The organism is Streptomyces sp. NPDC001594 (assembly GCF_042893675.1).
In the GTDB taxonomy this organism is placed as follows: domain Bacteria; phylum Actinomycetota; class Actinomycetes; order Streptomycetales; family Streptomycetaceae; genus Streptomyces.
On record NZ_JBIAVB010000028.1, the window covers coordinates 1 to 57,671 of the forward strand.

At 68.6% G+C, this 57,671-nt stretch carries 48 protein-coding genes, 2 pseudogenes and 1 CRISPR repeat array; of the genes and pseudogenes, 25 read left to right on the top strand and 25 right to left on the bottom strand.

Features of this window, described 5'->3' with window-relative positions:
* Positions 1-206 precede the first annotated feature (206 nt).
* The 4 genes from cas2e to ACFY0O_RS36010 all read left to right on the top strand — a co-directional run bounded on the left by cas2e (position 207) and on the right by ACFY0O_RS36010 (position 5,586).
* Positions 207-512 (top strand): type I-E CRISPR-associated endoribonuclease Cas2e, encoded by a 306-nt coding sequence (cas2e, locus tag ACFY0O_RS35995; protein ID WP_388954903.1) that lies wholly within the window; start codon positions 207-209, stop codon positions 510-512.
* Positions 513-533: 21 nt separating this feature from the next.
* Positions 534-1,233: a CRISPR direct-repeat array (repeat unit 28 nt; unit sequence GTCGACCCCGCGCCTGCGGGGATGGTCC).
* A 1,643-nt stretch (positions 1,234-2,876) separates the two neighbouring features.
* The gene (locus tag ACFY0O_RS36000) at positions 2,877-3,056 is read left to right on the top strand and encodes a hypothetical protein (protein WP_249764073.1); all 180 of its coding nucleotides are present in this window, start codon (positions 2,877-2,879) and stop codon (positions 3,054-3,056) included.
* Positions 3,053-3,658, top strand: coding sequence for an RNA polymerase sigma factor (locus tag ACFY0O_RS36005; protein ID WP_388954906.1), 606 nt, complete (start codon positions 3,053-3,055; stop codon positions 3,656-3,658). Before ACFY0O_RS36000 ends, ACFY0O_RS36005 begins: the two co-directional genes overlap by 4 nt.
* Positions 3,655-5,586: an IclR family transcriptional regulator C-terminal domain-containing protein gene (locus tag ACFY0O_RS36010; protein WP_388954909.1), complete on the top strand. Its 1,932-nt coding sequence runs from the start codon at positions 3,655-3,657 to the stop codon at positions 5,584-5,586. Before ACFY0O_RS36005 ends, ACFY0O_RS36010 begins: the two co-directional genes overlap by 4 nt.
* A gap of 641 nt (positions 5,587-6,227) precedes the next feature.
* Here the strand turns inward: ACFY0O_RS36010 and ACFY0O_RS36015 are convergent.
* Positions 6,228-7,520, bottom strand: a complete 1,293-nt coding sequence (locus ACFY0O_RS36015) for a helix-turn-helix transcriptional regulator (protein WP_388954911.1) — start codon at positions 7,518-7,520, stop codon at positions 6,228-6,230.
* 228 nt (positions 7,521-7,748) lie between these two features.
* Here ACFY0O_RS36015 and ACFY0O_RS36020 point away from each other — a divergent pair, with 228 nt between their 5' ends.
* Both ACFY0O_RS36020 and ACFY0O_RS36025 read left to right on the top strand, forming a co-directional pair.
* Entirely contained in the window at positions 7,749-7,895 is a 147-nt protein-coding gene (locus ACFY0O_RS36020; RefSeq protein WP_388954913.1) for a hypothetical protein, read from the top strand.
* Positions 7,896-7,902: 7 nt separating this feature from the next.
* Complete coding sequence (locus ACFY0O_RS36025) at positions 7,903-9,024, top strand: methyltransferase domain-containing protein (protein WP_388954916.1); 1,122 nt, start codon at positions 7,903-7,905, stop codon at positions 9,022-9,024.
* Positions 9,025-9,184: 160 nt separating this feature from the next.
* On the opposite strand, the gene ACFY0O_RS36030 is transcribed toward ACFY0O_RS36025, so the two are convergent.
* Both ACFY0O_RS36030 and ACFY0O_RS36035 read right to left on the bottom strand, forming a co-directional pair.
* Entirely contained in the window at positions 9,185-9,376 is a 192-nt protein-coding gene (locus tag ACFY0O_RS36030) for a DUF397 domain-containing protein (RefSeq protein ID WP_388954919.1), read from the bottom strand.
* Positions 9,377-9,381: 5 nt separating this feature from the next.
* Positions 9,382-10,248 (bottom strand): helix-turn-helix domain-containing protein, encoded by an 867-nt coding sequence (locus tag ACFY0O_RS36035; RefSeq protein WP_388954922.1) that lies wholly within the window; start codon positions 10,246-10,248, stop codon positions 9,382-9,384.
* A 529-nt stretch (positions 10,249-10,777) separates the two neighbouring features.
* On the opposite strand from ACFY0O_RS36035, the gene ACFY0O_RS36040 reads away from it, so the two are divergent.
* The 14 genes from ACFY0O_RS36040 to ACFY0O_RS36105 all read left to right on the top strand — a co-directional run bounded on the left by ACFY0O_RS36040 (position 10,778) and on the right by ACFY0O_RS36105 (position 22,534).
* Complete coding sequence (locus ACFY0O_RS36040; RefSeq protein WP_388954925.1) at positions 10,778-11,050, top strand: hypothetical protein; 273 nt, start codon at positions 10,778-10,780, stop codon at positions 11,048-11,050.
* Positions 11,047-11,340: a hypothetical protein gene (locus ACFY0O_RS36045; protein ID WP_388954928.1), complete on the top strand. Its 294-nt coding sequence runs from the start codon at positions 11,047-11,049 to the stop codon at positions 11,338-11,340. The genes ACFY0O_RS36040 and ACFY0O_RS36045 overlap by 4 nt, the downstream gene beginning before the upstream one ends.
* Positions 11,341-11,985: 645 nt before the next feature.
* Positions 11,986-12,543, top strand: a complete 558-nt coding sequence (locus tag ACFY0O_RS36050) for a hypothetical protein (protein ID WP_388954931.1) — start codon at positions 11,986-11,988, stop codon at positions 12,541-12,543.
* Positions 12,540-13,076 (top strand): deoxycytidine deaminase, encoded by a 537-nt coding sequence (locus ACFY0O_RS36055; RefSeq protein ID WP_388954934.1) that lies wholly within the window; start codon positions 12,540-12,542, stop codon positions 13,074-13,076. Before ACFY0O_RS36050 ends, ACFY0O_RS36055 begins: the two co-directional genes overlap by 4 nt.
* A gap of 10 nt (positions 13,077-13,086) precedes the next feature.
* Entirely contained in the window at positions 13,087-13,617 is a 531-nt protein-coding gene (locus ACFY0O_RS36060) for a dCTP deaminase (protein ID WP_388954935.1), read from the top strand.
* Positions 13,617-14,084, top strand: coding sequence for a hypothetical protein (locus tag ACFY0O_RS36065; protein WP_388954938.1), 468 nt, complete (start codon positions 13,617-13,619; stop codon positions 14,082-14,084). The genes ACFY0O_RS36060 and ACFY0O_RS36065 overlap by 1 nt, the downstream gene beginning before the upstream one ends.
* 21 nt (positions 14,085-14,105) lie before the next feature.
* Positions 14,106-15,017 carry a class I SAM-dependent methyltransferase gene (locus ACFY0O_RS36070; protein WP_388954939.1) on the top strand — a complete coding sequence of 304 codons (912 nt, stop codon included), beginning with the start codon at positions 14,106-14,108 and terminating at the stop codon, positions 15,015-15,017.
* Positions 15,018-15,132: 115 nt separating this feature from the next.
* Positions 15,133-16,053: a UTP--glucose-1-phosphate uridylyltransferase gene (locus ACFY0O_RS36075; protein WP_388954941.1), complete on the top strand. Its 921-nt coding sequence runs from the start codon at positions 15,133-15,135 to the stop codon at positions 16,051-16,053.
* A 57-nt stretch (positions 16,054-16,110) separates the two neighbouring features.
* Positions 16,111-17,256, top strand: coding sequence for a hypothetical protein (locus ACFY0O_RS36080; protein ID WP_388954943.1), 1,146 nt, complete (start codon positions 16,111-16,113; stop codon positions 17,254-17,256).
* 17 nt (positions 17,257-17,273) lie between these two features.
* A complete protein-coding gene (locus ACFY0O_RS36085; protein ID WP_388954946.1) occupies positions 17,274-18,839 on the top strand; it encodes a glycosyltransferase family 4 protein in 1,566 nt (521 codons plus the stop codon).
* A 28-nt stretch (positions 18,840-18,867) separates the two neighbouring features.
* Positions 18,868-19,488: a hypothetical protein gene (locus ACFY0O_RS36090; protein WP_388954949.1), complete on the top strand. Its 621-nt coding sequence runs from the start codon at positions 18,868-18,870 to the stop codon at positions 19,486-19,488.
* A gap of 585 nt (positions 19,489-20,073) precedes the next feature.
* Positions 20,074-20,298: a hypothetical protein gene (locus ACFY0O_RS36095; RefSeq protein ID WP_388954951.1), complete on the top strand. Its 225-nt coding sequence runs from the start codon at positions 20,074-20,076 to the stop codon at positions 20,296-20,298.
* Positions 20,295-20,870 carry a sigma-70 family RNA polymerase sigma factor gene (locus ACFY0O_RS36100; protein ID WP_388954954.1) on the top strand — a complete coding sequence of 192 codons (576 nt, stop codon included), beginning with the start codon at positions 20,295-20,297 and terminating at the stop codon, positions 20,868-20,870. The genes ACFY0O_RS36095 and ACFY0O_RS36100 overlap by 4 nt, the downstream gene beginning before the upstream one ends.
* Before the next feature lie 845 nt (positions 20,871-21,715).
* Positions 21,716-22,534: an IclR family transcriptional regulator gene (locus tag ACFY0O_RS36105; RefSeq protein WP_388955044.1), complete on the top strand. Its 819-nt coding sequence runs from the start codon at positions 21,716-21,718 to the stop codon at positions 22,532-22,534.
* A 410-nt stretch (positions 22,535-22,944) separates the two neighbouring features.
* Here the strand turns inward: ACFY0O_RS36105 and ACFY0O_RS36110 are convergent, their stop codons facing one another.
* From ACFY0O_RS36110 to ACFY0O_RS36125, 4 genes and pseudogenes are all read right to left on the bottom strand, one after another.
* Positions 22,945-23,466, bottom strand: coding sequence for a hypothetical protein (locus ACFY0O_RS36110; protein ID WP_388954957.1), 522 nt, complete (start codon positions 23,464-23,466; stop codon positions 22,945-22,947).
* A 41-nt stretch (positions 23,467-23,507) separates the two neighbouring features.
* Positions 23,508-24,956, bottom strand: a complete 1,449-nt coding sequence (locus tag ACFY0O_RS36115) for a polymorphic toxin-type HINT domain-containing protein (protein ID WP_388955047.1) — start codon at positions 24,954-24,956, stop codon at positions 23,508-23,510.
* A pseudogene (locus ACFY0O_RS36120) lies at positions 24,957-25,559 on the bottom strand (hypothetical protein); the annotation flags it as partial. It lies immediately after the preceding gene.
* Positions 25,445-26,645, bottom strand: a pseudogene (locus tag ACFY0O_RS36125) (IS3 family transposase). The pseudogenes ACFY0O_RS36125 and ACFY0O_RS36120, both read right to left, overlap by 115 nt.
* Positions 26,646-26,957: 312 nt before the next feature.
* Between ACFY0O_RS36125 and ACFY0O_RS36130 the strand changes: the two are divergent.
* Positions 26,958-27,608: a hypothetical protein gene (locus tag ACFY0O_RS36130; protein ID WP_388954959.1), complete on the top strand. Its 651-nt coding sequence runs from the start codon at positions 26,958-26,960 to the stop codon at positions 27,606-27,608.
* Positions 27,609-27,679: 71 nt separating this feature from the next.
* Here ACFY0O_RS36130 and ACFY0O_RS36135 read toward each other — a convergent pair whose 3' ends face one another.
* Positions 27,680-35,173, bottom strand: coding sequence for a ricin-type beta-trefoil lectin domain protein (locus tag ACFY0O_RS36135; RefSeq protein WP_388954962.1), 7,494 nt, complete (start codon positions 35,171-35,173; stop codon positions 27,680-27,682).
* Between the two features lie 481 nt (positions 35,174-35,654).
* Between ACFY0O_RS36135 and ACFY0O_RS36140 the strand changes: the two genes are divergently transcribed.
* The 3 genes from ACFY0O_RS36140 (at position 35,655) to ACFY0O_RS36150 (ending at position 40,081) form a co-directional block, all read left to right on the top strand.
* Positions 35,655-38,738, top strand: a complete 3,084-nt coding sequence (locus tag ACFY0O_RS36140) for a DNRLRE domain-containing protein (RefSeq protein WP_388954964.1) — start codon at positions 35,655-35,657, stop codon at positions 38,736-38,738.
* A gap of 139 nt (positions 38,739-38,877) precedes the next feature.
* The gene (locus tag ACFY0O_RS36145; protein WP_388954966.1) at positions 38,878-39,174 is read left to right on the top strand and encodes a hypothetical protein; all 297 of its coding nucleotides are present in this window, start codon (positions 38,878-38,880) and stop codon (positions 39,172-39,174) included.
* Between the two features lie 37 nt (positions 39,175-39,211).
* Entirely contained in the window at positions 39,212-40,081 is an 870-nt protein-coding gene (locus tag ACFY0O_RS36150) for an IclR family transcriptional regulator C-terminal domain-containing protein (RefSeq protein WP_388954969.1), read from the top strand.
* Here ACFY0O_RS36150 and ACFY0O_RS36155 read toward each other — a convergent pair.
* From ACFY0O_RS36155 to ACFY0O_RS36175, 5 genes are all read right to left on the bottom strand, one after another.
* Positions 39,979-40,506 carry a hypothetical protein gene (locus ACFY0O_RS36155; RefSeq protein ID WP_388954972.1) on the bottom strand — a complete coding sequence of 176 codons (528 nt, stop codon included), beginning with the start codon at positions 40,504-40,506 and terminating at the stop codon, positions 39,979-39,981. The two genes, ACFY0O_RS36150 and ACFY0O_RS36155, sit on opposite strands and share 103 nt — an antisense overlap.
* A 156-nt stretch (positions 40,507-40,662) precedes the next feature.
* Positions 40,663-41,370: an HNH endonuclease family protein gene (locus ACFY0O_RS36160; protein WP_388955049.1), complete on the bottom strand. Its 708-nt coding sequence runs from the start codon at positions 41,368-41,370 to the stop codon at positions 40,663-40,665.
* Positions 41,371-41,670: 300 nt separating this feature from the next.
* A complete protein-coding gene (locus ACFY0O_RS36165; RefSeq protein ID WP_388954973.1) occupies positions 41,671-42,318 on the bottom strand; it encodes a DUF6461 domain-containing protein in 648 nt (215 codons plus the stop codon).
* A 135-nt stretch (positions 42,319-42,453) separates the two neighbouring features.
* Positions 42,454-43,293: an IS5 family transposase gene (locus tag ACFY0O_RS36170; RefSeq protein WP_388954976.1), complete on the bottom strand. Its 840-nt coding sequence runs from the start codon at positions 43,291-43,293 to the stop codon at positions 42,454-42,456.
* 547 nt (positions 43,294-43,840) lie between these two features.
* Entirely contained in the window at positions 43,841-44,179 is a 339-nt protein-coding gene (locus tag ACFY0O_RS36175) for a multiprotein-bridging factor 1 family protein (RefSeq protein ID WP_388954978.1), read from the bottom strand.
* 118 nt (positions 44,180-44,297) lie between these two features.
* Between ACFY0O_RS36175 and ACFY0O_RS36180 the strand changes: the two genes are divergently transcribed.
* Positions 44,298-45,245 (top strand): hypothetical protein, encoded by a 948-nt coding sequence (locus tag ACFY0O_RS36180; protein ID WP_388954981.1) that lies wholly within the window; start codon positions 44,298-44,300, stop codon positions 45,243-45,245.
* Between the two features lie 121 nt (positions 45,246-45,366).
* Here ACFY0O_RS36180 and ACFY0O_RS36185 read toward each other — a convergent pair whose 3' ends face one another.
* The 12 genes from ACFY0O_RS36185 to ACFY0O_RS36240 all read right to left on the bottom strand — a co-directional run bounded on the left by ACFY0O_RS36185 (position 45,367) and on the right by ACFY0O_RS36240 (position 56,791).
* Positions 45,367-48,663, bottom strand: a complete 3,297-nt coding sequence (locus tag ACFY0O_RS36185) for a LysM peptidoglycan-binding domain-containing protein (protein ID WP_388954983.1) — start codon at positions 48,661-48,663, stop codon at positions 45,367-45,369.
* A 31-nt stretch (positions 48,664-48,694) separates the two neighbouring features.
* Complete coding sequence (locus ACFY0O_RS36190; RefSeq protein ID WP_388954986.1) at positions 48,695-49,141, bottom strand: hypothetical protein; 447 nt, start codon at positions 49,139-49,141, stop codon at positions 48,695-48,697.
* A 2-nt stretch (positions 49,142-49,143) separates the two neighbouring features.
* A complete protein-coding gene (locus tag ACFY0O_RS36195; protein ID WP_388955052.1) occupies positions 49,144-49,599 on the bottom strand; it encodes a TadE/TadG family type IV pilus assembly protein in 456 nt (151 codons plus the stop codon).
* A 5-nt stretch (positions 49,600-49,604) separates the two neighbouring features.
* On the bottom strand, positions 49,605-49,991 hold the full coding sequence (locus ACFY0O_RS36200) for a TadE family protein (protein ID WP_388955055.1): 387 nt from the start codon (positions 49,989-49,991) through the stop codon (positions 49,605-49,607).
* A gap of 126 nt (positions 49,992-50,117) precedes the next feature.
* Positions 50,118-50,318 (bottom strand): hypothetical protein, encoded by a 201-nt coding sequence (locus ACFY0O_RS36205; RefSeq protein WP_345504350.1) that lies wholly within the window; start codon positions 50,316-50,318, stop codon positions 50,118-50,120.
* Positions 50,319-50,338: 20 nt separating this feature from the next.
* A complete protein-coding gene (locus tag ACFY0O_RS36210) occupies positions 50,339-51,226 on the bottom strand; it encodes a type II secretion system F family protein (protein ID WP_388954989.1) in 888 nt (295 codons plus the stop codon).
* Complete coding sequence (locus ACFY0O_RS36215) at positions 51,223-52,161, bottom strand: type II secretion system F family protein (RefSeq protein ID WP_388954991.1); 939 nt, start codon at positions 52,159-52,161, stop codon at positions 51,223-51,225. Before ACFY0O_RS36215 ends, ACFY0O_RS36210 begins: the two co-directional genes overlap by 4 nt.
* Positions 52,158-53,738 carry a CpaF family protein gene (locus ACFY0O_RS36220; RefSeq protein WP_388954994.1) on the bottom strand — a complete coding sequence of 527 codons (1,581 nt, stop codon included), beginning with the start codon at positions 53,736-53,738 and terminating at the stop codon, positions 52,158-52,160. Before ACFY0O_RS36220 ends, ACFY0O_RS36215 begins: the two co-directional genes overlap by 4 nt.
* Positions 53,728-54,549, bottom strand: coding sequence for a hypothetical protein (locus ACFY0O_RS36225; RefSeq protein ID WP_388954997.1), 822 nt, complete (start codon positions 54,547-54,549; stop codon positions 53,728-53,730). Before ACFY0O_RS36225 ends, ACFY0O_RS36220 begins: the two co-directional genes overlap by 11 nt.
* Positions 54,549-55,277: an SAF domain-containing protein gene (locus tag ACFY0O_RS36230; RefSeq protein ID WP_388955000.1), complete on the bottom strand. Its 729-nt coding sequence runs from the start codon at positions 55,275-55,277 to the stop codon at positions 54,549-54,551. The genes ACFY0O_RS36225 and ACFY0O_RS36230 overlap by 1 nt, the downstream gene beginning before the upstream one ends.
* A 48-nt stretch (positions 55,278-55,325) precedes the next feature.
* Positions 55,326-55,787: an ATP/GTP-binding protein gene (locus tag ACFY0O_RS36235; protein WP_211275085.1), complete on the bottom strand. Its 462-nt coding sequence runs from the start codon at positions 55,785-55,787 to the stop codon at positions 55,326-55,328.
* A 395-nt stretch (positions 55,788-56,182) separates the two neighbouring features.
* Positions 56,183-56,791, bottom strand: coding sequence for a hypothetical protein (locus ACFY0O_RS36240; protein ID WP_388955002.1), 609 nt, complete (start codon positions 56,789-56,791; stop codon positions 56,183-56,185).
* Positions 56,792-57,671 lie beyond the last annotated feature (880 nt).

A 57,671-nucleotide genomic window follows, 5' to 3' on the forward strand; every position in this document is an offset into this window, starting at 1 on the left:
CACTGAACGCCTTCGACATCACCTTCGACGGCCGACTCTCCGCAGCCCGCCAGTAACCCCAACCACCCCCGTTACACCCTTCGATTGACAGCCCCCGTGGCGGGCGGCACCAACTACGCCAGCCACGCCGATCTTTCAGCACACGGAATGACCGACAACCACATTGCGATCATCGGACCTGAAACCAGCGAGGCCGAGCCGACACCATGACCGTCATCATCCTCACCGCGGCCCCGGAAGGGCTGCGGGGACACCTCACACGCTGGATGATCGAGGCCAGCGCCGGAGTATTCGTCGGCAACCCGAGCCGCCGGATCCGCGACCGCCTGTGGGAACTCCTGGCCACCAGAATCGGCGACGGCCAAGCCATCCTCATCGAACCCGCCGCCAACGAGCAGGGCTGGGCCGTCCGGACCGCAGGCCGTGACCGCTGGCAGCCCGTCGACTTCGACGGGTTGATCCTGTCAGCCCGCCCCCGAAAGCAACTGAATGAAAACAGCCATCTCCGCTGACAAACCCCCAGTTCAAAAAGGGTCGACCCCGCGCCTGCGGGGATGGTCCGTGCGTAGGGATCATGCCGCGCACCGTATGAGCGTCGACCCCGCGCCTGCGGGGATGGTCCGTCGCCGGCGGTGTCCATGCGCTGACCGGTGCCGTCGACCCCGCGCCTGCGGGGATGGTCCGGAACTGCGCCGTGCCCGACTCGTTCGCCGCCAGTCGACCCCGCGCCTGCGGGGATGGTCCGTGGGCGACACAACTGTGGCCCTCCCCAAATCCGTCGACCCCGCGCCTGCGGGGATGGTCCAACAGCAGGTCAGAGCCCACTTGCTGCCCGCTCGTCGACCCCGCGCCTGCGGGGATGGTCCGCCCGAGCGGCCCATCTGCGCGTATGCGACCATGTCGACCCCGCGCCTGCGGGGATGGTCCGGTCCAGCGTGACTGGCACACCGCGGCCCCCCTGTCGACCCCGCGCCTGCGGGGATGGTCCGCCACCCGGCAGTGCGAGGGCATCGCCGGCCGCGTCGACCCCGCGCCTGCGGGGATGGTCCTCCGATCCGTTCGGCCACGGAGGGCGGGCGGGTGTCGACCCCGCGCCTGCGGGGATGGTCCGGACACCAGGGCGTGAGCGTTGAGCACGTCGGAGTCGCCCCGCGCTCGCGGGGATGGTTTGGTGGAGGACCTCCTGGACAAGCTCTGGCACCCTGTCGACCCCGCGGCTGCGGGGGATGGTCACCCTCGCCGCTGACCAGGGCATCACCCGGCCCCTCACCTGGGCACCCGCGGCTCCGCACCCGCCACCTCGTAGGCGACAAGGTCGAGGTCACTGTCGCTGGCCGACCACCCGCTCGCCGACCTCGCCGCCCACACCGTCGCCGAACGTCTCTCCGGTATCGAGTACCTGGGCGGGATCCCCGGCACCGCAGGCGCCGTTCCGGCCCAAAGCGCCGGAACGTACGGCATCGGCGACACCCTCACGGCCGTCACCGTCCACGACTGGACCACCGGCCGCACGACCCGGATCCCCACCGCGGAATGCGGGTTCGGGTACCGCACGAGCCGGTTCAAGCAGCAGCCCGGCCGGTGGACGATCCTCTCCCTCACCCTCTACCTGACCCGCTCCAGCACGGGGGCCTCTCACCTACCAGCACTCGCCACAGCACTCCAGGCCCCGGTGCGCAGCCGACCACAGCTTGCGGAAGCCGCGGCTGGCGTACTCCACGAGCGCGTCGTGCGGGGACTGCCTCCTGGCCGAGACGGGGCACGACCACCGCCAGGCCGGCCTCTGCTTCCTAAACCCACCGTCGCCGAGGAGCAGGCACGCACCTTGCGCAGTGGGGGTGCTCCCGTCTACTGCACGCCTGCGCAGGATAGGCGGGCCAGCGCGGAATGGCTGCTGGAGGCACGGGGCTACAGGCCCGCAACCCGAGTCACCTGCGGTGTGCACTGCTCAACACGCCGCACCCTGACCCTCACTGCCCAGCCGGATGCCACCGCGTCCGGATTCCGGGCTGCGCTGGAGAAGATGGCTGCGAGTGTGCACGAGGCCACGGGTGCCCTGCACCCAGAGCCGGTGGCCGTCTGACCTACTGGTCTGCTAGGCCTGGGGTCTGTAGACATCACGGCTCCAGGGGCGGGTACGCATCGTGTGCCCTGGGGCAGGTGCTCGGTGCCGCCGAGGTTCTCGATGGTGCCCCGGACCGCGGGGGACGTCGCCGGGGGCGTTCCGGTGCCGGTCAGGCAGACGACGGGATCAGCGTGGAAATGCCCGCCGCCGTCCATCCCCACTTTCACCGCCGCCGCGTTGACCTCGGCCTCGGTTGTGGCAGGGCGGGCACAGCACATACAGCAGCCGGCCGCGTTCCCAGCGCCCGCTCCAGCCGGCGGCTTCCTCGGCGCTCCAGTCCAGGGGTGTGGGCGTCTGGCAGCGCGCGCACGTCTGGGCCTGCCTCGCGCGGCGGGGCGGGCGGTTCGGCTTGATGCGTCCCATGCCGTTTCCAACGGCTGTAGGCCAACAGGGGTGCGGGTGGCCGCTGGTGACGCCCGCCCGCTGCCGCCAGGGGCTGGCGCCGTGCCGCCGCCGGTCCGGTGTTCCTGCGTACGCACCGTGGTGTGCGCCGGGGATGGCGTCGGTGGTGCTCCGGCGCATACGCCGGGGCGATGCGTGGGGTAATGTGCTGAAGCGAGCGAATCTGACCGGATCACGTTCACTTGTCGCTCATCTGTTGCAGCATCAGCTTCATTACCATGCGTAATAAATTTTCTTGTACTTCCCTCTGCACACATCGGCCCCTCGTGACGCTTTACCGGTGGAAGCGCCCGCTTCCACCGCCGGGCTGCTGGGGCCGCGGCGGACAGGTTCCGTTGTTGGAGGGAACGTGCAGGACAACCTGACGTTCATCGAGATGTTGCTGGCCGCCCGGGTGTTCGGCCCCGACGTCCTGCGCGTCGGGCGCCGGCTGCTGAGCGCCGGGGTGCGGGTAGGGATCTCGGACATCACCGCCACGCCTCCGCGCGCGGGCAGCCCGGACGACCTGCGCCACGAGGTGGACAGGTGAGCGAAGGGGGCTCGGAAGAGTCGGGCGGGGCGGTGGGCCTGCCTGACCGCCCCCGCTTCATAGCCCAGCTGCCGGCGCGCCTTCAGGCGAAGTACTGGGACTTCCACGACCTCTTCTACGACCTGTACTGGGCCAGTGCTTGGGACGCCCTCGGCTTCTCGGACGCGGACGCGGACGAGGCCGTGGACGCGGCGTTCGCGTCGATCGGGAAGGAATGGCTGCGGATGCAGTCGATGGACAACCCGGAAGGCTTCGCCTGGCGGATCCTGAAGTTCCGGATCGAGGACGTGCGGCGCAAACGGAAGAAGAGGCCCGAGCCCAGGGACCTCACCGAGATGGAGGCCTTCGCCGAGCAGGCCGACGAGGACGCCTACGACCAGCTCACCAAGCGCATCGTCGCGGACCAGGCGATGCAGCATCTGACCGAGCGCCAGCGCGACGTACTGACCATGACGTTCCGGCTCGGGTTCAGCGACGAGGAGGCCGCCGCAGTCATGGGCGTCGCCCCCAACACGATCCGTACCACCCGCAGCCAGGCGATCCAGAAGATCAGGCGGCTCATCGACTCTGAGACCGACCACCCGGATGAGAGGACCCCGTGAGCGAAAGGACCGAAGCCGGCCGTCTCCACGACCTCCTGCGCGCCGGCCCGCAGCGCCCTGCCCGGCGCTCGCACGCCGACCGTGAGGCAGCCCGCGCCCGCCTGCTCGCCCGCCCCGAGCCCGACGACGCGTACACGGCCGGCCTCGGACCGTTGTGGCCTGACCCCGCGGCCGAGGACCCCGTCCACCCCGAGCGGGCAGCCGAGGCCCTGCGGACGCTGAGCGTCTCCGCGGTCCACGCCGCGAAGTCCGCCTCCCGGCTCGCGGTGTTCGCCTCCGACATCACCCTGGCGACCGGCGCGCTCGTCTTCGCCTGCGTCCTGCACCTAGCCGGCGACCAGAGCGGCGCCCGCTTCTGGTGGCAGTACGCGGCCGGCGCCGACAACCGCACCGCCGCCTACTGCCTCTACCTCGACCACAGCAGCCACGGCGACTACCAGGACGCCCAGCACTGGGCCGCCCAAGCCCAGCCCGCCGGGACACCCTTCATGCCCGCGTCCTGGTGGGACGCCGGCACCGCCGAACCCGTCCCGGCCGCCGCCTACACCCGCATGGCCCGCAGCACCGCCACCGTCGCCCACCCCGACCTCGGCGACATCCCCCTGCCCGTCCCCCGCCTCGCCAAGCACGTCCTCACCGCCGCGCCACCGCCCGCACCCTGGGACTACCCCCTCACCCCCGGCACCTGGATGCTCGGCAGCAGGCACCAAGGCAAGCCCACCCTGCCACACGACACCCCACGGCGCCGACGCACCCACACCACACCCACCACAGCCCGGCCCGTCACCACCACCGCACCCGCACCCGCGCCCGCGCCGACGAGGAGCCAGGCCCTGCGGGAAGCCCGCCGCGCCCTGGCCGTCGTCCGCGTCCTGCAGGGCCACCGCCTCGGCGCCGACATCCGGCAGATCAGCCAGGAGACCGGCCTGCCCGAGACCACCCTCACCCCCATCCTGGGCATGCTCTGCGAGGAAGAGTTCGCCGACCCCATCACCGACACCGTCTTCGCCCCCGGCCTCGCCCTGGACCGCCTCGCCCTGCCCGGCGGCACCGGAGCCACCGCCCAACTCCAGCGCACCCTCGCCATCATCCGCCAGGAGATCGGCGCCGCCATCTACTTCGGCCGCTACACCGCCGGAGACATCCGCATCCCACAAGCCTCCACCGCCGACACCACCCCGCCAGTCCGCGAGGACATCCCCTTCCGCTACGCCGGCCACGCCACCGCCATCGGCAAATCCCTCCTCGGCCAGCTCGACCCAGCCGACTACGCCGACCACGTCTCCCGCTACAAGCCCGAGGCCTACACCGAGCGCACGATCACCAGCACCCGCACCCTCCTGGAACGCCTCAGCCGCCTACGCCCCGGCGCACCCGTCTATGACACCTTCGAATACGGCGCCGAATGGTGCTGCTCCGCCGTCTCCGTCAGCGTCGGCGGCGAAGCCGTCTCCCTCGCCCTCTCCCTACCCGCCGACCACATCCACCGCCTGGGCGACACCACCCAGCAACTGCGCCGCAAAGCCGTCCCGATCATGCTCACCCTGCTCCTGGCCGGCGAGATCCCCGCAGAAGGACCCGACGAGGAGGTCGAACCGTCCCCCCTGACCCAGACCACCGACGACGGCGTCATCACCCCCGGAGCCCTGGTACGCCTGCGCCGCATGTTCACCAAACCCGTGACCAGCACGACAACGACCAGCAGCGCACCCCTGGCCTGGTCCGGCCCGCACCTGGTCACCGACGACACCTCAGCCAGCCTCTACTACTTCGACGCGGCCCCCAGCCTGATCCAGGACCCGGCCCTCACCCTGCCCCAGACCCTCACCGTCCGCCCCCCGGCCGACCCCACCCCGCAGGACACGCCCTCCGGCTGGGCACGGCCCGCCACCCACACCCCCGGGGAGCTCACCGTGTACAGGACCTGACCACGCCGCGCCGCAGCGGCCAACCCCTCGGGGACCGTGCCCGAGTCGAACGGTGGGCCGTTGGGGTGGTGTGACAAGCAACGACACTCCCGTCTCCGTCCCCGTCGTCCCCGCGCCCCCCGATCCGGTCGGGCCGTCATCGCCGCCCGTCCGCGGATTCCGGGCCGGGGCCGGTGCCCTTGCCCCGGCCCGGGGAGGTGCTCGGGGCGACGCGGTGTGGTGGGAGGGGATGTGAGGGAGCAGACAGGTGCGGGAGTCGGTCAGCCAGGCGCCGATGCCCTACCGGTGGGCGCGGGGGCTGAACTCGTGCCCGGCCTGCCCATCCGGCATCGTGGTCACGCCCGACGGCCGACACGTCCGATCGGCGGACGGCAACGGCGGGGAGTAGCAGAGGTTGGGCCGGTACCTGGCCGTGCCGCTTCACGCCCGACGTCCCGCGGTCACCCACGAGCGGGAGATACTCACGACGGCGGAACGCACTGACCGCAACTGGATCGGGCTGTACGGCAGCCACCCCACCGCTGTCATCCAGCTCCTTGAGATCAAAGAGGACGAGCAACGAATGCCTCGGTGTTGGACCCGCGACGAAATGGAGTGCGGTAGGCAAGAGCGCTTTGAGGCTCACCTTCATCGCCGTGTATTCAGGCTGGCCGGGGGCTGGTGCCGCTGATCGCGAGCAGCTCACGGACTCCGGCGACCCGGGGGTGGCGTGCGCCGAGTTCGGTGACGATCTGCCGGATCGGGGGCCGGTCGCGTACTTCTGCGACCGACACGCGGGCTGCGGCCAGCAGTTGTGTGGCGGTCTCCTCGGGCTTCCCCCACTGCCACCAGGCCCGCGCGAGGTCCGTGTGCATTCGGCCTTTGCGCTCGGCGGTGGCGAACTGGCTGGGGTGAAGGTTGCGGCCTGCTTCGATGGCGGTGCCGGCGTCGCCGAGGGCCCAGTGCACGCCGACGGCGTAGAGGTCCACGGAGGCCGGCGTGATGGGGAAAAGGCGGCCGGTCGGAGCCTGGTGGGGTAGGTTGCGGGCGGCGCGTGAGGCCTCGCGGATCATGGTGAGGGCCTGGTCGCGGTCCTCGGCGATGGCGGCCGTGTATGCGGTGGTGCAGAGCATCTGGGCGTAGGCGGAGGCCCGTGCGTCAGTTGTCAGGCCCGTGGTTTCCACATGTGCGGCGGCGGCCTCGATGTGGCGTTGGGCGGCCGCTTCCTGGCCCTGGTGGCGCAGGACGGCTGCGAGTTCGCGGGCGGCGGCTGCGGCCGCGAGCGGGGATCCGGAGACCTCGGCGTAGGCGGCGGCCCGGTCCGCGGTGATCCTCGAGGTTCCGTATGCCCCGAGCTTGTTCAGCAGGGTCGCGGCGAGGGTGTACGCGGAGGAAAGGCGCGCGTAGTCGAGATCCCGGCGGTCGCTGGCTGCCTGATGGGCGTCGCCGAGCAATCCCGGCAGCGTCTCCAGCAGCGTCGAGTGGCAGCCCTTGTCGAACATGGTGCGCGCGTCGGCGAGCCGGGCGTCGAGCGGCAGGGGGGAGCCTGTGGGGTCGGGTGGGCTGGCGAGCGCTGTCTCCAGGCCACCCAGCAGGTTCACGGGCGCGGCGAGGCCGACGGCTGCGAGGACGGTACGGCGGCGCATCGGGTCCTCCTGGTCAGGCAACGGATCACGCTCAACTGTAGGGCGCGCCCGCGCCCTTAGCCCTAAGGAGGACGCGAGCAGGTCCAGAGGAACCCCGACTTCCTCGGCAGCGCGACGCAGCAACTGGACGTCATTGTGGTGGCCGGCCTCAAGGCGGGAGACGGTGGAGGCCGAGCACAGCAGCCTGGCCCCGAGGTCGCCCTGGCGGAGGTCGAGAGCTTCCCGGCCGATCCGCACGAGACCACCCGGGTCATGCCCTTCCACCAGGGCGAGGACACGGCGACTGTTCCAGAGCGGGTCGGTGCTCATGGCGCGCGCCCTCCGTCGGTCGGCCAGGGGTCTGCCGCCCCCACCCTAGAGGCAGTGAGCGCCCATGCGCACTGCGTGTTCAGAATCTGCAAACGGCGTGCGTGATCTGCACCTCGCATCCCGGGCGGGCCACGGAGTGTGGTGTCGTGGTCACGGGCACCGCAGCGGCGAACAGCCACCGCGGGGGCCCAGTCAGATGCGCCATCACCTACGTGAGGGGAGCACAGCATGGGCAAGGACAAGGGCGGAAGCAGCGGTGGGGGCGGGGGCCACGCGAAGCCGAACCCGCCGCTGAGCGGCGGAACCCCGCCGCCCGGGAACTCCGACGGCAAGGTCGACTCCCCGCCGCCGCCCTCCGGCAAGCGCAGGGGCTGACTGACCGATGACCCTTGTGCGTCTTGATGAGCGCCGCCGAGCGCTGGCGGAGGCCATGGACGCCCAGGGATGGCCGGCGGACTCCGAGTGGGTCCGCCGCGCCGTCCTGGAGAGCGTCCCGCGACACCAGTACGCCCCCGACCGACTGTGGACATGGGACGGCCGGGACGCGTACGTGCCGGTGGAGCTCGGCCGCGATCCGGATGCCTGGGCCGATCTCGTCTACGCCGGCCCGAACGACTCGGCGATCACCCAGATCCTCGACGGCCTGCCCAGCTCCAGCCTGTCCTGCGTCTCCGTCGTCGCGGACATGCTCGACTCGCTGGAGCTGGAGCCCGGCCACCGGGTCCTGGAGGTCGGCACGGGCGCCGGCTGGAATGCCGGGCTGCTCGCCACGCGAGCCGGCGCCGGACAGGTCATCACCGTCGAAGTCGACCCCGGCCTCGCGGCAGCCGCCGAGCGACGGCTGACCGCGGCCGGGCTGAACGTGGCCGTCCACACCGGCGACGGACAGGCTGGCTGGCCCGCAGGCGCGCCGTACGACCGGCTCATCGCCACCTATGCCGTCGACACCGTCCCCTGGGCATGGATCGAGCAAACCAGACCCGGCGGCATCATCCTCTTCCCCTGGGGCCGCCTGGGCACCATCGCCCTCACCGTCGCAGACGACGGCTCCTCAGCGACCGGCTGGGCACACGGCCTGGGGATGTTCATGCCCAGCCGTGGCACCGACCAGGGCCGCGAGTTCCACGAGATCCGAAGTGACGGGGGACCCGAGCACGAGGCCAAGTTCGACACGGACCTGCAACCGCTCACCGGGCCCGACGCCCTCTTCGCCCTCCGCGTGTCCCACCCGGACATCCGGATCACCACCGAGCAGGGCGAGCGGGGCCTGACCGTACAGCTCCACGACGGCATTAGCTCCTGGGCGACCGCCTTCGCCGGTGCGACGGGCCCCACCGTGGCCCATGGAGGTGGCCCCCGCCGCCTCCTGCCGGAGGTCGAAGCGGGCCTTCAGCACTGGAGGGGTCATGGTTCCCCATCCCTGTTCAGCTTCGGGATGACCGTCACACCTGATACGCAGCACGTTTGGGCCGACGCTGCGGAATCCGGACCCTACCGAACCTGAGGCTCGGCATTCAGATGCCTGGGGACAGCGACGGTCCGCTGTCGGTGCCGTGCGGCAAGCTGGTTGGATGGTGTGCCCTCCCCGATGCCTGCGGGGAGGGCGCGGTCTGAGACTAGAGGCCGCTGGTGTTCAAGGTGAACGTCATACTCGCGTCATCCGGTTAGAGAGTACGGGTGAACTCCGTCCAGGCCTGCGGAGAGAAGTTGAGGACGTTGTGGCTCGGTTCTTCCATGTGTTTTGAGTCGCGGACGTAGACCGCGCCGGGCTGCGGATTGGTCTCCACGCAGTTGCCGTTGGCATCGCCGCTGTACGAGGACTTGAACCAGCCTTGGTTCGGGGTGGTGGTGCTCATGGTCATCAGACCTCTCGTGAGAGTTGTTCAAGGAACTTCGGTGTTTCGTAGGGAGGCAAAGCGCCCTGAGCCAGTACCTCGAAGCGCCGCTGGAACTGCTTGGTCTGACGCTCCTTCGAGGAGACCCGCATGGTGCCGTCCACCGTGGCGCTGGCGACTGCCGGTTGCAGCCGCTGCTCGGGGGCGAAGCTGAAGATCCCGAAGTCACCGCCAACAGCGCGATAGGTGGGTGCTCTCTTCGGGATGATCTGGATGGTGACGTTGGGCAGCTCGTTCATTTCAGCGATGGCCTGGTGCTGCTTGCGCATGAGCTCGGGACTGCCGACCATGTTGGTCAGCGCGGCCTCGTCCATGATGCAGGTCAGCTCCATCCCTTCCTCAGTGATTCGTCTCTGCCTCTTGATGCGCACGTCGACAGCCTGTTCGATGAACTCTTCCGTCGTGTCGTTGGCGACCTTCGCGGACCGGATCAGCGCGTGAGCGTAGTCCGGAGTTTGGATCAAGCCGTTGACGACGCCGTGGCACCACCACTTCGCATCACTGGCCCCTGACTCCATGGCGAGGTAGAGGTTCATGCCGGAGGGGAGGTGGGAGACGCTGGTGGTCCACCAGTCCTCACCTTTCGCCTGACGATGCCAGTCCATCAGCATCGCGCGATCCGCCTTGCCTAGCTTGTATGCGGCGAGCAGTGCGGCGAGTTGCTCTATGCGCCGGAAGCCGGTGGTTCCGCTCTCGACATTGTGCACGGCCGATCCGGCGCATCCTGCTTCTTTGCCTGCCTGAGCGAGCGTCAGGCCAGCACGCTCACGCAGCCGCGTGAGCTCCTGCCCCAGCACGATCCGGAGGAACGTCTTGCCGACGTTCGCTGCCACCTCGTCACCCCCAGTTCGGTTCGCCGTTACGTCGTGGCGGTTCGTCTCCGGGATGCCCCGGTGGGCTTCGAAAGCCCCTCGGCGTCCCTCGAACACTGCTCGGTTCGCGGCTAGTTGGCCTCGGTTCGCGTCTGTCATATACCACTTTGCCTTCAGGAGGCAATCACCTCGCATCCAGATTGAAATTCAAGTCGAAAAGGGTGGAACGTAGATGTCGGCCGCTTCGACGGCCCCTTGGTGTGAGGCCGGCGATGGTTCCGTTCTGGCATGCGGAACCTCCGGGCTCACACCGCCCCCGACATGACGGGAGATGGCACCGATGGGAACGATCAGCAATTTCCGGCCACCGGGTCAAAATGGGAACGTGCATCCGGTTGACCCACGCGCGGCGGGGGTCGCAGGGAGCCGAGAGAGGGTCCTTGGTGAGCTCCGTAGGGAGTTCAACGCGGTATCGACCGCGCGGGCCCGCCTCGGGGACGGGACGCGGCGCTTGGTGGCGTACGCGCTCGTTGCCCCTGGGGAGTCCCCGGTGGTTGCGCTGGCGGCCGCGCGGCGGTTCGCCGAGCGAGAGGGCCATCAGGTGGTCCGGGAGTTCGCCGACGCGACGGGCCCGCTGGACCCGCGCCGGCGGCCGGGCTACCTGGAAGCGCGCCGCTTGGTGACCGCCGGGTACGCCGAAGGCCTGGTGGTGCGGTCGATGCGGGACATCAGCATCGACCTGGACGAGTACGAGCTGGAGATCCGGGACCTGGGCGAGAGGGTGGCCCTGGTGCTGCTGGAGCACGCGGAGGGCTTGAGGTGAGCGCGGAGAGTGAAGCGGGCGACGAGGTAGCTGTCGACCCGGCGGCGCCGCCGTTCGGTGTGCCGGCGGTCGCGTTCGTCACGCCGATCCACCAGGACCCGTTGTGGGACAGGAAGAACGACTTGCTGCTGCTGCCGGTCGATGTCGTCTTCCGGGATGCCACGAAGGCTCGGGCGGTGCTGCGGCTCCTGCCTGGCCGGGTGGAACTTTTGCATAACCAGCTCGACGGGGCTCTGAGAGAACGAGACAAGGAGAAGGCCCCAAACAAGATCCCGCCCGGGGACCGGTAACCAGGGACCCGGGACGATTCCGAATCCGGCAGCAGCCGCAACGACACCAGAAGGTGCCGGTACCGGCAGCCCTTCCCTCCTCGGCGGGGCCTCCGGAACCGCAGGCCCGCCCGATGCCGCAACGGGAATCCAACCCCGGTCGCGGGCCTGCGGTCCGCAAGCTCCTGCCTTGCGGCCATGCGGGAACGGACCGGCCAGAAGGCAGGATCAATCCCTCTAGCGGGCCGTCAACGGTCCGCAAGGATTCAAGCACCGTTCCTATGGCCGCACCGCTCCACCACTGGATCGGCCTCGCACTCACCGGTGGCATCGTGCTCCGCCTCGCGCCGTGGGGTGACGCGATCTGATTCTCCTGACTACCAGCGAAATCGACCTGCGCGACGGCAGCAGGATCTGAACCGACGACGCGGCCACACGTACTCGACCGGCAAGGCCGGCGCCCGGCGCGGCGTTCTGATCCAAAGCGGCTGCGAGGGCGCTCTCAGCCCCGGGGACGGCCTCCAGGTCGTACGGGCCGAGCCGACGACCACCAGGAGATGGCCCGGAGCCCGTCCTCCTCCAAGAAGACCGGCCGGATCCGGGGCTCGACCAGCCAGGGTGACTTGGACCTCACGCCTATCCCGGTAGCAGAAAGGAAGACTTCCCATGCACAAGATCGCCCTGTACGGCCCGCCCGGGGCCGGGAAGAGCACCGCGGCAGAGTTGCTCACCAAGGAGTTCGCAGCCGAGGGATTCGAGGTCGTTCGTTTGCGGCTGGCGGAACCCCTCTACCAGGCGCAGCGGGCCATCTACGCGCTGGCCGGGCGCCCGCTGGGCAACGAGAACCAGCAGGACGGCCAGCTCTTGAACATGCTGGGCACGGAGATGCGCCGGATCAACGCGGCCGCGCTCACGGAGCCGTTCACCTTGCGGGCACAGGAGGTAGAGCTGCGGAGCCCCAAGGCCGTGTTGCTGTGCGATGACGCGCGCGCTGCGGACGTGGACACGGTGATCAGGAACGGCTTTCGGCTTGTCAAGATCAGTGCGCCGACGGCCCTGCGCACCGCGCGCCGGAAGGCGCGCGGCGACTTGGCCCTGGGCAACGACAGCCACCCCACAGAGGCGCCGATGGCGGTGGAGCCGTGGCGCCAGATTGACAACGTCGGAGACCTCTTCGAGTTCCGCGCACGTGTCGCACTGCTGGTCGACGAGCTGATTTCGTGATCCTGACCGGGCGCGAGATCCAGCGCCAGCGCGACCTGGGCGTGCTGACCATCGAGCCGTTCACCCCCGCTCAGGTCAACCCTGTCTCCTACAACTACCGGCTCGGACCCCTGCTGCGGACCCACCGTGCCGGGACGGCCGACACCCACGCGCAGCTCGACCTGGACGAGGTCGAGATCCCCGAGGAGGGGATCGTGCTGATGCCCGGGCGGGTGTACCTGGGGACCACGGTGGAGGAGATCGGCAGCACCGAGTTCGTCCCCTCGCTGATCGGCCGGTCCTCCGTCGGCCGGCTGGGGCTGTTCGTCCAGTACGCCGCCGACCTGGGGCAGATCGGGGCCTGCCACCGCTGGACGCTGGAGTTCAAGGCCGTCCAGCCGGTGCGCGTCTACGCGGACAGGGTCATCGGCCAGGTCAGCTTCTGGGCCGCCACCAGCGGCCGGCTGCCGTACACCGGCCGGTTCGGCCGGATCAACGAAGCCACCGTTCCCCCGCCCGGGCTGCTGGCCCCGGCCATCCTGACTCACGCCTAGGAGACCTCCCGTGATCCTGACCGGACCGGACATCGCCGCCGAGCGCGAAAGCGGCCGCCTCGTCCTGGAACCCTTCCACCGCGCACAGGTACAGCCGAACAGCTACGACCTGACGCTGGGCCCGACCCTCATCTACTACACCGGCGAGGTACTCGACACCAGGGCAGAGAACCCCTGCGTCGAGGTCGAGATCCCCGAGGACGGGTTCGTTCTGGAGCCGCACCGCGTCTACCTCGGCTCCAGCGTCGAGGTTCTCGGCAGCGACCACTACGTGCCGCGGATCAGCAGCCGATCGGGCGCCGCCCGGCTGGGCCTGTTCAGCCACTGCACGGCCGAGCTCATCGACATCGGCTCGATCGGCCAGACCACCTTCCAGCTCCACACCGTGGAGCCGCTGCGGGTGTACGCCGGCGACCGGCTCGGGCAGGTGGCCTTCTTCCGGGTCCAGGGCGACATCGTCCTCTACGACGGCAAGTACCAGGGCTCGCGCGGCCCGCAGCCCTCCAAGATCCACCTGGACACGGTCAGGGCGGCATCCTGATGACGGCCCACGAGGTCCCGCACCCGGCCGCCGACTACAGCGACCCCGTCGCCCGCGGCCTGGTGGCGGCGGCGTTCGAGGCGATCCGGGACCGCTACGTGCTGGCCCGCCACCAGATCGCCGCCGCGCTCCTGGACGCCGACGGGCGGGTGCACCTGGGCCTGCACGTGGACGCGATGGTCGGGCGGGCGGCGGTTTGCGCGGAGGCCGGGGCCCTGTCCGCGGCCCGCCTGGTCACCAGCGCCAGCCTCCTCGCGGTGGCGGCCGTCCGCTTCCCCAAGCCCACCGAACCGCCGTACGCCCGCGTCGTGCCTCCGTGCGGGCTGTGCCGCGAGCTCCTCCTGGACCACGCCCCGCACATCTCGGTGGTCCTGCCCGACCCCGAGGACCCGCTGACACCGCTGGCAGGCCTGCTGCCCCACAAATACGTGGGCACCAAGTGGCCCACATCGCCCACCCACCTCTGAACGCCAAACAAGGAGATCCCCATGAGCCAGATCAACTTCCGTACCGCCGCCCTCGACGCCCTCGCGGGGGAGGTCATCCCCGAGCGGCACTTCGAGTTCTCCATGGAGACCGCCCGCGACCTCTTCTTCAACGACACCCGGATGCTGGACGTCAAGCAGGACGTCCACAACCGCTTCCGCACCAACCCGACGTCCATGGTCGGCCACATGATCGACAACCTGGCCCTCACCGGCACCGAGGACCTCCTGGACCTCGGCTGCGGCAACGCCTTCGTCCTGGAACACCTGCGCCCGCACCTCGCGGACGGGACGATCACCGGGCTCGACGTCGCGCCGGCCGTCCTGGAGGCCGCCCGGGCCCGCATGCACGGCACCGCCACCGCGTGCACGTGGATCGAGGGCAGCGCCGACGACCTGTCGATGCTCGCCGACGACTCCTTCGACCGGATCATGGCCAACTACATGATCCACTACGTGCCCGACCTCGACCGCTGCTTCTCCGAGGTCCGCCGCGTCATGCGCCCCGGCGGCATCTTCCAGCTCACCACCGACCGCCCCGACAGCATGCTGGAGATGTACCAGGTCCACTTCACCGCCCTGAAGGCGATGAACGCCCCCGCCTACCTGTTCAAGGCCACCCCCAAGGGCCGGCTGTCCCTGGACAACGGCGCCGCGCAGCTCTCCGGCCACTTCGAGACCGTGAAAAGGGTCACGTGGCAGGACCAGCTCCGCTTCACCGACCCCGCCCCGTTCATGCGCTTCTACCAGGTCGGCCACAACCACTGCTGCGCGTCCTCCGAGCCCGACGAGCGCCTGGACGAGGCGTTCTTCGCCGAGTTGCGTGAACGCGTCGCCGAGCAGGTCACCGACGCGATCAAGGAGAACGGCTACTTCGCGGTGACGAAGTACACCGGCAGCTTCCTCTGCTCCTGACCACGCCAGTGCGCCGCCCGGCCGGCGGCCGATGAGGCGCCGGGGGCGTTGGTAGCGTCGGGGGACGTCCCGCCGGCCGGTGCGGGACCAGCCCACCGACGGAAAGAGCCCCCTGATGCCCGCGAACCCGACGATCCGCAGGGCCGTGATCCCTGCCGCCGGACTCGGCTCCCGCCTCCTGCCGCTGACCAAGGCCACGCCCAAGGAGATGCTCCCGGTCGGTGACCGGCCCGTCATCGAGCACACCGTCCGGGAGCTCGTCGCCTCCGGCATCACCGACATCACCATTGTCGTCTCCGGCGGCAAGAGCCTCATCCAGGACCACTTCCGCCCCAACCCCGCCCTGGTCGAGCAGCTGCGCGCGGACGGCAAGAAGGAGTACGCGGACGCGGTGGAAGAGGTCGGCGAGCTGGCCCGCCAGGGCCACATCACCTACCTCGACCAGCACGGCCCCTACGGCAACGGCACCCCCGTCCTGAACGCCGCCCGCTCCTTCGGCGACGAACCCGTCCTCGTGCTCTGGCCCGACGACGTGTTCGTCGCCGACGTACCCCGAGCCCAGCAGCTCATCCACGCCTACGAGACCACCAACTGCCCCGTGCTTGCCCTGATGCCGATGGCACCGGCCGACTCCCAGCGCTACGGCGTCCCCGTCGTCAAGGAAGACCTCGGCCAGGGCCTCCTGCGCATCACCGGCCTAGTCGAGAAGCCCAAGCCCGCCGACGCCCCCTCCGGGTACGCGGCGATCGGCGGCTACGTCATCACCCCCGCGATCATCGAGGAGCTCCGCGAGCAGACCCGCCGCTGGTACGAGCACCGCCAGGGCGAGATCTACCTGACCGACGCCATCAACGCCTACGCCGCCAGCCGGGCCGTCTACGGCCAGGTCATCTCCGGCCGCTGGTACGACACCGGCAACCCGGCCGACTACCTCGTCGCGCAGATGGCCACCGCCCTCGCCCACCCCGAGTACGGGCCCATCCTGCGCAAGCTCGCCCGCGAATCCGGCGACGCACCCGCCCCGAGCACCAGCTGATCCGCCGCTCCCTTCGGGCCGCCGCCCACCGCGAGCGGCGGCCCGAAGGGAGCACCCATGCCGCCCACCCCGCCCGTCTACGAACCCGTCATCAACCAGCACGACACCTGGCTGGCCGTCAACCCCGTCCAGGGCTGCCCCAAACGGTGCCGCTACTGCTACCTGGAAGACCTCGGGCTCACCGCCGTCAAACCGACGGTGCTCGCCACCCCCGAGCAGACCGTCGAACAGCTCCTCGCGCACCGCTACTACCACCCCGCGCTGGTCCTGGCCCTCTACACCTGCACCGATGCCCTGGCCACCCCCGTCACCCGCGCCCACCTGACCGCGCTCCTCGACCTGCTCGGCGCCTCCACCGTCCGCAACCCGGTCTGCATCATCACCAAGTGCGCCATCCCCGACGACGTCGTGGAGCCCATCGCCCGCAACCGCGCCGCCGGCCTGCCGATCCTGGTCTACCTCAGCTACTCCGGCCTCGGCCCCGACATCGAACGCGGCATCAACCACACCGCGCTGCGCGACAACTTCCCCCGCCTGCACGCCGCCGACATCCCCGTCATCCACTACTGGCGGCCCGCCCTCCCGCAGAACAGCACCCCCGACGCCCTCGAGCGCGTGATGGACCTCGCCGTCCGCTACGCCGCCTGCACCGTCGCCGTCGGCACGAAGGTCAAGCCCTCGGCGATGGACCAGATCACCGAGCTGTGGCCGGCCCTCGCCGACCCGGCCCTGGACCCGCGCGCCGCCGACTCCGTCTGGCCCCGGCCCACCTGGGACTGGCTCCACGCCCTTCCCGACCGCTACGCCGCCCATCCCTTCTTCCAGACCAACATCTGCGCCCTCGCCTACGTCCTGGGCCGCGGCGACCGCGCCGGAGTGTGGAACACCCCCACCTGCCTGGCTACCAACCGCTGCCCCGCCGCCCAGCGCGACCTCTGCCTGCGCACCGTGCCCCACCGCGAACCGGTCACCGCCCCCCAGGTCGAGGAACGCCTCGCGAAGATCGGACTGCCCGGGCTGGCGTTCACCCTCGACGCGGGCACCCGCACCCTCCACCTCGGCCGACCGGTCCCGCTGCGCGACCGGCACAACCTCGCCCAGGTCCTCGCCCTCACCGTCCGCGCCCCACGCGACCCCCAGGAAACCTACTGGCAGGGACGCCTCGCCGGCGCCGAGCCGCTGATCATCGACCCCCGCCCCTGACCACCCCGGGAGCACCCATGCCAAGCACCAACCACCCCATGGTCGTAGACACCGCCATCCAGTTTTGGCCCCGCGGGGGCAGCGCCCAGGTCGTCCGCTACCACCTGCGCGAACTCAACTCCCGCAGCATCACCACCCGCCTGCACGCAGGATCCCTCGGAGCCCCGGGCGAACCCTCCCACGCCTTCACCTTCTACAAGGGCCTCGACCTTTACCCCTACGACCACAACGGCGCCCGCGCCGCGTTCGAACGCGGTGACAACCCCCAGGCGGCTCCCTGGCCGTTCCACCCCTCCTACGAGGACCGCGGCCACTGCCCCGACCCGCTCTACAGTGCGGTCCCGCCCGCCGACGCCAACCGCCTCACCTCCGCCTGGACCCGACACCTCACCATGCACCGCAGCCTCCACCCCACCGTTCTGCACCTCCACCACCTCAGCCCCCTCCAGATGAGCGCCCGCGCCGCCTACCCCGGCATCCCCCGAGTCACCACCCTCCACGGCACCGAACTCAAGCTCTTGGCCGGCATGCAGGAACGCACCCGCCTCGCGCAGCGCGCCCAGACCTCCCTCACCGACCTGGCCCACCTCCTGCACAGCAGCAGCCCCCACCGCCACACCGAAGCCGCACGCATCGCCAAGACCGCCGGACTCAACGACCCCGACGCCCACCTCCTGGCCGACACCGACTGGGAGAAGTGGATCCACTCCCACCACTGGATCCACCGGCTTCACCAGGCCGCCGGCCACGCCGGGCAGCTCATCACGGTCTCCGACCACGACCAGAACCTCGCCACCGAACTCCTGCACCTGGACAGCGCACCGCCCGTCGTCCCCAACGGCGTCGACACCCACACCTTCCAGCCCCACCACCTCGACCAGGCCGCCCGGCTTGAGCACCTGCGCCGCTGGCTCGTCACCGACCCCCAGGGCTGGGCCCCGGGCGAAAAGCCCGGCAGCATCCGCTACACCGAACGCGACCTCGAGCGCCTCCACGACGACCACGGACAGCTGCGCCTGCTGCTGCTGTGGGTCGGCCGGTTCCTCGACTTCAAGCGTGTGCCCGTCCTCCTGAAGGCATTCGCCGCCGCCCGCACCCGCCTGGACCCCGCGCCCGCCCTACTGATGTGGGGCGGATACCCCGGCGAGTACGAAGGGCGTCACCCCGCCGACATCGCGGCCGACCTCGGCATCAGCGAACACGTGTACTTCCTCGGCTGGCGCGGCCACGACGAACTCCCCACCGGCCTCAACACGGCCGACCTCATGGTCGCCCCAGCCGTCAACGAGCCGTTCGGCATGGTCTATCTCGAAGCCATGGCCTGCGGCACCCCGCCCATCGCCACCGCGACCGGAGGCCCCACCCGCACCATCATCGGCGCAGGCTCCCACGCCACCGGCTGGCTCGTCGCCGCCGACAGCAGCGACGACCTGGCCCACACCCTCACCGCCGCGCTCGGCGACCGCCATGAACTCGCCCGGCGCGCCACCAACGCCCGCGCGCACGTCGAGAACACCTACAGCTGGGCCCGCACCACCGACCACTACCTCAACCTCTACGCCACCGCCCACCAGGCGCCGTAAGCCCGGCCCCTTCAGCAAGGAGTCCACCGTGACCGACCGCATCGAAGGCCTGCTCGTCGACATGAACGGCCTCTTCCGGCACTGGCGCAACACCGGTGCCCGCCAGAGCGAACGCCTCGCCGGCCTGCCCCCCGGCACCATCAACCACTACGCCTACGACCACCCCAGCTACCGCGCCGCCCGCGTCGGTCTCCTCACCGACCAGGAGTGGGCCGAGAACGTCGCCGAACGCCTCGCCGATGACTTCGGCCCCGCCGTACGCCAGCACCTCGGCCCCTGGCGCGCCGACCGAGGCGAACGCGACGACACCATGGTCGGACTCCTCGACCAGATCCGCAGGCACGTGCCCGTCGGCGTCCTGTCCAACTGCACCGACGCCCTCCCCACCGACCTCGAACACCACCAGATCGAGTTCGACCACGTTTTCTCCTCTGCCAGCCTTGGCGTCGACAAGCCCTCCCCCAACGCCTTCCACGCCGCCACCGATCGCATGTGCATCCCCGCCCAGCGCCTGGCGTACTTCGACGACGAGCCCACCTTCGTTCAGGCCGCTGCCAGCACCGGACTTCATGCCCACCTCTTCACCGGGGCGGCGGACTTCACCTCCCAAATCCAAAAGTTCGGCATCTCCCTCGCAGGCCGCAGCTGACTGGCCGCACCACACAAGAGAAAGGCTCATGAGCGGCGTAGACAGTCGAGAAGGTCGGCCACGGTGGCGAAGCGCCGCTCGAGCCTGCGGCGACAGCGATCGCGCTCGGCACCCTCGAGAGCAGGACGGTGAACCTGCCGCCGGTCATCGATGGCCTGGTGGCGAGGCGACGCGGGGAAGGAAGCGCGCCGGGTCAGGTTGCCCAGCGCGCCCCCCAACCGCTCTGCCCAGGCCCAGGGGGAGGCTGTCGACCCCCGGCCCGGCCACGTGGGAAGGGTGCGGCACGGGGTACCGGGTGACGAGAACTTGGATGCCGGCTTTCACGTCCCGGGAGTGAAGCGGCAGCGGAGGGGAGGTGCTGTGAGCTGGGTGTTCGTGCGGGTTGTGCGCCGGCGTGCGTGAGCGTCGGGTAAGCGGATGCGCCCGCTCCAGAAAGTTTTTGAAATCTCCCTGAACGATGGGGGGTTGTTTTCGCTTGGCTGTGAGTAGGAGCCGGTTTTTGAGGGCCGGTCCGCTGGCTGCCGCAACCGGGGGGAAGGGGCATGCCTGGTCTCATCTGATCCGCTTGGAAGGACTTCCTTCGACGTGAACAGCACCGAGCCCCTCGTCCTGGCGCTGATAAGCGCGACTGCTGTACGGGTGTTCGCGCCCGACGTGGTGAAAGGTCTTCGGCGCCTGTTGGGCGCCGGTGTCCGGGTGGGCGCTGCCGAGCTGTCCGCCCACCGTCAGCAGCCGCTGGTCCAGATGACCGTGGAGCGCGAGCCGGCCGCAGGCCTGGACGGCGCCGAGCAGCAGTGGGGGAGCTCATGACCGACGCCGATTTCGACCCACTCGGAGAGCAGGCCGTCTCCATGGAGCTCGCCGGCGTGATGCCGGTGGACTACGTGGCCTTCCACTCCCAAAACCACCGCGCCTACCTCGAGTACGCCCACCTCGAACTCGGCCCCGACGCCGCCCCGAGCGTGGTCGAGGACGTGTTCACCTTCCTCCTGGAGGTGTGGCCCGACGCGCTGAGGGAGGCGAACCTCCAGGCCTTCGCGTGGGCCCAGCTGCGCGAGCACGTCGAGCGCCACCGCGCCGGCCAGGTCCTGCGCGTCGCCCTGGTCGACACCGTGAAATACGCGGCGCTGCGCCGGGGCTCGCGCCGCCAGCTGGAGCTGATCGAGTCCCGCTCGGGGGTGTACGAGGCGATCGCCGAGCTCCCCGACCGCCACTACGACGTCGTCGTGCTCACCTACTTCATGGGTCTGGAGACCGCCCAGGTGGCTCAGCGGATGGGCATCAGTCCGGGAACGGTCCGCTCCCACCTGCACACCGCTCGCCGGATGCTCGCGAAGAAGATCGGAATCAACCTGACTCCCGGAGAGGAGAAAGACCTGTGAACGACATGACCCGCAACGAGGCGGATCCAGGAGACGAAGTGGACGAGGCTCTCCTTGACGCCGAAGTCTTCACCGACGAGTACGCCTTCTACGACGAGGAAGCCGCCCGCCACCGCATCGCCCGCAGGATCGCGGCCGCCCGCCTCAGCCGCGCCCTGACCCAGCCGGTGCCCACCGACACCCAGCTGGCCCTCCAGCCCGGGGGACACCCGAGCAGCCCCGACGACCGCAAACTCGTCCTGGACGCCGCCTGCAACGTGCGGGCCGCCCGTACCCTGGACAGCATGGCCCGCGCACTCGTCGACAGCCGGGCCTTCACCCGCCTCGCGCTCGACGCCGAGTCCTGGCCCTACAGCCAGCCCTCCGCCCTCCTCTTCGCGAGCCTCCTGCACCTGTCCGGCCGCGGAGACGCGGCTCAGTTCTGGTTCCAGTACGCGGCCGGCGCCGGATCCGGCACTGCCGCCCGCGCCCTCTACCTCCTGCACCTCTCCCGCGCCGAGACTTCCGTCGCCCACCACTGGCACAGCCAGCCCTCCGCCCCTGACGAGAGCGAGGACGTTCTGCCGCTGCCCGCCGTCGACACCGTCGAGGACACCCTGCGGGCATCGATCATCTGGACCTCCCCGCCCATCTCCACCACCCCGATCACCCCAACCCCCCACACCCCACCCGACCTGCGCCAACTCCCGCCCCCGATCCAGTCCGCGCTGGAGACCACCACCTTCGAAGAGGACGAGGACCTGGGCGACATCTACGTCCCCACCTCCCGCCTCGCCTCCGCACTGGCCCGCTGCGCCCGCCTGGACCCGGCAGGCCTGGCGGCCGAGGCGAAGCCGGGCGCCCGCATGGCCAAGCGACCCAAGCGCCTCCAGCCGGTCAACACCCAGCTGGAAGCCGCCCAACGGGCCCTGCGCGTCCTGGAGGTCATCCACCGCTACACCGGCGGGGTCTCCCGGACGCAGATTGCCCGCGAGACCGGGCTGCCCCAGCTCCACCTCGCCCACGCCATCGACAACCTGGTCCGCACCCAGCTCGCCACCCCGGTCGCCTCCGGCGTCTATGCCGCCGGCTCCTCCTTCAAGCTCGCCGAGTCCGGGCGTACCGCGGGCGCACTGCTGCGCGAGACGCTCGCGTTTTTGCGTGACGAGGTCGGTGCCGCGGTGTACGTCGCCTCCTACACCGACGGCGAGGTCTCCATCACCCAGTACGCCGACAGCCCCACCGCCCCTGCCGTCCACGAGTGGGTCGACTTCCGCGAAGCCGCCCACGCCTCCGCCGTCGGCAAGGCCCTCCTGGTCCAGCTCAACCACGCCGAACGCCGCGACCACCTCGGCCGCCACCACATGGAGGCCTTCACCCCCCACACCATCACCAGCCAGGAAGAACTCTTCGCCGAACTCGACACCCGCGACCCCGGCGAGCCCCTCCTCGACCTCCAGGAGTACGCCCTGGGCACGGTGTGCGCGGCCGTGCCCATCCGCACCGGAACCGACCCCGAATGCGTGGCCCTCTCCCTGCCTACCCCGGACCCGCTCAAGCTCGCCCAGGCCGCCCGCGTCCTGCGCAACGAGGCGATCGCCGTCCTGCTGGCCCTCCTCGTCGGAGGCAGCAACCCGCCACCGCCTATCACGCCGAGCATCCCCTGCGTCGTGATCCCCCGGTAGCCGACCTCCTGCGGACTCGCGCGGACAGGCGGGCGGGGAACGTCGCCTGCCGCGGGAGCCAGGCAGTCGCGCTGCTACTCAATACCAGTGCGGAGGTCGGGAAGACCGGTCCAGACTGCCACGCCGCAGTGATTTGAAGGTGCTTCGCTCGGCTTATCGAGAGAAGGCTGCCTCTTCCTTGATCGGCCGCCTCCAAGAACTCCCATGCCCTGCTAAGTTTTCCGCCGTGAATGAAATAACCCGTCCGAACAGGTCCGCACATAACAGGAGCCGCGCCAGCTGCACGTGATCTGTACCGAGAAGGCTGGGGGAATCCTCTTGCGCGAATGGCGTGGAGCCCCCTTGACGTCCTGTCGAGGGGGCTCCACGGTGCTCCTGTGCGACTCTTCGTGAAATTCCTTAGTCGAAGGTCACGGATGAATGGTTGGCGTCTCCCACCTTCCGCATTCGGCTATGATTCGTGCAATTTGCCGCCGCTTCGGATAATTGGAGCGAATTTTGGAGAGGCGCTCGGTGTATGTCCCCCCAAGGTTACCGCCCTGGTGGAATAGTTGTACGTCTCCTTCGTGCCACATATCCTCAATTCCGCGGAGGGTGGTCTTGATTCCCTTGAATTCCTCCCGCGAATAGCCGCCGCTTGAATGTAGCAGATCGTCGCAGGAGTCCCAAAAATTCCCGACCATTGACTCGATCCGCCATTCGCGATCGCGTCCATGTGGCTCTGATGTCACAAGTAGCGCTATGGCGAGGGCAGTCGATTCAAAGTAGGCTGGCGTGGATGAATCTTCGAGTTGACCCAGGTTCTCTCGTCGGTTTGTCAGCGAGGTGATGATTTTGGTCTCTTCGGGGATTGCCGCTGTGGAACAGAAATTGACTATGTGATCAATCTCGTCTACGTGTGAGCTTCCGGTGCACTCCAGGATGGGCAGCATTCTGGCGAGGGAAAGTCCGCTTGTTAGTCTCCACAAACTCATCACTGATTCCTTACGACTACTCGCCATACGGTGTTTCCGGTCGGCGATGCTCCGCTACCCTTGCCTACATTGCTTTCCACGAGATTCATGGGTGGAGTTGTTGCTCGTGCGTGGCAGTCAGGACACATTCTAGTCGACGAGGCAAGCACGTTGAGTTTCCAGTTACTCCCCAAGCGATCCATGATCGCTACTTCGGCGTGCCCTGCGCCTGGAATGTAGCGTTCGTTGCGCAGTGGGGCTCTTCCTCCCTTCCACTCATCGGGGAGGCCGGTTCTTTCGGTTGCCACCCACGTCTCGAATGTTCCGGGGTTCTTCACGTTCTCAACTTGGGCGACTGCGACTGTCGAAGTCGTGGCATCGGCCCGCGTGTCCTTGAGCGTTCTTGCCCGTTCAAGGACGGCGGCGGGATCGGCACCGCAGTCGTTATGGACAAGGATTGGAGTCGTCCCGGCCAGCACGTAGTACGTGTGGAGGCGGGCGACGGTGAAATTGTAGGTGGTGACGGTCTGCGTGAACCGCTTGTTTGCTGAGACTACGGCAGTCTTGCCCTCGTCGGTCAGGAGGGTGGTGCCGACTTCGAGGGATCCCGCTTCGACCCAGTCATGCTTCGAAGGCGACCAGAAAACGTGCTGGCTAGTGGCGGTAAGTTCCTCGTTCCAGTTTTCCGTAGACAGGGATAGGGAGTTGAGGTCTTTTTCTCCCTCTTGCTGGTACAGGGCCGTTACTGTGGAGGATGTGGTTTCACCGGTTTGCGGATCAGAGGAAAGTACCTGATCCCCTGTTTTAATTTCCTCAATCTTCTTGGTTGACCCATCCGACATTTTTACGAGTGTGCCGGCCAGGAAGCAACGCCCGCCTGGGCCCTTTATTCCGCCTGGACCCTTTATGATGCCGGGGCCTTCTCCGCCTCCTGATTTCCCGTGGGCCCAAAGTTCGGCGGCGAATCCGGGGATCTGGTAAGCGTCGGTTTGGGTATTTACGCCCTGCTCATCAACCCATTCGTCAAACGCGCCTCCGTAGTCGCAACCAGGAGTGCCAGGCCCGCCGTCCCCCCGGCAGTCGCTGTCGGCTACCCAACCGAACAGTGATGAGGTATGTGCGGCACTGCTGATCAGTCCGTAGAAGGCCTGGTCTACGAAAGTTGATGTGGAGTAGTCTCGTTTTTTCGCGGCCGGAGCGGGTGCCTGGGCCTTTGGCCGAGGGGCGCTGTAGCTTGGCTTGGGGAGGGTTCCGCCCGTGCAGAAGTAGCCGCATCCTCCCGCCTGGTATCGGACGGTTCCGTAGGCACTATTCCAGGTTCCGTGGCTGGCACTGTACTTTCCTGCGGCCTCTGGGGCTTTGTCCGGTGCGGCTTGGAAGCCGCCGTCGTACATTCCTTCGTAGTACTTAAGGCCGCTCGGGTCAGAGTTGCCGACGGGGTTTCCGTTGGCGTAGGTGTACCCGTTCATTTGGAGTGGGTCGGTGATGTCGATGACCGGGTCGACGGAGATGAAGCGGCCCGTGGTGGATTCGTATTCGCGGGCGCCGATGTGGGTCAGGCTGGTGTTGGTGTCGTCGACGCCGCTGCCGAGGAAGCCGCGGCTTCCGGGCCAGCTACCGGGTTGGGCGCCGCGGGGGTTGCCGTAGGGGTCGGCCTTGCGTCGGCTGATTGCCTGGCCGGCGTTCTGGTCGACGGTGGTGGTGGCGGTGCCGTGGTGGTCGGCCAGCTGGATGCTGAGCTTGTGGTTGCTGGCCTTTCCTTCGGTGCGCCGGACGGTGGTGGCGCCCAGGCCGCTGTAGTAGCGGACGGCGTCGACGGCCTGGCCGGCCTTGTTGACGGTGATCTCGGCGTCACTCAGGTAGAGGGTGCGGCTGCTGCCGGTTTCCTCTATGAGGCGGTTGCCGCCAGCGTCGTAGATGTAGGTGGTGGGCCTTGACCCCGGATCCTGGACACGGGTTATGCGGCTTCGGTCAGCGTAATTGATGTTGTTGCGGTGGCTGTCTCGTAGGCGATGGGACTGCGTTGTCCGAGGCGGGAGTGGCGGCGTCGGGTGTTGTAGCGGTGGAGCCAGCGGAATGCGTCGAGGCGGGCCTCTCGCTCGCCGGGCCAGGCCTTTCTTCCCTGGAGCGTTTCGCGTTTGAAGGCTGCGTTGAAGGACTCGGCGAGCGCGTTGTCTGCGCTGGACCCGATCGCGCCCATGCTCTGGCGAACCCCTGCTGACCTGCAGGCTTCGGCGAATGCCCGACTTACGTATTGAGACCCGTGGTCGGTGTGCATGATCGCGCCGGCGAGACTGCCGCGGGTCCGCTGGGCGGCGGCCAGGGCGTCGGTGACGAGCTCGGTTCGCATGTGATCGGCGATCGCCCATCCGGCCAGCCGGCGGGAGGCGAGGTCGATGACGGTGGCCAGATACAAGAACTTCCCGCCTTCCAGCGGGAGATAGGTGATGTCGCCGACGTATTTGCTGTTCAGCCTGTCGGCGGTGAAGTCCCGTCTGATCAGGTCCGGTGCCTTCGCGGCGGTCGGGTCCGCGATGGTCGTGCGGTGTCTGCGACGCAGCCGCAGACCCGCCAGGCCGATCGTGCGCATGATGCGGGCGATGCGCTTGTGGTTGACGTGCTCGCCGCCCTGGCGGAGTTCGGCGGTGATCCTCGGAACTCCGTAGGTACCGTCCGATTCTTGGTGAACGGCCCGTATCCGGGCGGCGAGCCGGGCGTCGGCCTCGCGGCGGGCGGCCCGGCCTGCGACCGTCGAGCACCAGTAGTAGAAGCTGGAGCGGGCGATGCCCAGGATGGTGCAGAGCCGCTCACGCCGTGCCGGCGCTGGTGGTCGGCGACGAACTGGAAGCGGTTCACCAGCGCGTCTCCCCGGCGAAATACTTCGCCGCTTTCCGCAGGATCTCGCGTTCCTCCTCGAGCTCGCGGATCTTCTTGCGCAGTGCGGCGTTCTCTGCTTCAAGCGGCGTCGACGGCTCGGCGGGGGCCTCTGCCCGACGCCCCCGGGGCCGGCTCGCGCCGGCCGCCCTGACCCAGTTGCGCAGGGTCTCGGGATTAATCCCCAGATCGGTGGCGATCTGCCGGATCGTCGCTCCGGGCCGCGACTGGTACAGCGCGACCGCGTCCGCCTTGAACTCCGGCGGATAGTTCTTCATGACCACGAGATGTCCGTTCTCAGATCCTCAGGATCCAGTGTCTCGTGTGTCCAGGATCAAGGGTCAAGGCCCCTTTCCCCGCCATGGCGGTCTACCTCGAGCGCGCGCCTACCGGGCCGCCGACATGACGCGCAGCGGCGCGCACACGATGGCCGACGCGGCGGTGTCGTGCGGGGTACCAGCCGAGTTGGGGTGCATGCGATGCTGGGGGCGCGCGGCCGCGTGCTGCGGCTGGAGATCAGCTGCTGAGCTGAGGCCTGCCTGAGTCGGCCGCGCAGGGACACGATGTACGGGTCGTCTATTGAGTAGAGTTTCTATGTGATCGATCCCATGCAGATTGACTTGGCTTCGTTTGTTCGGACCTGGCATGGCCCTGCCGATGCAGCCGTGGTGAAGTTGCCGCCTAGCTGTGATTGGCTTCCGGCCCCACTCAAGGACTGGTATGAATTCTCTTCACAGTGGTCCACTCCTTTGATGACTCTAAAAGAGATGAAACCTGCGGATCAAGTTGCAATTGATTGCGGCAGGGCTATTTTTCTTGAGGATTTCGGTGACCAGGCCTGGGCGTTTGATGTAGAAGATCCGCTCGTGGTTCTTGAAAGGCAATCGACAGGAGAATGGTTGCGATTGAGTGAAGGAATCTCCGAGTTTATTGTGCACAATGTGATGCAAGAGTCCGCCTATATGGCACCCTATTGGCGTTCGTGTGTCGAGGTTCCGGACGTGCAGCTTCAGCAGATTCTGGCTCCGATGAATGAAGTTGCATTCGGGGATTGGTTCTGGCCGCGCCCAGGGCACAGAATCTTCTTCGCGGAGGGGCTGGTGGCGGACATTGGGCCTGCAATGGAAGACTTGGCGCCCTGGGGTATTAAGGCTGGTTACTCGGAGGTGCAGATTGGTGCATTGAATCCAGTGAGTCTCACATATTTGCGTGAGGTTCAAGGGGTTGAATGGGCGACTTCGGAGTAGGTTCTCTGGTGGGAGCATTGAGGGGCCGCGGTTGGATTGCCGCGACCCCTCGATTCTATTTATTCAGCCGCCTATCTTTTGGCTCCTCTGTATACGATGGTGATATTTCCACCGGAAGGTCTTCCGTACGTCACGCGGAGTACGCTATTCGGGGGCAGCATGGTTGGCAGGCTTGAGCGGCATGTGCCACAAGGGGGCTTGTTGTCGGCAATGAACAAGTGTCCGGTTTCCGCGTGCATTCGTCGCATTTCCGATGCGGCTTGAGACTCTAGGTGGTGGTAGTTTACGGAGTTGGATCCGGGGGGGCGTGTGAAATCTGGGACCATAGTCGCACCTCCATTTCCGCCGCCACTAATAATTGGCTGCCCGTCGTCCATGTATTCATCCAAATACAGTATTCCGGACAAATTGCCAGATCCCTCGGGGAACGCTGTGCGTGCTTCCTCTGCCGCTGCGAGCCCGCCTTGAAGGCAGATGGCGTTATGGACCAGTACCGGAGTCTCGCCTGCAAGTACGTAATACGTGTGCAGATCGGCAACGGTGATGTTGTAAGTAGTAACACTCTGCTTGAACTGTCTGTTTTGTGCAACCCTGAGCTGCTGCCCATCGGCGGCGAGAACCGTAAAGCCGACCTTCAGATCGCCGGCGTTGATCCATGCCTGCTCTGAAGGAGACCAGAACGGATGTCCGCTTGTGGCAACGAGTTCCTTTACTCCTGCTTCCGTCTCTACAGAGATCGCATTGAGGTCCTTCTCCCCGCCCTGCTCGAGTGCGGATGTGACGCTGGAGGCCTTCTTCTCTCCGGATTCTGGGTCTGACGAAAGTACCTCATCGCCGACCTTGATATCTTCGATCTTCTTAGTTGACCCGTCGGCCATTTCTACGAGGGTCCCAGCGGGGAAGCAGTTCTTCCCGGCGACAGATCGCGCAGCCAGGACCTCCTCTGATAGGGGACCGTAGGGGAGTGAGCCGACTTGCCCTCCCAGGTTGTATCCCATTCCGTAAGCTTCGGTGCCAGGGTTGACGCTGTGCTTTCGCATGTCGTCGCCCCAGCAGCTGCGGTCGCCACTGGGTCCGGGAAGAATTTTTTGGCATCCGAGTGTGAGAGCGTCTGCTACGCCAGCCAGGAATCCGCCGGCCATGTCTCGGTCGTTGCCCATGGGCTGGCTGACCCACTCGCTGTGGCATGAGGCGCGGTTGCAAGTGGTCTTGAGATGGCCCTGAGGCATAGGCTTAGGCTTTGGCCTAGGCTGAGGTTGGGGCTTCGAGTGGGGGCTGTAGCTCTTTGCGCCCCATCCTGCCCCGATTGAGTTATTGAGCCCCTCTTCTGTCTTGAAGACGTCATTGGGGTGTTCGTAGTGGTAGTAGCCGGTGTTGGCGTTGTATGCCCCACTGTTGGCGTTGTAGTAGGCGCCGGTTTTCTCGAGTCGGTCGGGGGAGGATTGGTAGCCTCCGTCGTTCATTCCTTCGTAGTACTTGAGACCGCTGGGGTCGGCGTTGCCGATGGGGTTGGCGTTGGCGTAGGTGTACCCGTTCATCTGGAGCGGGTCGGTGATGTCGATGACCGGGTCGACGGAGATGAAGCGGCCTGTGGTGGATTCGTATTCGCGGGCGCCGATGTGAGTCAGGCTGGTGTTGGTGTCGTCGACGCCGGTGCCGAGGAAGCTGCGACTTCCGGGCCAGGAGCCGGGTTGGCCGCCGCGTGGGTTGCCGTAGGGGTCGGACTTGCGACGGCTGATCGCCTGACCGGTGTTCTGGTCGACGGTGGTGGTGGCGGTGCCGTGGTGGTCGGCCAGCTGGATGCTGAGCCGGTGGTTGCTGGGCTTGCCTTCGGTACGGCGGATGGTGGTGGCGCCCAAGCCGCTGTAGTAGCGGACGGCGTCGAGAGCCTGGCCGGCCTTGTTGACGGTGACCTCGGCGTCACCCAGGTAGAGGGTGCGAGAGCTCCCGGTCTCTTCGATGAGACGGTTGCCGTCGGCGTCGTAGAGGTATGTGGTGGTGGTGTCGAAGGTGAACTGCTGGGGTCCTGTGGTGTTGCAGGACCACAGCTGGAGGTCGCTGCCGTCGGTGGCGTTGTTGGGGACATCGACGCACTGGTTGGTGGCCGGGTTGTTCAGGGACTTGTCGCCTGCACGGTAGACGAACTTCTGCTTGTCGCTGCCGTCACAGTTGGCCAGGACCAGCTTTGTGCCGCTGGTGGTCAGGCACTTGTCCAGTGCGCGGACCGTGTTGCCGGTCAGGCGCCACTGCTGGGCCTTGGTTTCGTTGCAGGGCCAGATCTGGACCGGTGTGCCGTCGGCCGTGCTGGCGTTCTCGACGTCGATGCACTTGCCGGAGGCTCCGATGACGGAGGAGGCTCCAACGCCGGGGCTGCTGGCGGAGGTGAGCTTGTTGCGGCGGTCCCAGTTTAGGGTCTGGGTGTCGCCCTCGATGCGCCGGGTCTTGGTGTTGCCAGCCGAATCGTAGGTGTAGTCGGTCAGCGAGGTGACCGTGGAGCCTGGCTTGCGGGTGGTTTTGTCGACCTTCGCCAGGGCATGGGGCTGGGTTTTGACAGGAGGCTGGGCGCCACCCGCGAGGGTCACACCGTAGGTGTACGTAGTTTCGTCGTCCAGCGCCGGGTCGGTCAGGTCGCGGTTGATCAGCTTGGTGCGGTTGCCGATTGCGTCGAACTGGTATTCCTGCCAGAAGCCGTCACCGTCCGGACCCGGGGTGACATCCGCCAGGGACGGCCCGGCGCACGAGGCCGTCTTACCGGTCCAGGCCTTGGTGAGTTGACCCATTGGGTCGTACGAGAAGCACTGGCGGTCCTCCCGGCCGCCGGACTGGGTGTCGGTGATGGAGGTGATATTGCCGGCCGGGTCGTAGCCGTAGGAGACGTCGCTGATCCGGTTGGGCCCGGTTTCCCGGTCGCTGATTTGGTGGGTGACCTGTCCGTTGTTGGGGTTGTACTGCGTCGTGGTCCACACCCGGTTGGGGGCGTTGCCGGACGTCGTGCGCAGGACCTCGCCGAACGGGCTGTACTTGACGTCGGCGGTGTACCAAGCGAGCCCGGACATGCTCTGCGGTAGCCCGTCGCTGTTGTAGCGGGTGACGAGCTTCTCGGCCGCCAGGCCGCCTGGGGTGCCCGGGAGAGTGGTCGACTGGACCTTGCCGGTCGGGGTGTATGTGGTGCTGTAGGAGTAGGTACCGGCCAGACCCTTGGTCGCCGGAACGTCCGGGATCGTGATCTTCGATCCGGTCGGCCGGTACTCGGCGTCGTACCCGGTCACCTCACTGGTATACGCCGCGCCGTTCTCATAGCGGGTGGCGGCGACGGGCTGGCCCTTCGCGCCCAGGAGGGTGTCGAAGGTGAAGGACGCGACCAGTGGACCATCGACGGCGTCATCGCGCAGCGCGGTCGTCCGCCCCAGGACGTCGTAGATGGTGTACTGCGTGCGGCCGCTGGAGTCCTTGGCCCAGATCAGCTGGTCGAGGTTGTTGAACCCGAACGAGGAGGCGCCTGTGTCGGGGTCGTTTGAGCTGGTCTTGTGGCCGCGGGCGTCATATCCATAGGTCCACTGGTTTCCAGCGGGGTCCGTGACCTTCGCCAGGTTTCCGCGCATGTCGTAGGCGTAAGTGGTCTTGTTGAAGGTGGTGAGGTCGGTGGCGGTGTAGTTGCGGACCTCGGTCGTGCGGTTGAGGGCGTCCGTCCAGGTCTCTGCCGCGCGGCTGCCCGGAAGGGGTGCGGTGCCGTCGGGGGAGAGCGCGGTACGGGTGCGGGTCCAATCACCTCCGTATTCGGTGGTGGCCGAGTATTGGGCCACGTCCGCGTGGAGAGTGGTGGTGCGGATGGTCCGGCCGAGACCGTCGTATGCCGCTTCGGCGGAGTTGGGAACCTGGAAGACGCTTTCGGGGACGAAGATGCTCTTCGTCGGTGCCCCTTCGGCGTAGTAGGCGTTGTTGGTGCGGCGAACCGTGCCGTTGGCGCTGTACAGGGTGTCCGTGATCAGGCGGCCTCCGCCCAGGGCATCGGTCTGGGTCTGACGTGGCCGCAGCAGGCCGTCGTAGATGGCCACCGACTGGGTGTAGGTGCCGTCGTCCTTCAAGGTGCTGCTGGTGACTGCGGGGGCTTCATGCTCGGAGATCTGGTAGCTGAAGGTGACAGCTGCCTTATCAGTGCCAGGTTTTTGGGAGGGAGTCCAAACCGCGGTGGAGCGTCCGAGGCTGTCGTAGCTGGATGTGACCTTGCGGCCGTTGGTATCGGTGGCCTCGATGACGTTGCCACGGCCTGGGTCGACCGTGACGGCCGAGGTGTGCCCGAGGACGTTGGTCCTCGTCACGCTGAACGCAGGACCAGTGGCGGGCGTGAAGGCCGTGGAGGACGCGTTGCCGGCGGCGTCGTAGGTTTTGATCGGGCGGCCGAGTGCGTCGTACTCGGTGCGCACGCTGGTGACCCATCCGGTGCCCGCCGCATCCAGAGTGTCAGTCTGGAACGCCAGCCCCTTCGTCGGCGCAGCCCCGAAGGCATTCAGAGCGTCATAGGAGGTCCGCGAGTCCGCCAGGACGGTTCCGGTCGCACTCTGTGCACAGTCACCCAGGGTCGTGCGGACTCTCTGCGCCAGGCCGATCAGGTTCAAGCCGGGGTTGTGGACGTAGCTGGTGGTGGTGCATTTCTGCTCAACGGTGGTCCACCCGGTTCCGTTGTTCGACAGCGCTTCGGTCTGCGAAGTGAGGGGCAGGCCGTAGGTGGTGTCGTAGGTGTTGCGGGTGCGGACCATGCGGGACTTGCCGCCGCTGACGTTGTTGATCTCGTCCGTGCGCGCAGTGCTGCCGCGGAAGGCCTCGAGGGGGACGTTGCCATCGCGCGGCCGGCTTGCCGTCTTCTGGCTTGACGGCCAGCTCAGCATGCGGGAGACGACCCCGCCACCTGCGCGGGTGTAGGTGATGGTCTCCGCCACGGCGCCCTGGTACTGCCGGAGGTCCTCGCCGAGGTCTTCGGTGTTAGTGGAGTCTTTGATGCTGATCTTGGGGCGCTCGGCGTCTCCGGACATGCCGCGGAAATACCGGGTGCGGGTCTGAGACTGCTCGGTGGCGTCGCTCTTACCCGCGTTGGCCGTGACACCCGTGTTCACGATGACGCTGGCGTAGCCGCGCCATTCGCTGAAGGTGCGCCGTTCGGGCTTGGAGAACTCGTCGGTGTCCTTGGCCCAGGCGGCGTCGCCCTCGTAGGTGTAGCTGGTGGCGACGTCGGGCTGGCGAGCGACACGGTCCTTCTCGGTGACCTTGTCGACGACATACTTGTTGAACCACTCCAGCGGCGGCTTCTCCAGATCAGGGTCAGGAGACCAGTACACCGGGTAGCAGCGGCTGGTGTTCTCCTCCGGCTTGGGGTGTGCTCCGCCGACGGGGCAGGGCGCGGAGTAGGAGATGGATATCTCGCCGCCCGTCTCGGTGCGGATGGTGCCCACACGAAGACGGTCGAAGTCCGGGGTTGCGTCGGTGGCGCTGGTTGCGACGCGGTTGGGCATGTCCTGGACGTTGGGCAGGAAGGAGACTGGCGGGAGCGAGACGCTCTGCTGGTTGCCGGAACCGTCCTTCGCGGTGCTGTAGCCGGTACGGGTGATGGACTCCAGCCACAGAGGCGGGTGCGTGTCCGTGCGCTGGCGGGGGAACGACTGCGCCAGCGTCCACCGGTCCACTAGAGACAGGGCCGTGGAACCCGCGGTGCGCTGGCTGTACGTAGTGACTGTCGTCAGCCGCTTACGCGACCAGAAGGTCGGCGCGCCGGTGTAGCAGTCCTTGGCGTCGGGCTTGCAGTTGAGAGTGGAAGGGGTGTCCCACCAGGGCTGCTTGTCACCGTAGTTGTTGCCCTCGAACTCGGCGTTGGAGCACTGGACGGTGCCTTCGATGATGCACCGCTCCGCGACGGTGAACTCGACCTTGCCCCCTGGAGCCCCGGAGAGGTTGTCGCTGCGCAGCCCGTAGGTGATCTGCGTGGGGTATCCCGAGCGGGTGTAGGAAACGGCCTCTTTGTATTTGTCGTTCTTGGCGTAGCGGTTGGTCTCCTTGGCCCAGTCGATGATCATGGCGTTGCCGTGGACGTCCTCGACGTAGTCGAGGTTCCACCGCCAGGCCTGCTCACAGGAGGAGGCGGCGAAGGAGGTCTGGTAGCAGGGTTCGCCGGGGTGGTTGCCGAAGACGGGAACGGTGAAGACGGAGTTTGTGACGGGGCGGCTGCCGGCACCGTCGACATCGTGGCGGCCGAAGTAGTAGCGAGTTCCGTCACGGTTGGTGACGACCCAGTACTCGCCGTCCTTCGCGCCGTTGGGGATGCTCGGGTCCGTCTTGCGCTCCACCCGGGAGCCGCCGTCGGAGGCAGGCACCCACGCTCCGGTCGTCGCATCGTGGACGAGCTCGGTCGTGGACCCGCCCAGCGACATGACGACGTTGTCACCGGCCCAGCACAGATCGCCCTTCTTCTTGTCCGCGCTGTTGTCGTTGTTCGGCGCCGACGGGCTGGCCTTAAGGTCGTCAGCACACGAGCGGTAGCGACGTTCGATGAAGCCCGGTTCGTAACCCCAGCCATCACCGATCCACGACGCCTGACCATTGGCTACCGAGGTTCTGCCGTCGACAGCCTGGGACGAATACCCGAAAGCTACCTTCGGAGTCGGCCCCGCAGGTGCGGCGGGAACGTCCAACGGGTACGACCAGGAGAAGCCGCCGCCACTCCCGCCAGCCGTCCAGGAACCAGACGGGGACAGCGAGGTGGCCTTGTACGTGCCGCCCGCGCCGGAGGCACCGTCGGAAGCGGCCAGGACTGTCGGTCCACCGCTGCCGCCGGCCATGGTGCGCAGGCCCTGGCTCGGCGCGGTGGCTGGGTCGATGGTCGCGCGGACGGTGCCGGTGGCCGGGTCGTTCGTGCTCGGGACGTCCTTGGCGACGGTGCACTCGGGCAGGTCCGGCGTCGTCAGGAAGCACTCGGGGAGCTGCTTGAGCTCCAGGCGGGTGGCCCACTCGGTGCCGTAGAGGTCCTTGAACCTCTTGTAGTCCAGCTGGACGTCGACCGGGGTCGAGCCCTCGGCGGGCGGGGTCACCTTGATGAGCGCGCCGTCGACGTTCGCCGCCTCGGTCGCGGCACGCGTCTCGACCGCCACCGACCACGTGCCCGACGGCGCGGGCGGGGTCGGGTTCTCCGCGGTCGGGGACGCCTTGCCGATGCTCACCGGCAGGGAGCCCGCCTGGACCAGCTGGTCGCCCGACAAGGCGACGCTGGCGCTGCCGCCGGGTGGCGGTGTCACCTTGGACGGTTCGTACTCCGGCGGGGACTGGACGGGAGCCCCGGCCCAGCCTTCGAGTTTGGCTGCCTCGACTTTGTCGAGCTTGGCCTTCATGTCCTGCTGCAGGCCCGGCAGCTGGACACCGGCGCGGTCGCCCGGCGGCGCCGCCCAGGCCTGGACCGGCAGGAGTGATACGACCAGCGCCACCGAGACGGTGAGGCCGGTACGCCCGGCGAGGCGCGCGCGTTTCGCGCGTGCTCTTCTGTTTCCGGGCAGGCGGAAATTATGCGCCGAGAACGGCGACATGTGGACCCCCCACGCTCTGCCCACGGTGAAGACACACGTGTGGCAGGAAACTGACAAATAGTCCGCTGATTCTGTGGCGTGACACACAGGAAATCCATAGGAAGCAGCGCTGTGTGGTGTTTATCACTTAGCGACCACATACGTCGTGACAAAAGGAATATTTCGGGCTCAGCTCCGACATTTTTGCAGGTGACGATGTCGGTGCAATGCGTCATGCTCTGCTCGCACATTCCATGCGCGAACGGCCGGATGGGGAGCCGGAATTCGCGTGACCGGCCGCCCGGCTGATTTCGCCAGCGAGTACCCAGGGGTGGCTGAATCGCGTGCCCGAGGGGGGAGAAGAACCAGCGTGTCCGAAATCGATCCCGAGCGTGAAGACGGGTCAAATAGGGTCCCTGAAAAGGCAGTTGAGCGACAGGCTTGGTATCGCCGACGCAGGGCGTGGGGCGGACTCGCTGCACTGCTTGCCGTAGCGGTTGCCGTGCCGGTTGTCCTGAACCGGGACGACAACCGTAAGCCGGTTCAGGCCAAGCCCGCGAAGGCGAAGGGTCCGGTCAGTGCGACTGAAGGCCGTCGTCTGGCGCGGGAGAGCGGCAAGGAAGTCGAGGTCACGGCCGAAGCCTCCGCGTACACCAGTACCTGGGCGCAGCCTGGGGGCACGTTCAAGCTGAGGGTGTCCAGCCTGGCGAACCGGGCGAAGGTCGGCAATGAGTGGAAGCCGATCGACACGACCCTTCAGCGGGTCGAGGGCGGTTTCGCGCCGAAGGCCGTCAACGGGAAGGTCGTCTTCAGCGCAGGCACCAAGGCGGGGGACGGCAGCCGGGCGTCACGCGGTGCATCGCGTGTGGCGCTCGTCCAGCCCGCGGTCGCCAAGGCAGACACTCCGCAGCCGGCCTGGACCGACCTCGTGCGTCTGAATCTCGACGGTCATGATCTGGCCGTTGCCTGGCCGGGCCAGCTGCCCGAGCCGGTCATCTCCGGGTCCCGGGCCCTGTACGAGAACGTCCGTCCGGGTATCGACCTGGTGCTGACGGCCCAGGACGGCGGCTACACGCACGTTCTGGTCGTCAAGGACAAGCAGGCCGCCGCCGATCCTCTCCTCGGCCAGTTGAACTACCGTCTCTCCTCCCCGGACCTGACCTTCCACCTGGACGAGTCCTCGCGCTCGGTCAGCGCCCAGGACTCCAAGGGCGAGGAGGTCGCCGGCTCACCGACCCCCTTCATGTGGGACTCCGCGGGGAAGGTGGCCGTCACCGAGGGCGAGCCCGTCCCGGCGCCCGCTCCTGAGGCCAAGGCCCACCCCACCCTCGCCCTGTCCGGCCTGAATGGTGCGGAGGGCAACCACGCGGTGTCCGCCGGCGCCGCCCTCAGCGGCGAGAACGTCCTGACGGTGACCCCGAACAGCAAGTTGCTCGAGGACGCGGAGACCGTCTACCCGGTGTTCATCGACCCGTCCTTCAAGGGCCACAAGCAGAACTGGACCACCTTCTACAAGACCGAGGGCTCCTCGAGTTTCTGGAACGGGCAGAACTACAACAGCGGCAGCGGCACCCCCGAGGCCCGCGTCGGCTACGAGTCCACCTCGGGCGGCACTTCCCGCGCGGCGTTCATCTTCGACTTCGGCAGCCAGCTCTACGGCTCCCAGATCCGCTCGGCGAACCTGCGGATGCTGCAGACCTACTCCTGGGGCTGTGACCCGCGTGCCTTCGACGTTTACCACGTGCCGCTGATCACCAGCGCGAGCACCTGGAACAACACCGACAACGCCGGCTTCTGGTCCAACCGCATCGCCGGCGCGTCCACCGGGTACGGCTACAACAGCTCCTGCCCCGACGCCTGGGTGGGCATCGACATCAAGTCGAAGGTCGAGGAGGGCGCCCGCGGTGCCTGGCAGAACCTGACCCTGGGCCTGCGTTCCCCGAACGAGAGCGACGCGAGCTACTGGAAGAAGTTCCAGGCCAACGGCGAGAGCGCCCCCTACATCGAGGTCGAGTACAACAAGGCGCCCGACACCCCGGTCCTGGCGAACATGAGCACCTCCCCGGGCGGTGCGTGCGTGACCGGGCAGCCGTTCACCAAGATCGGCAAGACGGATGTGGACTTCCGTGCAAAGGCCACCGACGGCGACGGCAATCTGCGCCGGCTCAACTTCCGGATCTGGGCCGCCGACGGCTCCGGCTCCGTGGCCGACGAACTCCGCGACACCAACACTGACGGCGCCGCGAACGTGACCGTCGGCTGGGAGAAGTTCACCCCCGGCAAGACGTACTACTGGCTCGCCCAGGCCATCGACTGGGACGGGCAGTGGTCCGGCAGCGGCCCGCTGGACTCCGGCGGTGGCGGCTGGTGCACCTTCACCGTCGACCACACCCAGCCCACACCGCCCACGATCCGCTCCGAGGACTTCCCCGCCCCCGGCCCTGACGGCGCGGAGTGGAGCAAGAACACGCTGGGCCCCGGCAAGATCACCGTGATCGCGGGCGGTACCAACCCGGCGGACATCACCGAGTTCCAGTGGTCCCTCAACCACCCCATCTATGACAAGAAGGCCGTCCCCGCCGCCGGGTCGGACACCGTCACCGTCGACGTCAACCCCGACAACGCCGGACCCAACCTCTTCTACGTCCGCGTCGTCAACAAAGCCGGCAACCCCTCCAACCCCGTCACCTACACCTTCTACGTCCGCCCCCGCCCCGGCCTCGACGGCCCCGGCGACGTCACCGGCGACGGCAAAGCCGACGTCCTGGCCGTCGACGGCAACGGCGACCTGCGCGTCTACCCTGCGGACGCCACCGGTGACGTCGATGCCTGGATGCCCGCCGCCACCGACAACGGCAAGCCCGCACCCGCCGGCTACTTCAAGAACGCACTGATCGCGCACTCCAGCGACTGGTACCCCGGCGACGGCATCACCGACCTCATCGCCCGCATGCCCGACGGAAAGCTCTACGTCTACCAGGGCGACGGCAACGGCCGCTTCGACATCAGCCGCCGCACCGAAATCCTCCTCCCCGCAGGCGCACCCGACCCGGCCACGCTCTCCCAGATCGTGGTCGTCCAGGACGTCGACGGCGACAAATCCGAGGACATCTTCGCCACCGCAGGCGACACCTTCTGGGTCCTGACCGGCTACAGCGGCGCCTCCATCACCGAAGCCCGCCAGCTGTCGGCCACCAGCTGGCTCAAGCGCGACATCATCAACGTCCGCGACGTCACCGGCGACGGAGTGCCCGACCTCGTCTACCGCGACGACTTCACCCCCGACCGCGGCCTGGCCCTGCGACGCGGCAAGCCCGGCACGAACGGCGGAGCCGACATCAACTCCCTCGCCCTCGCCGTCAACTCCGCCGACGGAAAGGACCTCACCTACGGCACCACCGGATGGGACAGCACCACCTGGCCCCTCCTGCGCGGCACACCCGACGTCAACGGAGACGGCATCCCCGACCTCTACCTCACCCACAACGACGGCACCCTCCACCTCTACTACGGAGGCCGCACCGCCATCGGCAACGGCTGGCGCGTCGAGGAAGACGACTGGGCCACCGCCCGCACCCTTGGATAACCGCCCGTCCATGGCGCAGGTGCCCGGCCGGAAACACCCGCCAGGCGCCTGCGCCGACCCGAACACCACGGGACAGGGACGGACGCTCCGCGCCCGTCCCGGCCCCGCGACCATCACGACAAGAATGAGGCGCCCGTACATGCAGCAGCTCCCCGACCTCGGAAAGAACACAGTCGGCAAGCCGGACCCGTGGGCCAAGTTCCGCGGGCTCACCTGGTGGCAGCTGGTCCTGTCCATCGCCCCGATCCTCCTGCTGCCGATCGGCGGAGCGATAGGCGGCGCCATCGGAGCCGCCGGCCTCTTCACCAACCTCGCCCTCGCCCGCAGGCACCTCAGCACGCCACTCAAAGCCCTGGCGATGCTCGGCGTGGCATGCGCCGCCTACCTGGCATACCTCCTCATCGCAGGTCTCCTCTACAACCTCGTCAACGGCTGAGATCACCACACCCGTACCGTCTCGGCGGCAGACCCCTATGGTGTGGGGCACGCTCCTGAGGGTGCGCCGAAGCATCGACGTGCTTCGCGAGACACTTACGTTCCTGCGCGACGAGGTCGGTGCCGCGGTCTATGTCGCCGCCTATACCGACGGCGAGGTCTCCATCACCCAGTACGCCGACAGCCCCACCGCCCCCGCCGTCCACGAGTGGGTCGACTTCCGCGAAGCCGCCCACGCCTCCGCCGTCGGCAAGGCCCTCCTGGTCCAGCTCAACCACGCCGAACGCCGCGACCACCTCGGCCGCCACCACATGGAGGCCTTCACCCCACACACCATCACCAGCCAGGAAGAACTCTTCGCCGAACTCGACACCCGCGACCCGGGCGAGCCGCTGCTGGACCTTCAGGAGTACGCCCTGGGCACGGTGTGCGCGGCCGTGCCCATCCGCACCGGCACCGACCCCGAATGCGGTAGCCCTCTCCCTTCCAAGCCCGGACCCGCTCAAGCTCGTCCAGGCCGCCCGCGTCCTGCGCAACGAAGCGATCGCCGTCCTCCTGGCCCTCCTCGTCGGAGGCAGCAACCCGCCACCACCCATCACGCCGAGCATCCCCTGCGTGGTGATCCCCCGGTAGCCGACAGCGCGGGGGACAGGCGGGCGGGGGAACGCCGCCTGTCCGCGCGAGCGCCGGATCCGTCACTTCCTCGATTCGCCTGCGGGCGCGGGAGGGCAAGTGCGGTGAAGGCCGCCACTGGTGTGATTTTGCTAGGGGGTCGCAGGCTGCTGGCGCCGCCGGGTCGGCGCTGTCAGTGGGCGGAGCCGGGGATGGAGGGGGAGGGAGTGAAGTGGAGCTTCTGGGGTCCCTTCCCGTCGCCTTTCCAGTCGAGGAGCAAGGTCACGTCCGTGTAGAGGTGGTGGCGGCTTGGCCAGTGCGAGGAGTAGGAGGCGGGGGTGATCGATCCGTCTTTCGCCTTGTTCAGGCGCTGGGCCAGATCGGTGCGCTTGGTCACGGCCAGACCACCTCCCGCCACCATTGCCGTCACTTCGGCGTTGGCGGTGTTGAAGATGGAGCCGGGGTGGGTGGTCGATGCCGGCAGGTCCCACGAGATGGTCGCCCAGTGCCGGATATTCGGACCGGACTCGGTCACGCAGGCCTTGACGGTGAAGTCCCAGTTGTCGGGCCAGGGCCCGCTGTAGGCGGGGTTGTCGACGGTCTTGGTGGACACCGCGCACCGCTCCGCCGCGTTGGCGGGGCCACCCCCGGCGCCCGCCGCGATGACGACGGTGGTCACCAGTACCGCCGCGAATCGGCGGGCCGAGTGTGTCCTGGGCATGGGAGCGCCTCCGTTGATCGAGTGCCCAGGACAACGACGCGGCCGAGCGAAGGAAGCGTGCCGGCACGGGTGATCCGGATGGAGGGCCGGTGACGCCGGCGCCGCGGGTCGCCACCGGCTGCTCAACCGGGCCCGGCAGGACCTGTCGACCCTGGGTCAGGACACGAGGGCGGGCTCGTAGGCCACGGTGGTGGTGGGGCAGTCCTCGGCGAGCCCGAGGAGCGCCTGGCGCTCGGCCTCGTCGACGGCCAGGTCCCATCGCAGCTTCGTGCCCACCCACGTCGCGGCATACGTGCAGTGGTAGGAGCCGTCGGAGGGCAGCCACTGCGCCGGGTCCTTGTCCGCCTTGCTCCTGTTCGAAGCGGCGGAGACCGCGATCAGAGTGTCGGGGGACGCCTGGTCGTTCGCGTATGCCTCCCGCCGCGCCGCGGACCACGCCACTTTCTCCGAGTCGTACACCTCCGCCAATGGCACGAAGTGATCGACATCCAGCCGGGCCGCGTCCGTCACCACGACATCGTCGTACGCGCTGCGCCAGGAGCCGCCGGTCAGCTTGCAGCCGGCCGCGATCTGCGGCGCGGCAACGGCTTCGGAGAGGATGACTTCCTTGCGGGTGTCGCAGCCGTCTGAGGTGTTCAATCCCTTGTTCCAGTGCTTGTACAGGTCGCGCCGGTAGCCCTCGCGGTGCTCGGGGGCGACGGTCAGCTGGTCGATCGCCTCGAACAGCGGCAGTGGAGCGCGCGCTGCCGCCGGACCCGCCACTGCCGCCGGGCTGCTCGGGCCGACGGGGGAGGAGTATGCGGCTGGAGCGGCGGCGGAGAGCGGGAGGGCGCAGAGGGCGAGCACGGGCAGCCCACGCAGCATCAGATTCTTGATCACGAAAGCTGGTGTAGCGGGCTCGACGCTTACCGAGACAGGTTCTCGGACGACAACTCACCCATGTGGGCGTTCGTGTTCACCGCGGAAACGGCTCTGCACGCCCTCCCTACCGGGTTACCCGGTCCATATCCGTTCCGCGAGCGTGAGGGCGTCTTGGTGTGGCTGCATAGGTGGAAACCAGGAGCGGTTGTCGATGCGTTCTGAGAACGCGCCGGGGTAAGCGGTCCGGCGAATGATGGCGAGAAGTAGGAACACTCCGTGGTGCGCGAGGCCCCCTGTGCCGGGTTACGCCGGTTCCAGCAGGACCGCCGGTAGGGTGCCGCTCACGATCGGGTCCCTGGGCAGCACAAGCCCGAAGCACTCCGCGATGATGCCCAGGGCGGTGCGGTGCACCTCCCTGTCGTCCTGCTCCTGGGCCGGGAGGCCGGCAGCCGTCAGCAGCTCCTGAAGCCGGCTGGCCGTCGCGGGGTCGCCCTCGACCCCCTGGTAGCCCCATGAGACGGCGAGATGCAGGTTGCAGGCGCTCAGCAGGCGGCCGTCGTGGAAGTACTCGAACTGCGGCGGGACCGGCTTGCCGTTCTCCTCCTCGTACTCCAGAAGGCACACGTGCGCACCGTCACGCGAGACCGGTGCCAGCGGACCGAACTCTCCCGCCCAGCCGCCGTACGCGACCGCGTATGTCCACTCCCCGGCGCTTCCGAGTCGCAGGCCGATGCCGTCGAAGGGATCGCCGTAGGTGTCGTCCATGAGTTCCAGAAGGGAATCCCCGGTGTGCTCACCGGCCGCCACGGCGATGTGCTCGGCGTCGTACAGTACGGTCGCCGCGAGGCGGCCGGCGAGATCTTCGGGCGTCAGTCCGCGGGCGAGCACCACGCGGTAGCCCCCGAAGGCAATGGATTGGGGGGCAGCAAGCCAGGCCGTTTCGTGTGTCATGACCGCCATCCTGGCTGCTGCCTCTGACAGCGCCCGCATCGGTCACGCTCGTCGTGCAGACTAGACCCATACCCCGAGTCAAGCACCGAGGCGTTCTTAGAGGGCATTTGATCTAGGCATATTGCCCTGTATGCCCTAGTAGGTTCCTCGCCAGGTTGGTGTGGTTTCGTCCGTTATGCGCTTGGTGAGGTTGTCGATCGACGCGATGTGGATCATGGCTTCGGAGCTGGTGGTGAGGGTCTCGTAGTCGCGGGCGAGGCGGCGGTGCATCATGATCCAGCCGATACTCCGCTCGACTACCCAGCGCCTTTTCACGACGTGGAAGCCGCGTTCTTCGGGGTTGCGGTTGACGACTTCGACGTCGATTCCGAGCTGGGCGCCGTGCTCGACGACGGCGTTCTTGAAGCCGGTGTCGACCCAGCTTTTCGCGATGGTCGGGTAGGTCTCTTTCGCCTGGTCGAGGAGGCGTATTCCCATGGCGTTCTCGGAGAGGCCTGCGCCGGCGACGGTCACGGCGAGGATGAGGCCGATTGTGTCGGTGAGGATGCCGCGCTTCCGGCCGACGATCTTCTTCGCGGCGTCCGTTCCCTGGCTGGTCAGGGGCACGTTGGTGGAGGTCTTGACGCTCTGGGTGTCGATGACGGAGGCGGTCGGCTCGGGCTTGCGCCCTTCCTTCACGCGGGCCAGGCCGGTCAGGTCGTAGTTGAGCTGCGAGAGGATTCCCTCGTCGCGCCAGGCGGCGTAGTAGAAGTAGACGGTGCCGTGTCCCGGGAAGTCGTGAGGAAGGTATTTCCAGGGGATTCCCGTGCGGTTCACATAGAGGATCGCGTTGAACACATCACGTAACTCGACCTTGGGCGGCTGACCGGTGGGCCGGCGGTCAAGTCGGGCTTTCCGCCAGGCCGCCAATGTCGGCTCGATCAGGGCCCATCGGGCGTCGGACAGGTCACTGGGGTACGGCTTCCGCTGGTTCATGTCGCAGCGTGATCACGGACGCAGCGGACGGTTCCGTTCCGCCACTGCTGGGCGTTTCTGCCTCATCCTCGAACCAAACGGGTTTCACATACAAGGAGCGGAGCAAACGGGCGTCCACCTCGAGAGCGCGACCGCCACGAAGGGGGCGCGTTCAGGGCAAACACCTCAGACCTGGCAGCCACGAACCTCGCCTACCGCCACAAACTATCCCTGAACGCCCACTTAAAACTCGGCGAAAGCACGCTGTCGTGGGACGAGGCGTTCCTGGCGCTGAGCAGCAAACGTTCCTGAGACTCGCCAACAAAGCCATTGGTGTCGGCTGAGGTCGCTTCAGGTGATGGCGAGGTGGGCGTGGGCGGAGGCGGTGGCGGGGTGGTCGTCTCCTGGGAGCCGTTCTCGTCCGGCGAGGACTGCCCTCGTGCCCAGAGCGCTGCGGCATCACCCGATCCAGAATCCTGTTCGAGCCCAGACGTCAGCGCGATCGATGGTCCGATCGGCTGGTCGGCGAGTCGGCCGACGAGCGGGTGAGGCTGGTGGTGGAGGCCGGCTATGCGGGGGTGGCTCCTGGGTTGCTGCTGGGGGTGGGGGTGTCGAGGCGGTGGTGGACTTCGGTGGGGTGGATGTCGTTGAGCCAGGTGCCGAGGCCGGTTGCCATGACGAGGGGGTCGATGCCGAGGAGTTGGCTGATGTGGTGCATGTCGCGGAGGGTGTAGGTGATCTGGCCGTCTTGGCGTTTGCTGATCTGGCTTTTGGACATGCCGAGGTGGCGGCCGAGCTGTTCGTAGGTGAGTTCCGCGCGGAGCCGTCCGTGTTCTACGGCTTCGATGAACCTGAGCTCTAGGTCGGTGACGGCTTCCCGTGCCTGCTGCTTCGCGGTCTTCTCCATGCTTGCATCATATCGATCTCCGATTCGATCCCGGACACCGAAGAAGCTTCTCGGCATCATTGTAGCCCTAGAGTCGACAGGGTTGCCCTGACGGAAACCATGTTGGTAGTTTGGGGGCATGACCGACGGACCGAATGACGTCTTTCCCGCGGGTATCAGGGCGGGCTGGGCCCCGGCTCATGTCTGGCGCTGGTTTGTGCTCCGGGCGGCGAAGCACGTTCCGAAGGCGACCCGGGACCAGTCCGAGTGGAAGAGCCTCGGTGCGTCGTTCTTCGCGATTCTGCAGGCGGTTGGCCAGGCGGCGAACGAGGACGGCACGAATGCCTTCCTGGGGACCGACACGCTCATGGCGATCGGCCGGTGCAGCAAGGAAACCGTCCAGAAAGTACTCGTCGCCGCGGAGGCCGTCTGCCTGATCAGGAAGACAGCGAACGCCCGTGGAGGCCGCCACCCCAAACCTGCCACCTACGCATGCACGCTTCCTCTTGGCGCTGACACCGAGACCGGCTGCGGCATCGCCTGGGAGAGGGCACTGGCCGTGTTGTCCAGTTCCGAGTACGACCGCAGGCTTCGGCACAAGCGTGCCAAGGGCTTGGGGCGTCACGTGACGCCGTCTGGTCTGGGCCCGGTGCAGGCGCTGGAGGCGTCATGTGACGCCCCCGTGCCCGCTGAGGAAGTGATTGAGGGGGCGTCACGTGACGGAGGCAGGCAGCGTCACGTGACGGATCAGAAGGGGTTACATGACGCCCCTACCAGGCTTCACCAAGCCGTTCACCACGAGAGGGCAGAGGTGGTGTCTCAGCCTCAGGTGGATGGGGCTCTGGTGTCGGCAGTACGGGGCCAGCCTCCCGCCACGGCAACAGCGGCGCCGTCCGACGGACACGGGGACCATCCCCGTAGTTCGACGCCCGCGGCCGCCAATTACGCGGAACATGTTGCCGCCTGTGACCGGTGCCCTCGGGAGATGTGGTGCCCGCAGGGCTCGCGGCTGCGCAAATACCTTGTCGCTGAGCAACACCACAAACGGGCCCGGCACCTGCCGAGCGCGGCGGGCGATGCCGGGTAACGGAGTGCTGCTGCCCGAGGCGCGCTCGCGGATCGATGGTGGCGCCTGCCCGAAAGAGAGGCGAGGGCGACGAGAGCCGGCTTCCCGTCTGCCGCAAGGTTCCGCTGCTCCGTGGGCTCGCTCATGGCAGGCGCGATGCCTCAGCGCCGCTGCTCGGACGCAGCAGGTTGCCGGTGAGGGCTTCGTTGATGGTTGCTTCGGTGGTGTCGTCGAGGGTGATGTCGTAGGTGCGGGCCATCTGTTGGGCTCGTGCGACGGTCTTCCGGACAGCGGTGTGGTTGCCTGCGGCTGCTTCGATGTGGAGGAGGTCTCGGTACAGCACCTCGGAGGTCTCCTCGACCTCAAGGGCTTGGAGCACGGTGCGGCGGGCGGCGTCGAGGTCGGGGGTGTCGCTGTCGGTGTGCCAGCGGGCGAGGGTGTGGGCGGTGTCGGTGATGCGCGAGAGCATCTCCTGGATGACGGGGTCTGCCCAGGGCAGGGTCCGGCCTTCGAAGGGGCGACCGCGGACCAGCGCCATGGCCGTTTCCAGGTCGGCGGTGCCGGCCCCGGGGCCTGCGGCGAGGCCTCGGGAGGCCAGGATTTTGAACTCGGCCCAGTCCGAGGTGACCGACGGGTGGAGGACGTAGTCGGCGCCGTTCTTGGGGCGCGGAAGCAGCGGCAGGCCAGTGCTGCTGAGACCGAGGACGTTGCGCAGTTCGGACAGCCGGGAGTGCAGGGTGCGGGTGGACCAGGGGTTGACGGGGTCCATGGCCTGGCACAGGTACTCGGTGCCGCGTCCGGGGCGCAGGTGGAGGAGGGCTGCGACGGCGGCGGTGCGGGGGCCGTGGGCTGAGGCGGCGGTGCCGGTGATACGCAAGGGGCCGAGCATGTCGATGCGGACAGGTGCCTGATCTTCGTCGGCGGTCTGGGCGGGCACGGTGGCGGCGGTCTGGGCAGGCACCGGCGCCGTGTCGGTGGCGCCCTGGCCGGTCTCGTTGGGCTCTGCCGCGTCCTTCGTCGTCACTGACCCGTCTGCTGCTGACTGCCCGGCTTCGGTGCTGCTGTCTTGGTCGCCGCCCGGCTGGGTGGCGGTGGCGGGGGAGGCGGCGATGAGCGCGGGGAAGGGGTTGCCGGGGTCCTGGGCGTCGGCGGTGGTGGACCGGAGGGTCAGCGCCTGTCCGCTCGCGGCCGCCTGGCCGTGATCTTCGGCGAATTCCCAGGCGCCGGTGGCTGGTTCCGGGTCCTGGGTGGAGACCTGCAGGGCGTGGACGTACTGCCGGTATTGCTCGTCGGTGATGCGTTGCAGGGTCACGGGCAGGCCGAGCGGCGCGAGGAGGGCCTCCTGCCCGCTCGTGACGTCGATGATCTCGGCGTGCGGGAAGACGCGCCGGGCCGCCTTACTCGCCGGCAGCACCACGGCGGTCTTGAGGTTCCGGGCGGCAGCGAGAGCATCGGCGAGCTGGGCCAGGTGTTCCCCATCGTGGTCGCCGACGCCGATCATCAGCCATGGCAGGACCTGCTCGCCGCTTTGGTGGGCTTCGAGGAGGAGTTCGCCGAGGTCGGCGGCGACGGCCGGCAGGTGGGGCATGGTGCGGATCCGGCCCTGCGGCAGGAGCTGGGCCAGGCGGCTGCCGAGGCCGGTGGTGAGGATCTCGCTGTAGTCGGTCCACCCGGACGTTCCCAGTTCCAGGGCGAGCGCGCGGGCGACTTCGAGGACCTCCTCCGGGGTGCCGTCCAGGAGCAGGGTGCGGCAGGTGGTCAGGTCGGCCAGCAGCAGTCCGTTGTCGTGGGCGCCGAGGGTGACCAGGCCCGGGTAGGGGGCCTCGACCTCGTCCAGGGCTTCTGCCTCCGGCAGAACGGCTGCGGGGTCCAGGGTCCAGGTACGGCTGTCGGGCCCTGCGGTGAACGGGGCTACGGGGTCGGCCGGCTCGTCCAGGAGCAGCCGGACCTCCTTGCCCGCCAGGAGCACGCCGCGCAGGGCGGGCAGCGGACGTTCCTCGGCTGCGGCCTGGTGGGCGAGGGAGCGCAGGATGCGGTCGAGGAGGTCGACGCCTTCGGGCTCGCCGGCCGCTGTCAGGAGCTGTTCGAGGGTGCTGGGGTCCTTGTCCTGGGCGATGGTCTGGCCCGCGCGGCGCTGGCGCTGTTGCAGAATCCGGCGTACGCCCAGAGCGCCGGCCAGGGACGCGGCCAGCAGCGTCCCGACTCCGGCGACCAGCGCCCAGTTCACGCTGGCCGTGGCGCTCTGCGCATGCGGGGCGTCCGGGGCTGGGGTCTGGGCGGGGGAGGAGCTCGGAGTCGGCGAGGCGGCCACAGGTGTCTGCGTCGGGAGCTGGGCCGACGGCGCGGCGGCCGGTGCGGAAGGCGAAGGGGCCTGGGCGGGCGGCGCCGTCTGCGCCGTCGGCGCCGGCGGGGCGGTGGCTGGTGGCGTGGCCGGGCCGGGCTCGGCGGTTCGCGGGGACGCGGAGGGGGTCTCGGTTCGTGCGGTGTGGGGGAGGGTGAGTTCTTGTCCGGGATAGATCAGATCGGGGTTGTCGAAGGTGCCGCCGGGAAGGGGCCGCCCCTGGTTCAGGTGGAAGATCTCCTGATGGCGGTCGGCGTCGCCCAGCTGGGCGGCCGCGATGGAGGAGAGGCTGTCCCCGCCGCGAACCGTGTACCGGACCTGTCCGGCGCCGTGCGACGCGCTCCCCCCTCCTGCTCCACCCGCTGCCGGGGCGGAGGGAATGGCGGCGTCGGCGGGCAGCGTGAGTACCCATCCCGGCTGGATGGGCCGCTCGGCGTCGAAGACCGTCCCGTCTGTCATGGTGCGGCCCTGGTTGAGGGCGGCGATGTCCGTCCACCGCTCCCCGCTGCCGAGCGTCTGCTGGGCGATGGACCACAGGCTCTCAGCGGGCCGCAGATCGCGGACCGTGTACGTCACGGCCGTGCTCGACGCGTCGGCCGGGCTGCCGGCGTGCGGTGCGGCCTCGTTGCCGGAGCCGGGGATAGGGGAGGCGCTGACGCCGACAGCGGCGGGAGCGGGTGCGGCGGCGCTGGGAGCGGCAAGCGCGGTTCCGGCCGGCAGGGCCAGCAGGACGGCGCCGACCAGGGCGGCTGCGGCCCGCTGCCCTACCAGCCCCCGGATCTGCGGGGCTGCGCGACCGCGGAGCTGGGCGGGGATCTCCAGCAGGACCGCGCCGGTGAAGCAGGCCCATCCGGCCCATCCCGCGGCGGCCAGGACGAGCAGGAATACCTGTCCCGAGTCCTCGGTGGACAGCAGATGTGAGAGGGCGGCCAGGCCCGGGGGTCCGACCAGGTTGGTGGCCCACCACAGCAGGATGGGCAGGCCGGCCAGCAGCAGGGCCAGGACGGTCAGGGAGAGTAGGGCGCGCAGCAGCGCGGCCGCCGTCTGGGCGCCGCCCCTGCGGGACGACCGGGGGTTGACGGGGGTGGGCTTCGGCATCGGCCGGGTCCTTCTCACGGTGGTGGTGCGGCTATTGGGGCTGGGTGATGCCGTGGAGCATGCGTGCGCTTCCGTGGCCGGTGACGTCCATGGACCCGATCCCGGCGATGGCCAGGAACACGGTCGGATAGGAGCCGTGGACGGTGACGTCGAGCCGGCTCCGGTCGGCGGAGAGGGTGGCACTGCCCTGTGCGCCGGCACGGGCGAGGTAGGCCTGGGCGGCCGCCTGGGCCCCTTCCGGGTCGACGCGGACGTCCGTGCCGGTGACGGCCGAGGCCGGGTCGATGGCCTGCCCGGCCGCGCGCGCGGCCTCCATCGCGAGCGCATCGGCGCGTTCGGTCGCCCGCAGTTTCCCGCCGCCGTCGATGGCCAGGCCGATGACGGCCAGCAGCGCCACGGTGACGATCGCGGTGTAGACGGCGATCCCGCCCCGGTCCTCACGCAGGCGCCCGGCCGCCCGCCGCAGACGGTTGTGCATGCTTAGCCCTCCCGGGAGCGGTAGGCGTCCACAACGGACGTGAAACGGCTGGTCAACGTCTTGGACCCGGGGATGCCGGGGAGCAGCAGGTCGGCCATGGTGACGTTGCAGGTGATGGTCACGGTCACGGTGCCGGCCTGCCCGAGGGGCACAGCCAGGCCGGAGACGTTCACGCTGGTGCTCACCGACGCGCAGTGGATGCCCTGGTCGCCCAAGGAGCGGGTGGCGGCGGCGGAGGCTTCGGCCTGGGCGCCGGTGTAGGTCCGGGAGATGGAGGCGGCGCGGGCTGCGTCCTCGGCGGCCGCGTCGATCTTCGCGCCGGAGGTGACGATCCGCCCTCCCGCGATGGCCAGGCACAGCAGCATGATCAGCAACGGGGTCACGATGGCGGCCGCGATGGTCTCACTGCCCCGGTCCTGCCGGGCCAGCGCCAGCCACCGCCCCGCCCGAGCACGCATGAACGTCACGGGGTGGTCCACCGCTCTCGCGGGGCTCCGGCCGACTGCGACACGCTCAGCCCCGACACCCCCGGGATCAGCGAGGGAGCCAGCCCGGTGACGGTCACCCGGACCTCGGCGCCATTGCTGCCCGCCGTGCTGACCGTGCTACTGGCGAGGCTGTCGCCCGCGATCCGCCCCAGGGTCTCGCGGGCCCGGGCCGCGCCCGACTCTTCGGGGGCCTGGTAGACGCGGGCAGCGGCGACACCTTCCCGGGCGGCGGTCAGGGCGATGTTGCGGGCGTAGAACCACATCGCGGCCTGCACGACCGCGACCGTGACGAGGATGACGAACGGGAACACGATCGCCATCTGAATCGAAGCCTCCCCCCGGTCCCTGAACCCGCCCACGATCCGCGCCCGGCCGCGCGGGCCCGCTCCGGGGCGGCCCCGACCGCGCCCTTGTGTCGGCTGGCTCGGCGCCCAGCGTCCTGCCACCTCGCCCCCTCCCTTCGATATGCCGTGCGGACTGCTGGTCTGTCAGATGCCGGACAGCTTGCCGTTGTACTTGCTGACGACGACGCCGATCGTGCCGGCGATGGCGATGGCCCCGGCGACGGCGGCGACCCAGATGATGATCGTGGTGATGGAGATGTCCCCCCGGTCCTTGGAGCTGTGCTCCTTGATCTCCTGCCAGTGCGAGCGCAGGGCGACGGACAGGCGGACGGCCAGCTTGGTCATGACGGACTCCCTTGTGCGGGTCAGGTGGTGAGCATGCGGATGATGGCGGGGAACGCGATCAGGAGCATGACCAGGACGGCCAGCAGGGCGCCGGGGGCGGTCATCTTCTCGCTGTTCGCGTTGGCGTCGGCCGCCTGGGCGGCCAGCAGTTCGGTGCGCAGGTTCTTCGCGCGGGAGCGCAGGGTGGCGTAGACGGACGCGCCGTCGTCGGCGGACTGCCGCATGATCGCCGCCAGGTCGTCCATGACGGGCAGGTCGAGTTCGGCGGTCAGCCGGGCCAGGGACTCCCAGTGCGGCACCTTGTCGACCCGGGACTGGGCCAGGGCCGCCTGGATCCGCTGGAATGCCCACCCGGTGCCGACCTGGGCGGCCTGTTCCATGGCCTGCTCGGCGGAGACGTTCCCGGCCCGGCGCAGCGCGACCAGGTCGAGGTAGGCGGCCATGGCGTGGGCGAACTCCGCCCGGGCCCGCTTCGCCTTGTCGCGCAGTGCCAGATCCGGCGCGAACCACAGCACGGCCGCTGCCAGGACCGCGACGATCGCGGGCAGATACAGGGGAAGCCCGAGCAGGAGGAACGGGACGGTGGACAGCGGCGGCAGCAGCAGCCCGCCGCCGGCCAGCGCCACCTTGGTCAGGAGGAACCGGGCGGGAGTGCTGCCGGTCAGGGCCAGGTCCTTGTACGGGATCCGGACGCCCGGCACGTCCGCCAGGCGCTCAAGCAGCCACTGCCCCCACCGCTCGTCCCGATCCACGGCCTGGTCGCCCGCGGCGGCGGGCGGGGGTGCGGGCTGGTTGAGGCGGCGCAGAGCCGGCCCGAGCGCCGGCGCAGGCCGCAGGATCTCGCGGATGAGAAGGGCGCCGCCGCCTCCGATGGCTGCTCCGGACAGGATCGCCGCGACTGGCATCATGCGCCCACCTCCACAGCCGATTCGGATGCGTCTTCAACGCCTACGGGGGAGGGGGTGGGGGTGACGGCGCTGCGGGGGTCGGCGATCAGGAAGCGGGGGACGGGCTTGATGTCGGCGATCTGCCGCATCATCACCAGGACCCCGACGAACCCCGCGAGCAGCACGGCCAGGACCAGCTGGCCCACCATCGTCCCGTAGGGGGCGGTGTAGGAGGGGACGAGGAATCCGGCACCGACGACGCCGAGGGTGATGATGGTCATCCACCGCATCGTCGTACGCGGCTTGGCCCGGTCGGCCTCGATCCCCCGCCGTCGGGCGACTTCCTCGTGGACGGACTCGGCGAGGTCGTCCAACGCCTGCGCGAGCCCGGGCCCCCGGTCGGCCGCCGAGAGCACCAGTGCCGCGACCACCTTGTCGGCCGTCACATCGTTCAGGGCGTCGCCGAAGGTGCGCAGCGCGTCGGTGGGCCGCCAGCCGACCTGGAGCCGGTCCACGAGATCGGCAACCTCACCAGCGATGTCCTCCGGACACCCGCGACGGGAGATCTGCAGCGCCTCGTCCAGGCCCCGCCCCAGCCGCAGGACGTTGGCCAGACGCTGAGTCCAGTCACCCAGGGCTTCGAGCTTCCCGATCCGGGCGGTGGCCGACTTCGTCGGCGACAGCAGCCACGGAACCCCTATCACCGCCAGGAACAGCATGATCGCGGCGATGAACACCCCCGTCACCATCCACAGCAGCACCCCGCCCAGAGCCCCGCCCACCAGGCGGGTACGCCGGGCCATCCGCTCGTCGCGGCTCGCCAGCTGCCGCCCGGCCCGCAGCCGCGCGGCCAGCCCCGGCCCCTTCGGTGCGCTGGTACCGACGATGCCGGCCACCAGGCCGACCAGGCCGCCCGACAGGGCGAGCCCCGCGAGCACCCACCACAAAACGGTCACAGCGCCGCCTCTCTCACCAGCAGCGGCAGCGCCGCGCCCCATGCCCCGGACTGCTCGTTCAGCAGCGAGGCGTCGAAGCCGGCCCGGCGCAGGTCGTTGATGCAGCGCGGCAGCATCAACGGCACCGCCCGGTGCTCACCCCACTCCGGACGCGGCCCAAAGATCTGGTTGGTCTCCGGGCGTCCGCCTTCGCCGATGCCGGTGACCTCCAGGACGTGGGAGACGAACCGGTGCCGGTGACCGCCGATCTTCGTTTCGTCCACGGAGGAGACGAACACGATGAAGTGCAGCCCGTTCGCGGCCTGCCGGTAGGCCAGCGACTCCGACATGTTGGCCTGCGCCAGCAGATACAGCTCGGCGATCCGGTCGAAGACGACGGAGGGGTGGATGGCGTGCAGGGTGCACAGGTTGCCGCCCGCGCCGTTGGTCATCGCCTGGAGCATGGCCACGATCTCCGGCCCGCGGACCTCACCGACCACGATCCGCGTGAGCGTCATGCGCAGCGCCCGGTACATCAGGTCCATCAGCGTGATCTCACCGGCGGCGACGCCGGCGACCATTTCGCCGTTGGATTCGCGGGCCTCCATCGGCACGACCTGCTGGTGGTACCCGTTCTCATGGGCAAAAAGTTCGAATTCGGTCTCCAGCGTGGCGAACCGCTCGTCGGGGTCGATCTCCTTGAGCAGCGCCCGCAGCAGGGTCGTCTTCCCCGCGGCCTGACCGCCCACGATCATGACGTTCTTCTCCGCGCGCACACACGCCCGCAAGAAGGATTCCAGCGTGGAATCGAGCATCCCCCGCGAGACGAGTTCGGGCAGGTCGGCGTGGCGCATGCTGTGCCGGCGGATCGTCACATACGTGCCCGGCGTGACGTCGATGACCGCCTGGAGGCGGGACCCGTCGGCCAGGCGCAGCGCCAGGAACGGATCCGCCGTCGACAAGCTCCTCTCCGCCTGCCCGGTGGTGCGCCGGGCCAGGTCCCGCAGGAGCTCGCGCAGTTCCTCGTCGGAGTCCGCGACCGGCGCCACCCGCACGCGCCGCCCGTCGGTGAAGTCCAGCCACACGTCCGCGTACCCGTTGATGAAGATGTTCTCCACCAGCGTGTTGTCCAGGTGCTGCTGCAGCCGCCCGGCCCGGAACTGCAGATCGAACACCGCCTGCGCGATCAGCGCGTCCTCGCGCGGGCTGGTGGCCACCCCTCGTTTGACGGCCTCGGCGTCCGACCACACGGCGACCTGCTCGTTGATCAGGTGCCGGCCCTGCTGCTCCTGCGCGGCCTGACTCAGCCCGGGCCGGGCCCGCAGCAGCTCGGTCAACCGCTCCCCGACCTGCTTCTTGATCAGCCGCACCGCCCCGTAGTCCACCACCACATCACCGCCCGGCCCAGCAGCCGGCTCGGGCAGGCGCTGCGCGCCGGCGACGGGGGCCGTGGGGGCGGGAACCCACGGGTTGGCCGGGCGGGAATCCACGGCCTGCGGCGAGGCCACCACGGCCACGCCGCGGACGGCGCCCAGCCGACTTTCGAGAGACCCAGACCCGGCGACGCGGGGGTCGTTGTGCAGGGGGTTAGCGCGCACCGCTCACCACCTGGGCCGCGTCCGCGCTGGGCGGGGCCAGGCGCGCGCGGCGGACCGCCACCAGCTCCTGCACCCGCACTGCTGCCGACCGGGCAGAGCGCATCAGCTCACCGGCCTCGAAGCGGCGCGGCTGCTCCGCCCCGTCCGACAGCACCGCCGCTTCCTTGGGCCGCCACGGCAGCACCGCGGTGACCGTGACCCCCAGGTGCTTGCGCACCTCCTCCTTGGAGAAGGGCCCCTGGTCCACCAGCAGTATCCCCAGCTCCGTGGCGCCACCCAGCGACTCCCGCAACGCCTCCAGCCGCACCTGGGCGCTCTGGAGCCCGCGCAGCGTATTGCGCGCGACCAGCAGGACAGCGTCCGCCTTCTGCGCGAGCACCCCGGGAGCACCGACAGTGCCCCGCCGGCCCAGGTCCACGATCACGTCGTGCCCGTGCTGCTCGATCCCCGCGAACACGGCCGAAAGCGGCCGCCACACCGGCTCCATCGCCGAGGCGTGCGCCGGGTCGTAGAGGCCGGGCAGCACCAGCCGGTCCCGCGTCCCCGCATCGGTGACGTCCACCAGCTGCCGCCAGAACGCCTCCACCAGCTGCTCACGCCCCTGCCGAGCGGCGATCGCCAGATTCCGCATCCCCCGCGAGTTGTCCAAGGTCCCCTGGAGCGCACCCGGCAGGACCGCCCCACCGTCCGGATCCGCCTCGGCCAGCACCACCCGATGCCCCGCGGGCATCGGCCACGTCATCAACAACGCCAAAGCCGCCGTGGTCACCCCCGGCGCCCCCAGCCCGCCCGCCAGCGCCACCACCGCCATCAGGAACCCCCCTCCTGCGCGGCCACGATCAACGCCACCGCACCCGTCGCCACCCGCGACGCCAGCACCGGCCCGTCAGCGGCGGGCACCGCCACATCCACCACCACAACACCCGTCGCCGGCGCCGCCACCCCGACCGCGACCACCGTCGCCGCCAGCGTCTTCGGCACAGGCGCCGGATCCGCGGGCTTGCCTGCGGCTGCGGCCGCCCCCGCCTGCGCCGGGTCCGGTGTCGAGACGATCAGCACCTTCTGCCCGGGAGCCAGCCGTGACGCCGGCAGCTGCGACGGCTTCAACGCCACACCCACCAACTGCTCACCGTTCTTGACCAGGGAGACGGCGGTGATCTGGCCCGGCGACAGCAGCGACCCGGCCTTCAGGGCCACGGCGGCGCGCTGGCCGACCAGGCGCGCCTTCTTCGCCGCGGGGACCGCCTTGACCACCGGGTCCAGCGCCAGGGAAGCCGGCGCCAGGTCGGCCTCCGTCAGCGTGGCGCCCACCGGCACGTCCCGGGCCACCACCAGCACACTCGACCGCTGTCCCGACGCGGTGAACAGCAGCGCCCCCGACAGGCCGCCAGCCGCGATCAGCGCGACGGACAGCGCGATCAGCCCGGGACGGCGACGTCGCTGGCGAACTACTCGCGGGGCCGGTGCCGGGCTGTCCGCAGGCCCGCCCGGCCCGGGGACGGCGGCACGGCCCTGCGTGCCCGTGGTGGTGGTGCTCACGTGATGTGCCTCCAGCAGAGAGGAAGATAGGAAAAGTGGGGACCAGGGCTACTGGCCCACTACCTGGACTTCGCCCACGGCGATGTCCACGGCACTGGAGCGGACCTCGGTCAGCTGGCCGCTCTGGCCACCGCCGGTCCAGTCGATCGCCCACGTAGACGTCGCCGTCACGTGGTACTTGCCGGGCGTCCGGTAGCTGTGACCGCAGTCGGGCGACGGGTTCTTGCCGAACTGCGCCTGGTAGGGGGTGCCCGGGGTGGTGCAGGTGACCGTCGTGCCGTCACCCATCGCCCATACGATCTTGGCGACCCTGGCCGTGGCGGTGACCGTGACGGCACCGGCGGAAGCGGACGCGACGTTAGGGCCATAGGTCTCGGGGCCCGTCGCCGTCCACATGTAGACCGGCATCCCGACGACACCGACACCACCCGGCTTGGGGACGATCCCGATGGCCGGCGGGCGAAGGAGCATCGAGTCGACCGCGCGCTGCGCGAGGACAGCAGGGTCCACGGCCACAGCGGGCGGGTTCTGCGCCCAGAAGGCCCGGCCCGCTCCCGCGAGATTGTCGCCGTCCGCGATGCCGTTTCCGAGTCCGCACGGGTCGAGGTAGACCGCCCCGTCGCCGGGCGAGTGGCCCTGCCACAGAGCGCTGCCAGCCGGCGGAGGAGGATCCAGCGGCCGAAACGAGCAATCCCGCCCCAAGCCGTCGATGTTGCTCCCGGAACCCGTCGAGGAGCCACCTGTTTGCTCCTTGGTGGGCGGCTTGACGGAGCCGGGGCTGTTCGCTCCGACACAGAAGTGCTTCAGGTCGGCGCAGCCCCCCACGCTGACTGGATCGTCCGCGTAGGCCGTCGGAGCGGTGGCCGCGAGGAGAAGGAGGACCCCTACCGAGCGCGCGCCGTGTCTCAGCATGCCTGTCCTTCCGGCTTCTCTTCCAAGACCATCCATCCACTCGGCCACTTCTCGGCGGTCACGGTGGTGATGTAGCGCTGGAGCCGGGTGGTGGGCAGATCGGCCGGCTTGCCGGAGTCCTTGTTCACCGGCTTCCACTGAGAGACGTCCATGCAGTCAGTGATGACGGCGGTCTTCAGCTTCGTGTCCGGTTTGAAGGTGACCGCGGTCTTCGAGTGCTTCGGCTGCCCGACGACGATGTAGCCGCTCGTACGGAGACTGGCGAGTTCCTGCTCCGTCTGTACAAGTGCGTTGCCGGTGGTGACCTTGCTCAGGTCTGTCCCCTGCGGGTCGGACTTGGCGTAAGCGCTGGTCAGAACGTCCCAGTAATGGGTGTAAGCAACCTGGACCTCGGCCTTGTCGGCCGCTTCGGGGTCGACGGGTGTGCTCGGCGAGGCGGCGGCCGTGGTGGCGCTGGGGGAGACGCTCGGGCCGGTGGCGGCGTTCTTGTCGTTCTTGCTTCCGCTGGTGCATCCGGCCGTGAGGGCCGCGACGGTCGCGGCGGCGGCTGCCGCCGCGAGCAGTCGACGGTTTCCGGTGTGGTGCTGTCGTGCGATTGCCACGGAAGTCTCCCCGGGTCACCTTGTCTGGAGGGTTGCCGTGCAACCCGCGTAAATTGCTGAAGGAACGGTGCGATGGGCTGCGCCCAGGTCAGGTCCTACTGGCCCACTACCTGGACTTCGCCCACTGAGACCGTGAACGGTGACTGGCGGACCTCGGTGAACTGGCCGGTCTGCCCGCCGCCCGTGACGGCCCAGTCGACCCTCCATGTGGCCGTCGCGGTCCCCTGGTATGTGCCGTTTGGCTGGTTTCCCGATGTCGACCGATAGAGGTGTCCGCAGTCGGGGGAGGGTGTCATGCCGTGGGCTGCGGTGTACGCGGACCCCGGGCCCCTGCAAGTCACGGTGGAGCCGTCCCCCATGTGCCAGGCGACGGAGGACACTGTGGCTGTCGCCTTCACCGTGATTCCGCCCGCCGACGCCGATGCTGTGTTGGGGCCCCACGTTGTGGGACTCTGACTCACCCATAACCACAGTGGCACGCCTACGGTGTACTTGCCGTCAGGCCTCGGGCTCGCAATGGCCGGGCCTGCCAGGAGCATGCTGTCCACCGCTCGATGAGCCAGCACGGCTGGGTCAACGGTCACAGCATCCGGAGTGTTGGACCATTCGGTGGTGATGACGATGTTCCCGTTGACTGAGTCGACCCAGCTGCACCTCTTGCGGTAGACCGCACCGTCTCCCGGCTGGTGCCCCTCCCAGGCGGCACTTCCTGCGGGAGGTTGGGGATCCAGCAGGGTGCGTGTGCACGCCCACCTCGGCGGAGGGCCGTCGCCTCCGCCTCCGCCGTTGCTGGCGCTGCCGCCTTGCTGTCCGGCGCTGCCTCCGCCCTGCCCAGGCTTGTCGGCGCAGACGCTCACCCATCCCGAGGCGCCGTCACACA

What these genes read in the sequence shown, in the direction of transcription:
- ACFY0O_RS36050 (WP_388954931.1), top strand. Translation starts at nt 11,986, where the DNA reads ATGCACAAGATCGCCCTGTACGGCCCGCCCGGGGCCGGGAAGAGCACC.
- ACFY0O_RS36145 (WP_388954966.1), top strand. Translation starts at nt 38,878, where the DNA reads ATGCAGCAGCTCCCCGACCTCGGAAAGAACACAGTCGGCAAGCCGGAC.
- ACFY0O_RS36190 (WP_388954986.1), bottom strand. Translation starts at nt 49,141, where the DNA reads ATGCACAACCGTCTGCGGCGGGCGGCCGGGCGCCTGCGTGAGGACCGG.
- ACFY0O_RS36175 (WP_388954978.1), bottom strand. Translation starts at nt 44,179, where the DNA reads ATGGAGAAGACCGCGAAGCAGCAGGCACGGGAAGCCGTCACCGACCTA.
- ACFY0O_RS36170 (WP_388954976.1), bottom strand. Translation starts at nt 43,293, where the DNA reads ATGAACCAGCGGAAGCCGTACCCCAGTGACCTGTCCGACGCCCGATGG.
- ACFY0O_RS36115 (WP_388955047.1), bottom strand. Translation starts at nt 24,956, where the DNA reads ATGAACGGGTACACCTACGCCAACGGAAACCCCGTCGGCAACTCTGAC.
- ACFY0O_RS36135 (WP_388954962.1), bottom strand. Translation starts at nt 35,173, where the DNA reads ATGTCGCCGTTCTCGGCGCATAATTTCCGCCTGCCCGGAAACAGAAGA.
- ACFY0O_RS36025 (WP_388954916.1), top strand. Translation starts at nt 7,903, where the DNA reads ATGACCCTTGTGCGTCTTGATGAGCGCCGCCGAGCGCTGGCGGAGGCC.
- ACFY0O_RS36155 (WP_388954972.1), bottom strand. Translation starts at nt 40,506, where the DNA reads ATGCCCAGGACACACTCGGCCCGCCGATTCGCGGCGGTACTGGTGACC.
- ACFY0O_RS36225 (WP_388954997.1), bottom strand. Translation starts at nt 54,549, where the DNA reads ATGGCGGTGGTGGCGCTGGCGGGCGGGCTGGGGGCGCCGGGGGTGACC.
- ACFY0O_RS36210 (WP_388954989.1), bottom strand. Translation starts at nt 51,226, where the DNA reads ATGATGCCAGTCGCGGCGATCCTGTCCGGAGCAGCCATCGGAGGCGGC.
- ACFY0O_RS36065 (WP_388954938.1), top strand. Translation starts at nt 13,617, where the DNA reads ATGACGGCCCACGAGGTCCCGCACCCGGCCGCCGACTACAGCGACCCC.
- ACFY0O_RS36020 (WP_388954913.1), top strand. Translation starts at nt 7,749, where the DNA reads ATGGGCAAGGACAAGGGCGGAAGCAGCGGTGGGGGCGGGGGCCACGCG.
- ACFY0O_RS36100 (WP_388954954.1), top strand. Translation starts at nt 20,295, where the DNA reads ATGACCGACGCCGATTTCGACCCACTCGGAGAGCAGGCCGTCTCCATG.
- ACFY0O_RS36185 (WP_388954983.1), bottom strand. Translation starts at nt 48,663, where the DNA reads ATGCCGAAGCCCACCCCCGTCAACCCCCGGTCGTCCCGCAGGGGCGGC.
- ACFY0O_RS36160 (WP_388955049.1), bottom strand. Translation starts at nt 41,370, where the DNA reads ATGCTGCGTGGGCTGCCCGTGCTCGCCCTCTGCGCCCTCCCGCTCTCC.
- ACFY0O_RS36085 (WP_388954946.1), top strand. Translation starts at nt 17,274, where the DNA reads ATGCCAAGCACCAACCACCCCATGGTCGTAGACACCGCCATCCAGTTT.
- ACFY0O_RS36070 (WP_388954939.1), top strand. Translation starts at nt 14,106, where the DNA reads ATGAGCCAGATCAACTTCCGTACCGCCGCCCTCGACGCCCTCGCGGGG.
- ACFY0O_RS36180 (WP_388954981.1), top strand. Translation starts at nt 44,298, where the DNA reads ATGACCGACGGACCGAATGACGTCTTTCCCGCGGGTATCAGGGCGGGC.
- ACFY0O_RS36015 (WP_388954911.1), bottom strand. Translation starts at nt 7,520, where the DNA reads ATGAGCACCGACCCGCTCTGGAACAGTCGCCGTGTCCTCGCCCTGGTG.
- cas2e (WP_388954903.1), top strand. Translation starts at nt 207, where the DNA reads ATGACCGTCATCATCCTCACCGCGGCCCCGGAAGGGCTGCGGGGACAC.
- ACFY0O_RS36195 (WP_388955052.1), bottom strand. Translation starts at nt 49,599, where the DNA reads ATGCGTGCTCGGGCGGGGCGGTGGCTGGCGCTGGCCCGGCAGGACCGG.
- ACFY0O_RS36075 (WP_388954941.1), top strand. Translation starts at nt 15,133, where the DNA reads ATGCCCGCGAACCCGACGATCCGCAGGGCCGTGATCCCTGCCGCCGGA.
- ACFY0O_RS36165 (WP_388954973.1), bottom strand. Translation starts at nt 42,318, where the DNA reads ATGACACACGAAACGGCCTGGCTTGCTGCCCCCCAATCCATTGCCTTC.
- ACFY0O_RS36205 (WP_345504350.1), bottom strand. Translation starts at nt 50,318, where the DNA reads ATGACCAAGCTGGCCGTCCGCCTGTCCGTCGCCCTGCGCTCGCACTGG.
- ACFY0O_RS36110 (WP_388954957.1), bottom strand. Translation starts at nt 23,466, where the DNA reads ATGCTGCCCATCCTGGAGTGCACCGGAAGCTCACACGTAGACGAGATT.
- ACFY0O_RS36030 (WP_388954919.1), bottom strand. Translation starts at nt 9,376, where the DNA reads ATGAGCACCACCACCCCGAACCAAGGCTGGTTCAAGTCCTCGTACAGC.
- ACFY0O_RS36150 (WP_388954969.1), top strand. Translation starts at nt 39,212, where the DNA reads ATGGTGTGGGGCACGCTCCTGAGGGTGCGCCGAAGCATCGACGTGCTT.
- ACFY0O_RS36105 (WP_388955044.1), top strand. Translation starts at nt 21,716, where the DNA reads ATGGCCAAGCGACCCAAGCGCCTCCAGCCGGTCAACACCCAGCTGGAA.
- ACFY0O_RS36080 (WP_388954943.1), top strand. Translation starts at nt 16,111, where the DNA reads ATGCCGCCCACCCCGCCCGTCTACGAACCCGTCATCAACCAGCACGAC.